General features: G+C 72.1%; 48 protein-coding genes and 2 pseudogenes (1 of these 50 cut by a window edge). 32 read left to right on the plus strand and 18 right to left on the minus strand.

Translation table 11 applies throughout. The features are described from left to right. Positions 1-115: 115 nt before the first annotated feature. The 4 genes from ACZ4WZ_RS03060 to ACZ4WZ_RS03075 all read right to left on the minus strand — a co-directional run bounded on the left by ACZ4WZ_RS03060 (position 116) and on the right by ACZ4WZ_RS03075 (position 3,527). A complete protein-coding gene (locus tag ACZ4WZ_RS03060; protein WP_467884432.1) occupies positions 116-1,507 on the minus strand; it encodes a DUF1996 domain-containing protein in 1,392 nt (463 codons plus the stop codon). Between the two features lie 4 nt (positions 1,508-1,511). Then, positions 1,512-2,237: a DUF4142 domain-containing protein gene (locus ACZ4WZ_RS03065; RefSeq protein ID WP_467884958.1), complete on the minus strand. Its 726-nt coding sequence runs from the start codon at positions 2,235-2,237 to the stop codon at positions 1,512-1,514. Positions 2,238-2,444: 207 nt separating this feature from the next. Then, positions 2,445-3,071, minus strand: coding sequence for a HalD/BesD family halogenase (locus ACZ4WZ_RS03070; RefSeq protein ID WP_467884434.1), 627 nt, complete (start codon positions 3,069-3,071; stop codon positions 2,445-2,447). A gap of 72 nt (positions 3,072-3,143) precedes the next feature. Further along, positions 3,144-3,527, minus strand: coding sequence for a hypothetical protein (locus tag ACZ4WZ_RS03075; RefSeq protein ID WP_467884436.1), 384 nt, complete (start codon positions 3,525-3,527; stop codon positions 3,144-3,146). A 238-nt stretch (positions 3,528-3,765) separates the two neighbouring features. Between ACZ4WZ_RS03075 and ACZ4WZ_RS03080 the strand changes: the two genes are divergently transcribed. The 3 genes and pseudogenes from ACZ4WZ_RS03080 to ACZ4WZ_RS03090 all read left to right on the plus strand — a co-directional run. Continuing rightward, on the plus strand, positions 3,766-6,330 hold the full coding sequence (locus ACZ4WZ_RS03080; protein ID WP_467884437.1) for a DUF6185 family protein: 2,565 nt from the start codon (positions 3,766-3,768) through the stop codon (positions 6,328-6,330). A 168-nt stretch (positions 6,331-6,498) separates the two neighbouring features. After that, on the plus strand, positions 6,499-7,047 hold the full coding sequence (locus tag ACZ4WZ_RS03085) for a DM13 domain-containing protein (RefSeq protein ID WP_467884439.1): 549 nt from the start codon (positions 6,499-6,501) through the stop codon (positions 7,045-7,047). A gap of 124 nt (positions 7,048-7,171) precedes the next feature. Beyond that, positions 7,172-7,618: pseudogene (locus tag ACZ4WZ_RS03090) on the plus strand (DUF6098 family protein); the annotation flags it as partial. A 446-nt stretch (positions 7,619-8,064) separates the two neighbouring features. Here ACZ4WZ_RS03090 and ACZ4WZ_RS03095 read toward each other — a convergent pair. From ACZ4WZ_RS03095 to ACZ4WZ_RS03130, 8 genes are all read right to left on the minus strand, one after another. Continuing rightward, the gene (locus ACZ4WZ_RS03095) at positions 8,065-9,258 is read right to left on the minus strand and encodes a threonine aldolase family protein (protein WP_467884441.1); all 1,194 of its coding nucleotides are present in this window, start codon (positions 9,256-9,258) and stop codon (positions 8,065-8,067) included. A gap of 70 nt (positions 9,259-9,328) precedes the next feature. Continuing rightward, positions 9,329-10,609 (minus strand): MFS transporter, encoded by a 1,281-nt coding sequence (locus ACZ4WZ_RS03100; protein WP_467884443.1) that lies wholly within the window; start codon positions 10,607-10,609, stop codon positions 9,329-9,331. Beyond that, positions 10,602-11,849, minus strand: a complete 1,248-nt coding sequence (locus tag ACZ4WZ_RS03105; protein WP_467884445.1) for an ATP-grasp domain-containing protein — start codon at positions 11,847-11,849, stop codon at positions 10,602-10,604. Before ACZ4WZ_RS03105 ends, ACZ4WZ_RS03100 begins: the two co-directional genes overlap by 8 nt. Further along, the gene (locus ACZ4WZ_RS03110) at positions 11,846-13,477 is read right to left on the minus strand and encodes a class I tRNA ligase family protein (RefSeq protein ID WP_467884447.1); all 1,632 of its coding nucleotides are present in this window, start codon (positions 13,475-13,477) and stop codon (positions 11,846-11,848) included. Before ACZ4WZ_RS03110 ends, ACZ4WZ_RS03105 begins: the two co-directional genes overlap by 4 nt. Continuing rightward, on the minus strand, positions 13,474-14,577 hold the full coding sequence (locus ACZ4WZ_RS03115; RefSeq protein ID WP_467884449.1) for an FAD-dependent oxidoreductase: 1,104 nt from the start codon (positions 14,575-14,577) through the stop codon (positions 13,474-13,476). Before ACZ4WZ_RS03115 ends, ACZ4WZ_RS03110 begins: the two co-directional genes overlap by 4 nt. Continuing rightward, complete coding sequence (locus ACZ4WZ_RS03120; protein WP_467884451.1) at positions 14,570-14,947, minus strand: cupin domain-containing protein; 378 nt, start codon at positions 14,945-14,947, stop codon at positions 14,570-14,572. Before ACZ4WZ_RS03120 ends, ACZ4WZ_RS03115 begins: the two co-directional genes overlap by 8 nt. Continuing rightward, positions 14,944-16,173 (minus strand): lysine N(6)-hydroxylase/L-ornithine N(5)-oxygenase family protein, encoded by a 1,230-nt coding sequence (locus ACZ4WZ_RS03125; protein ID WP_467884452.1) that lies wholly within the window; start codon positions 16,171-16,173, stop codon positions 14,944-14,946. Before ACZ4WZ_RS03125 ends, ACZ4WZ_RS03120 begins: the two co-directional genes overlap by 4 nt. 16 nt (positions 16,174-16,189) lie before the next feature. Beyond that, the gene (locus tag ACZ4WZ_RS03130; protein ID WP_467884454.1) at positions 16,190-17,452 is read right to left on the minus strand and encodes an ATP-grasp domain-containing protein; all 1,263 of its coding nucleotides are present in this window, start codon (positions 17,450-17,452) and stop codon (positions 16,190-16,192) included. Positions 17,453-17,977: 525 nt separating this feature from the next. Between ACZ4WZ_RS03130 and ACZ4WZ_RS03135 the strand changes: the two genes are divergently transcribed. The 7 genes from ACZ4WZ_RS03135 to ACZ4WZ_RS03165 all read left to right on the plus strand — a co-directional run bounded on the left by ACZ4WZ_RS03135 (position 17,978) and on the right by ACZ4WZ_RS03165 (position 26,212). Then, entirely contained in the window at positions 17,978-18,649 is a 672-nt protein-coding gene (locus ACZ4WZ_RS03135) for a DUF4097 family beta strand repeat-containing protein (RefSeq protein ID WP_467884456.1), read from the plus strand. Between the two features lie 175 nt (positions 18,650-18,824). Further along, positions 18,825-21,101, plus strand: coding sequence for a S9 family peptidase (locus ACZ4WZ_RS03140; protein WP_467884457.1), 2,277 nt, complete (start codon positions 18,825-18,827; stop codon positions 21,099-21,101). Positions 21,102-21,414: 313 nt separating this feature from the next. Then, entirely contained in the window at positions 21,415-21,618 is a 204-nt protein-coding gene (locus tag ACZ4WZ_RS03145; RefSeq protein ID WP_467884458.1) for a hypothetical protein, read from the plus strand. 287 nt (positions 21,619-21,905) lie between these two features. Then, positions 21,906-22,502: a dihydrofolate reductase family protein gene (locus tag ACZ4WZ_RS03150; RefSeq protein WP_467884460.1), complete on the plus strand. Its 597-nt coding sequence runs from the start codon at positions 21,906-21,908 to the stop codon at positions 22,500-22,502. A 774-nt stretch (positions 22,503-23,276) separates the two neighbouring features. Next, positions 23,277-24,386 (plus strand): FecCD family ABC transporter permease, encoded by a 1,110-nt coding sequence (locus ACZ4WZ_RS03155; RefSeq protein ID WP_467884462.1) that lies wholly within the window; start codon positions 23,277-23,279, stop codon positions 24,384-24,386. Continuing rightward, complete coding sequence (locus tag ACZ4WZ_RS03160) at positions 24,386-25,171, plus strand: ABC transporter ATP-binding protein (protein WP_467884463.1); 786 nt, start codon at positions 24,386-24,388, stop codon at positions 25,169-25,171. Before ACZ4WZ_RS03155 ends, ACZ4WZ_RS03160 begins: the two co-directional genes overlap by 1 nt. 15 nt (positions 25,172-25,186) lie before the next feature. Continuing rightward, on the plus strand, positions 25,187-26,212 hold the full coding sequence (locus ACZ4WZ_RS03165; RefSeq protein ID WP_467884961.1) for an ABC transporter substrate-binding protein: 1,026 nt from the start codon (positions 25,187-25,189) through the stop codon (positions 26,210-26,212). Here the strand turns inward: ACZ4WZ_RS03165 and ACZ4WZ_RS03170 are convergent. Further along, positions 26,174-26,530, minus strand: coding sequence for a hypothetical protein (locus ACZ4WZ_RS03170; RefSeq protein ID WP_467884465.1), 357 nt, complete (start codon positions 26,528-26,530; stop codon positions 26,174-26,176). The two genes, ACZ4WZ_RS03165 and ACZ4WZ_RS03170, sit on opposite strands and share 39 nt — an antisense overlap. Positions 26,531-26,725: 195 nt before the next feature. Between ACZ4WZ_RS03170 and ACZ4WZ_RS03175 the strand changes: the two genes are divergently transcribed. The 12 genes from ACZ4WZ_RS03175 (at position 26,726) to ACZ4WZ_RS03230 (ending at position 38,925) form a co-directional block, all read left to right on the plus strand. Beyond that, positions 26,726-28,087 (plus strand): alanine racemase, encoded by a 1,362-nt coding sequence (locus ACZ4WZ_RS03175; RefSeq protein ID WP_467884467.1) that lies wholly within the window; start codon positions 26,726-26,728, stop codon positions 28,085-28,087. 50 nt (positions 28,088-28,137) lie between these two features. Beyond that, positions 28,138-29,118, plus strand: coding sequence for an ornithine cyclodeaminase (locus ACZ4WZ_RS03180; RefSeq protein WP_467884469.1), 981 nt, complete (start codon positions 28,138-28,140; stop codon positions 29,116-29,118). Beyond that, a complete protein-coding gene (locus ACZ4WZ_RS03185; protein ID WP_467884470.1) occupies positions 29,115-30,548 on the plus strand; it encodes an MATE family efflux transporter in 1,434 nt (477 codons plus the stop codon). Before ACZ4WZ_RS03180 ends, ACZ4WZ_RS03185 begins: the two co-directional genes overlap by 4 nt. A 32-nt stretch (positions 30,549-30,580) precedes the next feature. After that, positions 30,581-31,687, plus strand: coding sequence for a histidinol-phosphate transaminase (gene hisC / locus ACZ4WZ_RS03190; RefSeq protein ID WP_467884472.1), 1,107 nt, complete (start codon positions 30,581-30,583; stop codon positions 31,685-31,687). Further along, positions 31,684-32,667, plus strand: a complete 984-nt coding sequence (locus tag ACZ4WZ_RS03195) for a PLP-dependent cysteine synthase family protein (protein ID WP_467884473.1) — start codon at positions 31,684-31,686, stop codon at positions 32,665-32,667. The genes hisC and ACZ4WZ_RS03195 overlap by 4 nt, the downstream gene beginning before the upstream one ends. A 151-nt stretch (positions 32,668-32,818) precedes the next feature. Then, on the plus strand, positions 32,819-33,820 hold the full coding sequence (locus ACZ4WZ_RS03200; protein WP_467884475.1) for an ABC transporter substrate-binding protein: 1,002 nt from the start codon (positions 32,819-32,821) through the stop codon (positions 33,818-33,820). An 82-nt stretch (positions 33,821-33,902) separates the two neighbouring features. Continuing rightward, positions 33,903-34,931, plus strand: coding sequence for a FecCD family ABC transporter permease (locus ACZ4WZ_RS03205; RefSeq protein ID WP_467884965.1), 1,029 nt, complete (start codon positions 33,903-33,905; stop codon positions 34,929-34,931). Next, positions 34,931-35,746, plus strand: coding sequence for an ABC transporter ATP-binding protein (locus ACZ4WZ_RS03210; RefSeq protein ID WP_467884477.1), 816 nt, complete (start codon positions 34,931-34,933; stop codon positions 35,744-35,746). Before ACZ4WZ_RS03205 ends, ACZ4WZ_RS03210 begins: the two co-directional genes overlap by 1 nt. 600 nt (positions 35,747-36,346) lie before the next feature. Continuing rightward, positions 36,347-37,162: a sulfite exporter TauE/SafE family protein gene (locus ACZ4WZ_RS03215; RefSeq protein WP_467884478.1), complete on the plus strand. Its 816-nt coding sequence runs from the start codon at positions 36,347-36,349 to the stop codon at positions 37,160-37,162. A gap of 369 nt (positions 37,163-37,531) precedes the next feature. Continuing rightward, positions 37,532-37,951 carry an aspartate 1-decarboxylase gene (gene panD / locus ACZ4WZ_RS03220; RefSeq protein ID WP_467884480.1) on the plus strand — a complete coding sequence of 140 codons (420 nt, stop codon included), beginning with the start codon at positions 37,532-37,534 and terminating at the stop codon, positions 37,949-37,951. An 18-nt stretch (positions 37,952-37,969) separates the two neighbouring features. Then, on the plus strand, positions 37,970-38,311 hold the full coding sequence (locus ACZ4WZ_RS03225; RefSeq protein WP_467884482.1) for a GNAT family N-acetyltransferase: 342 nt from the start codon (positions 37,970-37,972) through the stop codon (positions 38,309-38,311). Then, on the plus strand, positions 38,305-38,925 hold the full coding sequence (locus tag ACZ4WZ_RS03230) for an arylsulfatase (protein WP_467884484.1): 621 nt from the start codon (positions 38,305-38,307) through the stop codon (positions 38,923-38,925). Before ACZ4WZ_RS03225 ends, ACZ4WZ_RS03230 begins: the two co-directional genes overlap by 7 nt. A gap of 322 nt (positions 38,926-39,247) precedes the next feature. On the opposite strand, the gene ACZ4WZ_RS03235 is transcribed toward ACZ4WZ_RS03230, so the two are convergent. Then, positions 39,248-39,646 (minus strand): hypothetical protein, encoded by a 399-nt coding sequence (locus tag ACZ4WZ_RS03235; protein ID WP_467884485.1) that lies wholly within the window; start codon positions 39,644-39,646, stop codon positions 39,248-39,250. A gap of 92 nt (positions 39,647-39,738) precedes the next feature. Here ACZ4WZ_RS03235 and ACZ4WZ_RS03240 point away from each other — a divergent pair, with 92 nt between their 5' ends. After that, entirely contained in the window at positions 39,739-41,070 is a 1,332-nt protein-coding gene (locus tag ACZ4WZ_RS03240) for a transglycosylase family protein (protein ID WP_467884487.1), read from the plus strand. A gap of 24 nt (positions 41,071-41,094) precedes the next feature. On the opposite strand, the pseudogene ACZ4WZ_RS03245 reads toward ACZ4WZ_RS03240, so the two are convergent. Further along, positions 41,095-41,907: pseudogene (locus ACZ4WZ_RS03245) on the minus strand (DMT family transporter); the annotation flags it as partial. A gap of 280 nt (positions 41,908-42,187) precedes the next feature. Between ACZ4WZ_RS03245 and ACZ4WZ_RS03250 the strand changes: the two are divergent. The 3 genes from ACZ4WZ_RS03250 (at position 42,188) to ACZ4WZ_RS03260 (ending at position 45,547) form a co-directional block, all read left to right on the plus strand. Beyond that, complete coding sequence (locus ACZ4WZ_RS03250) at positions 42,188-43,663, plus strand: SDR family NAD(P)-dependent oxidoreductase (protein ID WP_467884489.1); 1,476 nt, start codon at positions 42,188-42,190, stop codon at positions 43,661-43,663. A gap of 546 nt (positions 43,664-44,209) precedes the next feature. Then, positions 44,210-44,386 (plus strand): hypothetical protein, encoded by a 177-nt coding sequence (locus ACZ4WZ_RS03255; protein WP_467884491.1) that lies wholly within the window; start codon positions 44,210-44,212, stop codon positions 44,384-44,386. Positions 44,387-44,563: 177 nt separating this feature from the next. Continuing rightward, positions 44,564-45,547 carry an NAD-dependent epimerase/dehydratase family protein gene (locus ACZ4WZ_RS03260; RefSeq protein ID WP_467884492.1) on the plus strand — a complete coding sequence of 328 codons (984 nt, stop codon included), beginning with the start codon at positions 44,564-44,566 and terminating at the stop codon, positions 45,545-45,547. Here the strand turns inward: ACZ4WZ_RS03260 and ACZ4WZ_RS03265 are convergent. After that, positions 45,533-46,972 (minus strand): lipase maturation factor family protein, encoded by a 1,440-nt coding sequence (locus ACZ4WZ_RS03265; RefSeq protein WP_467884493.1) that lies wholly within the window; start codon positions 46,970-46,972, stop codon positions 45,533-45,535. The genes ACZ4WZ_RS03260 and ACZ4WZ_RS03265 overlap by 15 nt on opposite strands. 224 nt (positions 46,973-47,196) lie before the next feature. Between ACZ4WZ_RS03265 and ACZ4WZ_RS03270 the strand changes: the two genes are divergently transcribed. Genes ACZ4WZ_RS03270 through ACZ4WZ_RS03285 form a run of 4 tightly spaced genes read left to right on the plus strand, consistent with a single transcriptional unit; the run spans position 47,197 to position 51,905 of the window. Further along, on the plus strand, positions 47,197-48,522 hold the full coding sequence (locus ACZ4WZ_RS03270; protein WP_467884495.1) for a DUF6777 domain-containing protein: 1,326 nt from the start codon (positions 47,197-47,199) through the stop codon (positions 48,520-48,522). 7 nt (positions 48,523-48,529) lie between these two features. Continuing rightward, entirely contained in the window at positions 48,530-50,593 is a 2,064-nt protein-coding gene (locus tag ACZ4WZ_RS03275) for a SpoIIE family protein phosphatase (RefSeq protein ID WP_467884968.1), read from the plus strand. A gap of 52 nt (positions 50,594-50,645) precedes the next feature. Continuing rightward, entirely contained in the window at positions 50,646-51,506 is an 861-nt protein-coding gene (locus tag ACZ4WZ_RS03280; protein ID WP_467884497.1) for an Fpg/Nei family DNA glycosylase, read from the plus strand. A 27-nt stretch (positions 51,507-51,533) separates the two neighbouring features. After that, positions 51,534-51,905 carry a hypothetical protein gene (locus ACZ4WZ_RS03285; RefSeq protein WP_467884499.1) on the plus strand — a complete coding sequence of 124 codons (372 nt, stop codon included), beginning with the start codon at positions 51,534-51,536 and terminating at the stop codon, positions 51,903-51,905. Between the two features lie 61 nt (positions 51,906-51,966). Here ACZ4WZ_RS03285 and ACZ4WZ_RS03290 read toward each other — a convergent pair whose 3' ends face one another. Further along, on the minus strand, positions 51,967-52,428 hold the full coding sequence (locus tag ACZ4WZ_RS03290) for a hypothetical protein (RefSeq protein WP_467884969.1): 462 nt from the start codon (positions 52,426-52,428) through the stop codon (positions 51,967-51,969). Between the two features lie 256 nt (positions 52,429-52,684). Continuing rightward, on the minus strand, positions 52,685-53,218 hold the full coding sequence (locus ACZ4WZ_RS03295; RefSeq protein ID WP_467884501.1) for a sigma-70 family RNA polymerase sigma factor: 534 nt from the start codon (positions 53,216-53,218) through the stop codon (positions 52,685-52,687). A 382-nt stretch (positions 53,219-53,600) separates the two neighbouring features. On the opposite strand from ACZ4WZ_RS03295, the gene ACZ4WZ_RS03300 reads away from it, so the two are divergent. Both ACZ4WZ_RS03300 and lysX read left to right on the plus strand, forming a co-directional pair. Further along, on the plus strand, positions 53,601-54,776 hold the full coding sequence (locus ACZ4WZ_RS03300; RefSeq protein WP_467884502.1) for a CapA family protein: 1,176 nt from the start codon (positions 53,601-53,603) through the stop codon (positions 54,774-54,776). Between the two features lie 155 nt (positions 54,777-54,931). Further along, positions 54,932-57,671, plus strand: the 5' portion of a protein-coding gene (lysX, locus tag ACZ4WZ_RS03305; protein WP_467884504.1) for a bifunctional lysylphosphatidylglycerol synthetase/lysine--tRNA ligase LysX. It continues 563 nt past the right edge of the window; the window shows 2,740 of its 3,303 coding nt (coding positions 1-2,740); the start codon lies at positions 54,932-54,934; its stop codon lies off the right edge, out of view.

Raw genomic sequence — 57,671 nt, forward strand, 5'->3', positions numbered from 1 at the left:
GTCCCCCCCCCTCTCCCCCCCCCCCCCCCCCCCCCCCCCCCCCCTCCCCCCCCCCCCCCCCCCCCCCCCCCCCCCCCCCCCCCCCCCCCCCCGTACAGGGACGGATCCCGCCGGTTCAGCGGCAGCTGCGCCCGCTGTTGATGCAGCCCACGGCCCTGGCCATCAGACCGTCCGACATGACGTTGATGAAGTCGCCGTGGTCGGTCACCGGCTTGTGCAGCTGCTCGGGGAAGCTGTCCACGGCGAAGCGCGCCCCCGGTGCCACGCCGTAGGTGATGCGCTGCACCAGCTGCGGAACGGCCGTGAAGCCCTTCTTGCAGCGGCCGTCGCCGTCCGCGAAGTCCACGTGCGTGCGGTGGTTCGCGCTGTCGGTGTTGCGGCCGTCCCAGCAGCTCTGGAAGGTGAACGTGCGCACCACGTCGCTGCCCTTGGGGCAGACCGGGTACTTGTCCTTCAGCTGGCGGTCCTCGAAGCCGGTGCAGCTCCAGGAGGCGTTGGCGTTGGCCGTGCCGTTGCTGAACGCCTTGGCGTCACCGGTGATGATCCGCAGGAACCGGGGCATCGCCCTGACCTGGCCGACGGGGCTCCCCTTGAACCTGATCGAGACCTGCTTGGGCCGCAGGATCGTGCCCACGTTGGCGTCCTGTCCGCCGCCCGGGGCCTTGGCGTCCCTCTCCGCCCGGCCGTCGCGCAGCCGCAGCACCGGCCAGTAGTAGGTCGACTGGTCGCCGTTGCCGCAGGTGGTTCCGGAGGCGGCCAGGCTGTCGTTGGTGGAGAAGGCGTCGGTGGTCTTGTTGCCCACGTAGTCGTGCATGTGGTGCGCACCGTTGGAGACGCCCGGGGCGACGATGACGTTGTCCGGGTTGAAGTGGCCGTTCTCGTTGCGGCCGCACTCGGAGGTGAAGGAGCCCTCGGAGGCACCCCGCCGGGGCGCGGGGGTGCGTACGTTCGGCTTCACCTTGGTGATGTCCACGAAGTCGCTCCGGGCCGGGCCGCCCTTCTGCCCGAAGCTCCGGGCGGCGGCGTCCGGGCCGTCGGCCGCGGCGGCCGCCGCGTCGGGCGCTTCCTCGTCCGGGGCGGCCGGCGCCTCCTTCATCTCGCATCCGCTGAGCTCCTCGAGCCCGTCCGGGCGTCCGGAGGAGCGGCCTATCGCGTCGGACACCCGGCTGATGGTCGTGGTGCGCTGGTCCCGCAGCCGCCCGAGGAGGGCGTCCTTCTGCTTCTCGTCCCGTACCTGCCCGGAGGCGAGCTGACGGTAGGCGTCGGCCACCTGGACGTCCAGCTGGGCGAGGTTCTCGTCGACCTCGCCCCTGGCCTGGTCGGGGACGGAGGTGAGGCGGTCACCCACGTCCGGGCAGTCGATGGTGGCCGTCACCTGCCCCGTGCGGTCGTCCTGCCCGGCGTTCGCGTTGCCGGCGACGACGGCGGCGCCGCCACCGCCCAGCACCAGGGCGGAGACCGCCGCGAGGAGCTTGAACCGGGGGCGCCTGTGGCCCTTGTGACTCATGCGATCACTTCACTTCGTTTCGTCGGTCGGACATCTGAGGGGGCGCGGCCCCCTGGTGGTGGACCGGGGCGGGGGAGGCGGGCGCCGGGCCCGCGTCGGAGAGGGAGTCGAAGTCGACCAGCCCGGTCTCCTCCAGGACCGTGATGTGGTCCAGCACGGTGGCGTTGGCCGAAGTGGCGAGGGCGCGCACCATCGAGTTGCGGGTCTGCGCCCGGATCTGCGCCAGCAGGGCGAACACCTTGCCGTGCGCGCGGCGCAGCAACTGCACGAAGAGCCGTTCGTACTCGCCGCCGGGGGCGTTCGTCATCTGGTTCAGCCAGTCCTGCTGCTGGGCGCCGGGCCGGTCCGGGAGGTCCACGCCGAGGGCCTGGCCGACCTGGATCACCTGGCGGTCCAGGTCGGCGTGGCCTTCCACGAGGTGCACCCCGGCCGTGCGCACCGAGGGGCGGGTCCCGCGCTGCTGGGCCTGCCGCCCGGCGGGCCCCTCCCACAGTCCGGCGAGCCGCACCTTGCGGACGAAGTCCCGGTCCGCGGCGGTCAGGGGCCCGTACGCCGTGCTCATGGTCCCGGCGCCGTCGTCGTCGGTACCCGGAGCCGCGGCCGCCCCCGCCGCGGCGGCCGGGGCCCGGTCGCCGAACTTCGAGACGGGGATCAGCAGCGCGATGAGCGTCACGGCCAGGGCGGTGATGACCAGAGCGCTCCCGATCGTGTATCTCGTGGCCACCGACAAGCCGCTGACGGATCGCCGTCGCAGTGACAGCACAGTGCCTCCTCGCTCCGTGGGCCGTCAGGAGGAGCGGGGCGGCAGCGGCGGCAGGCGCCCTGCGGTGCGCACCCGAACTCCTGGGGTGCCACGGGACGCTAGCGCCCCGTCCGGGGGCGCCGCGGAAGGACCATCACCATCGGATAAACATCCGGGCAAGCCCTCGGAGGGCTGCTATCTTGCCGCCGTCTGCCGGTCGGGCGTGGTGTACGCGAAGTTCAGCGCGACCCGCCGCAGTCCCGGCCGGCGCAGCCCGGTCACCCGGTGGGCGGTGGTGTCGCTGCGCAGCAGGTAGCCGTCGCCTGGCCGGTGATGGGCCCGGCGCGCGAGTTCGTCGGCCGCCGGCGGAGCACCGCCGGCGGGCCCGTACTGGAGCAGCCCGCCGTCCCGGGCCGACCCGGGCGCCTCGGTGAAGACGACCAGGGCCAGCGGGTGGGCGTGGTGGTGCGCGCCGTGGGCGTCGCCGTGCGGGTGCAGGATGTCGATCACGTGCCGCTCCAGCGGATCGGCGACGGTCACGGCCTCCAGCTCGGAGATCTCGCGCACCAGCCCGATCAGTGCCGGGTCGTGGTAGACGCGGGGGATCAGCTCGGACTCCTCGACGATGATCCGTCCGCCGAGGGTGGTCATCGGCCGGGGCGGGGTCACCGGGTCCTGGTGCGCCGCCATCGATTCGAGGCGGCGGATCTCGCGCCGGAGCAGGGGGAGCCGGTCGAGCGGCACGAGTCCGGGGAGCGGTACGTAGCCCTCCGCGGCGAAACGCTCACGCAGGCCGCGGTGGTCGGCAGGCAAGGACAGCACGTACCCGTACTACCCGGCGCCGCGCGCTCCCAGACGGCCCGCCTGGCAAGGCCATCCGGTCGGCGGCACCGGTCACCGGCGGCCGCCCCCGCCGCCCGGACACAGGTCGAGCGGGTCGCAGAGCATCACGACCTGGTACGGGCCGCCCCCGCCGGGCTCCGCGCCGTGCGGCGCGAACCTCCACTGGGAGGGCTTGACGTGCCGTGTCCGGTCCTTCTTCTCCACGTGGGCGTGCAGGGTGCGCGTCACGGAGTCGTTCGTCTCCACCATCACCTCGTCCGGGGCGAGCGGGAAGTGGTCGTGCAGGAGGCACAGACCGAAGCGGTCCAGGTTCCCGTGCTTCTCGAGCACCTCGACGAGGTCCCGTACGAAAGCCGCGTCCGACGGGCCCAGCCCTTCGGCCTCCTCGAAGCGGGGGAGCGGCTTGCGGGTGGCGGCTTCCTTCGGGTGGGTCATGGCACGTCCCGGGGCGAGGTCGGCAGGAGCCCCCCGCATCCATCATCGACCGCCCACGGCACGGCCGCAACGGGTCGCCCGCGACCCGGCGCGGCCGTGATCCCGAAGGCCTGATCCCGTCGGCCGTGCTCCGGCCGGCGGCGGCCGGGCAGGTGAGCGCCGGTCCGGCGGCCGCGTGTCCGGGTGCGAGGGGGTACGGCTCGGTGTTAAGGCTGCACGGACAGGGTGCTGGACGGCGATGCGGACGGGGCGCGACGTGAAGACCCGCTGGTGGTACCTGCTCCTCCTGCTGCTCGTTGCCGTGGCGGCCTCGGGAGGGACGGCCCGGGCGCACGGGGCGGACCCCTGCGACGCCGGGAAACTGAAGGCCCGCAGCGTGACCGCCGGGCTCGATTTCGACTACCACGACCGCAGCTACGCCCAGGTGATCTCGAAGCTGACCGTCAGCGTCTCGGCGAAGGAATGGCCCCGCGCGAAGGATCTGGCACTCAGCGAGAAGACGGCCCCGTACCGGAAGGCCATGCGCTGCCTCCTGCGCGGGGACGACGAGACCCCGCGCAGCCGGGAGTGGCGGTTCCAGGACCCGCGGGTGAGGGTGCGGGGCGACGTGGTCACCGTGGACTACGAGGCGACCGCGTGGATCGAGCAGAGCAAACCGTTCCTGCTCGGGCCGTGGAAGATCGACGTCGACCCCGAGGGGGAGAGCTGGCGCGTCTTCCTGCGGCCGCCGAGGACACTGGGCAACGCCACGTGGGGGGAGGTCGAGATCCGGCTGGACGGGCTGGAGGCCACCAACGTCTTCCCCTCGCCCTCTTCCGCCGACCGGGACCGTCTGGTGTGGTCCGAGCCGAAGCCCTTCGACGTGCGGGTGGAGGTCGACCCGCCCTGGCAGCGCTCCTTCAACGTGGGCGAGCAGTGGTGGTCCCTGGGCTGGGTGGGGGTCGCCTCGTGGTGGGTGTTCACCTCGGCGGTGAGCGCGCTGGCCGTGGGCTACGCGTCGCGGCGGAACCCGTCCGACCGTGCGGATTCCGCCGCCCCGCCCGGACCGCGGGCACGCGACGGCCTCGCCCGGGTGATCCTGCTGTGGGCATCGGTGAGCGTCGTGGTGGCCGCGGTGCTGCGGGTGCTGATCCTGGACCGTCCCGCCGCCCTCCCCCCGCCCCTGCGTTCCCTCGTCGCCATCGCACTGGGTCTCGCGCTGGTGCTCGCCGCCCGCCCGTGGCGCCCCCTCGCCTCCGCGCCGGTGGCCTTCCCCACCGCGCGGGAGGCCACCGACGCCGGACGCGTCCCGCGGCGCCGGAGGCGGGCGGTGATCCTGACCGCCTCGGCCGTGGCGGTGACCGGAGCCGTGCCGGCCGTCGGGGCCCCCGCCGGGGTCGTCGGGCTGACCCTGGTGGCGCTGGCGACGCTGTGGCTGTGGCTCGCCGCGATGACGGCATGGGCGTGGCGCCTGGCACGCGAGGGGGAGATGGTCCGGGACTCCTGGAACGAGGCGTGGGACGGGGCGCCCGTCCGCTGCACGGTGGTCGCGTCGGCGGTACTGGCGACGGCCGCGGCCGGCCTCCTCGCTTCCTTCTGGTGGACCCACGAGCGCTGGTGGAGGCGCGCCTACTGGCTCATCGACCAGTCGCGGACCGACCGGGACCGTGAGTGGGTGGAATTCCTGAAGCAGTTCCCCTACTCCGGGCTCACATGGGTCTACGCCTACGCGTGGCTGCTGACGGGCGTCGCGCTCCTCGCGCTGCTGCGGACCCGGGTCAGGGCGCGGCTGGCCCGGGCCGACGCCGACGGCGAAGGGCCCCCGCTGGGGCCGTCCGGAGCCGATCTCCTGCTGACGGTCGCGGTCTTCGCCCTGTGCGTGGGGTTCCGGCAGGTCGAGTTCGCGGGCTCCAACGTGCTGTTCGGAGCCTGGCTCCTGCTGATGATCGCGTCCCTGTACGCCGTGGTCGTGATCGGCCGGCGGTTCTCCGTGCTGGGCCGCACGAGGAAGGAGTTCCGCATCCGGAGGCTGGGAACGAAGCGGCGCCGGCACGTCCTGCTCAACAAGGCCCACGAGTTCCGCAACCTGCACCACAAGCTGTACGCGCTGGACCGGGGCCGGGGAGAGGGCGACCTCTCGCGCGAGGAACTGGAGAAGAGACTGGACGGGCTGCACCACTGGCTGTTCGACGGGTGGTCCGGAGGCCGCCCACCGCACCAGATCTCCGTACTGGACGCCGCGCTGAGCTGGGGACCCGGCGGCGACTGGTGGGAGAACGCGCGGAGCGCCGCGCGCCTGGCCTTCTGCTTCGGCTTCCCGGCCAGCATCGCCCTCGTCTGGCTCAGCTACCTCAAGGACGACCGCACCCAGATGGCCACGTTCCAAAGCCTCTCCGGAGTGCCGGAGATCGTGGCGAAGTGCCTCGCGTGGCAGGTGGCGTGGGCCGGAGCGGGCCTGGCCCTGGGTGCGCTGTGGCGGGTGCTGCCCGGGCGGCGCAGTCCCGTGCGCGCGCTGAGCCTGACCGCCGCCTACGCCCTCCCCGTCTGTGTGGGCGCGCTGCTCACCCAGATCACCGACACGGAACTCGGGTACGTCTTCCTGCACGTCGCGCTCATGCTGCTCGTCCTGACGCTCACCAGCATCTGGATGGACATGGAGACCTTCAGCGAGGACAGGAGGTTCTGGCCCAGCCGCCTCGGCCTGCTGCTCTCGGTCTACCAGTTGCGCGGGCTGTCCACGCAGGTCGCCTATCTCGCCGCCCAGCTGGCGATCGTCGTGAGCGTCTGGCGCGGTCTGGCCGGCAGCGACTTCCGGCCCAAGTAGGGACGCCCGGGCCCCTTGGCCGCCTGCTCCGCGTGAACCGGCAGGAGAACCGCACCGCCCCGGCTCCGCCCCGTGTGCCACCGTAAGGATTCCGTCACCGGCGGACCCATGGCCCGCGCGCTCCGCATGCCGTTGAATGCCTTCCGGGCGACGACGAAGGAGCGGGTCATGGGACGTGAGGACAGGCGGCGCCGGCCGCTGGCGGCGGGCGCGGCGGTGCTGGCGGCGGTGCTGGTCGCCACGGGGCTCTACTGGTTCCAGCCGTGGAAACTCTGGCAGGACCGGACGGTCCGCGAAGCCCCGCCCAGCGCCGCTCCGGCGGCTCCGGCTCCGTCCGCCGGCACGTCCGCCGCCCCCGGCGGCCCGCGCACGCTCGCGCGGGGGACCCTGATCAGCCACGAACACACCACCACCGGCACGGTGAGGATCGTCCGCCTCGCGGACGGCTCGCACACCCTCCGGCTGGAAGGCCTGGACACCAGCAGCGGCCCGGACCTGCGGGTGTGGCTGACCGACGCCCCGGTGAAGGAGGGCACCGCCGGCTGGCGCGTCTTCGACGACGGCAAGTACGTCAGCCTCGGCGGGCTCAAGGGCAACAAGGGCGACCAGAACTACCCGATTCCGGCCGACGTGACGCTGTCGGAGTACACCAGTGTCACCATCTGGTGCGACCGCTTCGACGTCTCCTTCGGCGCCGCCGCCCTGACCCCCGCCTGATGCCGCTCCCGGGCCGCCCGCCCGTGCCGGCCGGGTCCCGCCGGGGTGGTCCCCGCGTGCGCACCACGCCAGGGTCGGCACCGAGAAGAAGAGTGGCGGGCGCGGAGCCGGGTAGCCGCCTGGCATGAACGAGACCGACTACCGGACGCGCCTCATGACTGTCGGGTCGCTGGACGAGCTGGCCGGTCTGCTTTCGGAACGGCGGGGTCTTTACGTGCGCTGGTCCCTGGGCCCGCACACCGACCTCGCCTCTCCCTCCAGCCGCGACGAGCTCACCGGCGTGGAACTCCCCGGACTGTCCGCCAACCCCCTCGACGTCGAGGAATGGTGGCGGGACCGGCCGCTGCGCACGTGGGCCGCCCGGCGTCTGTACGACTACTCCCACCTCCCACGGGTCCGCGACGGCCGCGTCAGGCCCTGGCTGCTGCACGGCACCGAGGCCGGCCGCGGACCCGACAACGAGCCCCTGGTCCGGGACGTGGAACCGATCGGCTGGATCGACGAGAGCGTGATCACCGAAGCCGAACAGGAAGTCGAACGACAGGACGGTGCGTGGGGTCCCATCGATCGCCTGGGCAGCCCCGACGCTCACCGCACAGCCATGAGGAACAAGACCATGGGTGACGCCCAGCAACCGGAAGCGCGGCGCAGCGGAAAGGGCGCCCCCACCCCTCCGGAACAGCGCCCCGACCACCCGTGAGCACGGCCGGCCCCGGAACGGCCCGACTCGTCGGGGGCGGGGGCGCCCGCGGGCTCTGACGGCACCGTCGTCCGGCGCTGACCTGCGGGGGTGCCCGGCGGCCGGAGCGGGACGGGCAGGCGCTCAGCGGCGGTCGCTTCGAGGCCGAGGCCGCGCCTCCTCCGTACGACCGCGTCGCCGGCAGCGGAGGAGCAGCCTCCTCACGTGGTCACCGAGCGTCGCGGCGAGCCGTGGGAGCTGGAACCGGACGATCTGCCCGCGCTTCTCCTGCCCGGAGGCCGGGCCGCCCGCCCGGCCTGCCGGGCCTCCGCCGCCGGCTACGGGCGGTTCGCGGAGAAGGCGGGCGTTTTCCCCAGCGCTTCGATCGTCTCTTCCATCTCGAGGACCTGACGGCGCAGCCGCACCAGCTCCTCGCGCTCGGCCGTGGTCAGCGCGCCCGCCGGCCCGTCGCCCCGCTCCGCCTCCAGTTCCTCCGCGATCGCCGCCGCGAACGCGTCCACGTCGGCCTCGGTGGTGTCGAAGGAGGTCATCCAGCGGACCTCGCCGGCCTGCTCGTCCCAGGTGTAGAAGCGGAAACGCTTCTGGAGGCGCTCGGTGACCGCCGGCGGCAGGACGGCGAAGATCTGGTTGGCCTGCACCGGGCGGGCGATCTCCAGGCCCGGCAGTTCGCGCACCGCCTCGTACAGCCGCCGGGTCATCGCGTTCGAGCGGGCCGCCGAGCGCAGCCAGAGGTCACCGCCGAGCAGCGCCTCGAACTGCACCGACATGAACCGCATCTTGGAGCCGAGCTGCATGCTCGTCTTGCGCAGGTGAGCCATGCCGCGCACCGCGTCCTCGTTGAGCACGATCACCGCCTCGCCGAAGAGCAGCCCGTTCTTGGTGCCGCCGAGCGAGAGGACGTCCACGCCCGCGTCGGTGGTCATCTCGCGCAGGGACACGCCGAGGGTGGCGGCGGCGTTGGCGAGCCGGGCCCCGTCCAGGTAGACGAGCATGCCGAGGTCGTGCGCGTGGTCGCAGATCGCCCGGATCTCGTCCGGCGTGTAGCAGGTGCCGAGCTCGGTGGACTGGGCGATCGAGACGACCTTGGGCCGGGCCCGGTGCTCGTCCTCGAAGCCCCATGCCTGACGGTCGACCAGCTCGGGGGTGAGCTTGCCGTCCCACGTGGGCACCGTCAGGAGCTTGATCCCGGCGACCTTCTCGGGCGCCCCGCCCTCGTCGACGTTGATGTGGGCCGACTCGGCGCAGACCACGGCCTCCCAGCGGTCGAGCATGGTCTGGAGCGCGACCACGTTCGCGCCGGTGCCGTTGAAGACCGGGTACGTGTGCGCGGTGGGGCCGAAGTGACCGCGCACCACTTCCTGGAGGCGCTCGGTGTAGACGTCGGCGCCGTAGCTGACCTGGTGGCCGCCGTTGGCCAGGGCGATCGCCGCAAGGACCTCCGGGTGCGCCCCCGCGTAGTTGTCGCTGGCGAAGCCGCGCTCGTCCGGGTCGTGCCGTCGCTGTACGGTCATGGTGCTCGCTTACCTGTTTCGGTTGTACGGGTGTGACACATGTGGTGCGGAAGGGCGCCGGCCCGTCCGCTCAGGCCGGCGCCGGCTCCGTCCGCGCGCGGGCCCTCTCCAGGCCGCGCACCAACGGCGGCGCGGCGAGCCCGAGCAGGGCGAAGAGGGCCGCGAGGACCAGCCAGCCGGTCGTCGCCGCGCCGACGACCAGCGAGGTCATCAGCCACGGCCCGGCGAACTGCTGGAGCCCTCGCCCCAGGGAGAACACCGCCTGGTACTCCCCCTGCCGGCCCGCCGGGGCGAGCCCGAAGGACAGGCCCCAGCTCGCCGAAGCCTGGTACAGCTCGCCGAGGACGAGCACCAGCGCCCCGCCCAGCAGCACCGCGCTGTCCAGGAGCGCGCCGTGCCCCCCGCTCACCGCGAAGACCAGGCAGGACGCCCCGAGCGCCCACCCCGCCCAGCGCAGCATACGAGCCGATCCCGCCGGGGTGCGCGCGCCCCTGCTGACCGCGACCTGGAACAACAGCACCAGCACGGTGTCCAGGATCAGCAGCCCCGACACCAGCAGCGCGGGCGCGTCCGTGCCGGTGACGATCCACAGCGGCAGGCCGACCGTCAGCAGCGGGTGGTACAGCTCCAGAGCGCCGCACACCAGCGCGACCGCCACATAGCGCCCGTCCCGCAGCGCCGCGCTGCGCAGCACCCCGCCGGGCGCCTCGGCGGCGCTGGCCCGGGGCCCGGCACCCGCGGGCAGCCGCATCCCGAGCAGCACGGCGACGGAGACCAGCTGGAGGGCGGCGTTGGCGAGGACCGTGGCGTACAGGGCGGTCGAGGTGCCGGCCGCGATGGCGGCTCCGGCCAGCGCGGCACCGCCGAGGAACCCCAGGTTGAACAGGCTGCGCATCTGCGCGCTCACCCTGACCCGCTCCGCCTCGCCCACCAGCGCGTCGGTGAGCGACGCCTGGAGCGCGCCCGCCGAGGTCTCCAGGACCGCGATGGCGCAGGCGACCGCGAGGAACGCGGCGAAGCCGTCCACCAGGCAGTACGAGGTGAAGCTGGCGGCCGCGAGCAGGAAGTTCACGGTGAGCACCCGGCCCGCGCCGAGCCGGTCCGCGAGCCGGCCGATGGGCACGGTGCAGACCAGACCGCAGAGCCCGGCGACCGACAGGGCGAGGCCCACGCGCTGGGCGGGGATGCCGATGGTCCGGGTGAAGAACACGGCGCTGGAGGTGAGGAACACCCCGAGCCCCAGGGACTGGATGAGCGTGAGGACGCCGAGTCTGCGCGCGTTCCCGGCGGCCGGAAGGATCTCCCGGAACCAGGCGTGCAGCACGGCGCCGTACCGGCGTGCCTCAGCCATGCGGAGCGGCTTCCCCGGCCCGCTCGGTCCGCAGCCCGTACACCTCCATCGCGGTGTGCACGGCGGCGCGCACCCCGGCGGCGCTCCGCCCCCGGAACCGGAAGATCCCGCAGCCCTCGTCATAACTGCCGGGCCCGGTGATGATCTGGCCGAGGGCGGGCAGTTCCTCGTGGTAGACCTCGGGGACGGCCGACCCGGGCGAGGTGCGGGCGACGACCCGTCCCGGCAGCTCGTGCGGAGCGGGGTAGATCAGCCAGCCGCCCGCCCGGGGTCCGGCCGGCTCGGACGGCTGCCACAGCGGGGGCAGGCCCAGGGCCGCCCGGAACGCCTCGGCGAACAGGTCGATCCCGTAGAGGTCGACGTGCAGGAACGGCACCTGCGCGCCGCCCGGCCGCAGCCCGACCTCCAGGAACACCAGCTCGCCCCCCGGACGCCGGATCACCTCCAGGTGGAACGCGCCGTCGCGCAGCCCGAGCGCCCGCAGACAGCGGTCGGCGAACGTGGTGAGCTCGTCGCGCGCGGGGCCCGGGTCGAGCAGGACCGAGCCGAGCGGGAGGCCGTGCGCGTAGTCCAGGCAGGTGTGGACGTACTGGGAAGCGGTGACGAAGTGGAGACGGCCCGAGCGGCGGACGCCGTCGACGTGGAAGATGTCCCCGTCGACGTACTCCTCGCACTCGTACGCCTCGAGGTCGACGCCCTCGAGCGCCTCGCGCAGCTCGTCGACGCCGCGGACGACCGTGACTCCCTGGGAGCCCGCCGCGGCGCGCGGCTTCACGACCAGGGGCAGACCGCCGAGGGCGTCGACGACGGCCTCCGCCGAGGGCGCGTCGTCGAGGCGCCGGAACCGGGGAACCCGCAGGCCGGCCGCGCCCACCGCGCTCTTCATGGCCGGCTTGTCCTTGAACCGCTCGACGAGGTCGAGACCGTAGCCGCCGGGCACGCCGAGCGCGGCCGAGAGCCGGGCGGCGGTCAGGATGTCGTACTCGGACTGCCCGAAGACGGCCTCGGGCGTGCCGTGCCGGTCCGCGATCTCCCGTACGAGGGGCAGCAGGTCGTCGTGGGCGAGGCCGTCGCGCACATGGACCTCGGTCGCCCCGTCCTGGTCGAGCGCGGGCAGCCCGCCGGGCGTGGTGAGGTACACCATTCGGCAGGGGTGGCCGTCGAGGAAACGGTGGTACTCGCCGAACTCGTCGCCGGAGCGGTTGAGGACGACGTACAGCGGTGTGGTCCGGTCGGTCACGCGTCCGCTCCCGGTCGCAGGGTGTCGGGCAGGCAGGCGTCCAGATCGGCGGCGCTCACCCGGCCGAAGCCGGGCGCGGGCAGGTCCCGGTGGGCCGCGGTCCGGGCGAGGAAGGCCGCCGCGCGAGGCTCGCCGGCGCCGCCGAGGCGCTGCCAGAGGAGCTCGGCGAGGTCCGGCATCACCGGGAACGCCAGCAGGGACAGGCCCTTGAGCCACCAGTACGCGCCGTCCTCGGCCGCGTGGGCCATCGCTTCGTCGGCGCACCAGCGGTCGAGCGCCGCGACCGCGCGCCGGGTCGAGACACGGGTGGCGTCGAGCGCCGCGGACTGCTCGGCGAGCAGGGACTCCAGGAGGTCGGCGACGGCCGGGGCGGGCGCCCGCGGCGGCCCCTCGGGCAGCCGGTTCCAGGCGGAGTCGATCCGCTTGCCGAGGCCGTCGGCGAGCGTGGCGTTCGCGGTCCGGAGGAAGTCCGCCGTCTCGAAGCTCGCCGCCCCGGACTCCAGATCGGCCCCGGCGAGGTAGTACCGGACGGTGTCCACGCCGATGGCGGGCGAGGCGGCGATGTCCGCCGCCCAGATGGCGTGCCGGGCGCTGGTGGAGAACTTCCGCCCGGCCAGCTGGTAGAAGTGGTTGATCAGGCACCGGTCGTACGGCTTCATGTCGCCGTGCAGCAGGCTGGTGCCGACGATCGAGACAAGGGTGGGGATCACGTTGTCGATCCCCAGGGTGGTGATGGTGGTGACCCCGGAGTCCGGGTCGAAGGCGTTCACACCGGTGCCGGACAGCCGGCCGTGGACGGCGCCGGCGAGGCGGGCGAACATGAAGATCCCGGCGTACGGGAAGAGGGCGCGCGGCACGTCCGGCTCGGACGCGGGCAGCGGAAGGCCCCACGTCTGCGGGGCGCTCAGCCGTACGGTCAGGCCGTCGCGCTCCAGGAAGCGCGCCACCGTCGCCCGGTAGCGGTCGGCGACGCCCAGGTCCACGAGCGTGCTGTCCAGGAGGTCGCGGTCCGGCAGCCGCAGGAAGAGGCTGGAGATCTCCCGCCAGGTCAGCGGCCCCTCGTCGAGCAGGGGGCGCGGCTCGACGACCGACTCGGGCAGGAAGTGCGCACTGCACTCCTCGCAGAAGTAACTGGCGACGCCCGCACCGCACTCGGGGCAGCGGCCCTGGAGCCAGCCGCCCACCACCCAGCGGTCCGACGCCGCGCAGTGGGGCACGCGCTCGGTGCGCGTCAGCACCGCGCCCCGGGCCGTCAGCCGCTCGATCGAGGCGGCGACCTCCTGCTCGAACTGCTCTCGCCAGGGCTGCTGGTCGGGGACGATGAACGCGTCGACGCCGATGCGCAGCGCGGCCAGGTCGTCCTGGATGCGCTGTCCGTAGCGGGCGGCGACCTCGCCGGGCGTGGAGTCCTCGGCGTGCGCCCTGAGCGTCACGTACGACTCGTAGACATCGCTGCCGGTGATCACCAACGGCAGGTCGCCCCGGACCCGCAGATGCCGCGCGATCATGTCCGACCACAGGAAGGGGCCGCCGATGTGTCCGAGGTGCAGGGGGCCGTTGGGCGTGGCCTCGGGCGGCACCAGGAGGTAGTGCCGAGGGGTGTGCGTGTCCCCGGTCAGCAGGCTCATGTTCGCGTTCTCCCGTCGAGCAGGTTCAGTGCGTCCTCGGCCATGGCCGGGGCGAGTCGGTAGCCGGAGCCGGAGCCGCCGATGGCCATGACCACGTCGTCACCGCCGACGGTGTCCACGACCGGCAGATGGCCGGGGGTGAAGCAGTCGCTGAAGACCCGGCCGCCGAGCAGGTACGGCAGGAACCCGGGGACGTACCGGGCGAGCAGGGCTCGGGCGAGCTCCCGGTCGCGGGCGCCGATGGCGAGCGGTTCGTCGGGGCCCCGGTCCCAGTCGGGCGAGGTGATGCTGAAGATCCAGTGGCCGCCGGGGCGGTGGGGCAGCAGGAACGCGTCGGCGTCCTCCAGGACCAGTGCCGGGGCGTCCGGCGGGGGCGGCGTCATGATGTGGAACGCCACCACCTTCTTGACCCGCGCCCCGTGCTCGCGGGCGGCCGCCGCCACCGGGCCGTCGAGGATCCAGGGGCCGGGCGCGAGGACCGCCTTGGCGGCGGTGATCAGGCTGCCGTCGGCGGCGGCCAGCTCGACGCGCCCGCCCGTACGGCGTACTCCGGTGACCCGGAAGCCCTCCAGGAGGGTGTTGTCCGGGTGGCCGAGGACCTCGTCGAGAAGCCGGTCGGTCAGCCGCTGCGCCTGACCCACCGTCATGGATTCTGTCGCCAGCAGGACTTCGTCGCCGCCGTGGGCGAGCCCGGGGAACGTCCGGTCGAGCACGGCCCGCTGCTCCCCGGTCACCGGGCGGGTGCGGCCGCCATCGGCCATGGTCGAGTCGAGCGCGGCCGTGTTCTCGCGCGCCACCAGCCAGCGGACGTCGACCGGCGCGCGTCCGGCGCCGCCGAGTCCGGCGGCGAGCTCGTCGAAGAGCAGGGTGCTGCGGGCGGCCAGGGCGCGCTGGGCCGGATTGTGCCCCGTGGGCGTGTCGAACCCGGCCGAGAGACGGGTCGCACCCGCCCCCCGTCCCGCGTGGGTGATCACGGCGACGCGGCGGCCCGGGTCCCGGCGCACGGCGTAGTACGCGGTGAGGGCGCCGACCACGCCCGCGCCGACCACGGCGAGGTCGTAGTGCGACGCCTCACCGGTCCCGGTGGTGCGCTCACTCATCGGGCGCCGACCACCAGAAGGAGTAGATGACCAGTTCCTCGCCCTGGTCGGCGAAGATCTCGTGGACGGCGCGCGAGGCGAAGCCCACCACGGAGCCGGGCCCGACGAGCGTGCGTTCGCCGTCCACCTCCAGGGTGCCGGATCCGGCGTGGACCACCCAGATCTCCTGGACCGCGTGCTGATCGGGCGAGCTGGTCCTGCCGGCCGGCACCGTGAAGCGGGCCGCCTCGAACGGCACACCGGGAAAGACCGAACGGGCGAAGTCCGCCTCGGCGACGGTCACTCCGTCGGGCTCCACCTCGGTCGGACCGAAGGGGACCAGGGCGCCGACCGCCCCAGCCTGGAACTGCGTGACCTGACGCGTGGTCATACCGGATACCTCGTCTCACCCAGCATGCTGTTGAGGATGACCGCGCTGCGCCAGGCGAGCAGGCTGAGATTGGGGTCGGCGACGCCCCAGGAGTGCCGGGCGCCGTTCTGGAGGTAGATCCGGTTCTCCGCGGGCCCGTCCCATGCCACCGAGAAGTCGCTGCCGACAACGAGCATCCCGTCTTCCCGCCGAAGCCGCGCGTCCAGTGGAGCCATGAAGTCCGGCAGCACGTACGCGTATCCGGTGCTCAGGATGACGATGTCGGCGGCGAGCACGGCGGGTGCCTCCGGGCCCGAGGACTCGACGACGAGCTTCCATTCGTCGGGGCCGCCCTCGATCGCGGTGACCGCGCAGTCCGACAGGAAGCGCAGCCTGCCGGGGTTGTTCTCGATGAACTCGTCGCGGTAGCTCAACCGGTAGATGTCCTGGAGGACGTGGAGGTCGATGCCGTCGCTGGTGTACTTCTGCCGCTCCAGGAGCCGGGCCTTGTGGCCGGCGGGCAGCGCGTGGAAGCGGCGTACGTAGTCGGGCGTGTAGAGGTCGTTGGCGAACGGCGAGTCGTCCATCGGCAGGAACGACGAGCGCCGGCTGACCCAGGTGATGCTCTCGGGTGCCTCGCCGGCCGCCAGGTGGCGCACGATCTCCGCGCCGCTCTGGCCGCCGCCGACCACGACGACCCGGCGCCCGGTCACCTCGGGGGCGCGCAGCAGGAACTCCCCGGAGTGGAAGACGGTGGGGCCGAGGAAGGGACGGAACGGCTCGGGGACGGACGGGGTGAGCCCCGTGCCGAGCACCAGATGGCGCGCCGTCAGCTCCTCCTCACCGGTGTGGAGGTGGAAGGCGCCGTCGTGGAAGTCCACGCTGCGTACGTCCGCCCCGAACGTCAGGCTCGGCAGCCGCCCGGCGACCCACTGGAGGTACTGGTTGAACTCGGCGCGCAGGACGGCCGGGAAGTCCGCGGCCAGGAACCGGTAGAGCCGGCCCTCACTCGCGAGGAACGACAGGAACGAGAAGGGACTGGTCGGATCGACCAGCGTCACCAGGTCCTTGAGCAGCGAGACCTGGAGGGTGGCCTCGGGCAGCAGCAGTCCGGGGTGCCAGGAGAAGCTCTCACGGCGTTCCAGATGGGCGCCGCGCAGCCCTTCGACCGGGTGCGCGAGCGCGGCGAGGCTCATGTTCGCGGGGCCGATGCCGACAGCCGCGTAATCGAGTATGTGGGCGTTCATGGTGGGATCCGCCGGTTCAGGCCGGGACGACGAGGTCGCCGAGCGCCTGCCAGCGGTCGAGGGCGCCCTGCGGCGAATCGGCGGTGAACAGGGCGTGGCCGAGGCGCGAGCGGCAGTCCTCGACGCCCGGAATGGCCTCGCCCGGCGCGAAGTACACGGCGGTCTCGGTCACTTCCGGCAGTGCCTCCAGCTCCGGCCACCCGGTGAGCTCCCGGTACGAGGAGCGGCCCGCGGCGGAGAAGAAGCGGATGCCGGCGCTCTCGGCCTGCGGCCGCCCGAAGGCACCGGCCGCCTCCAGGCCGACGCCGAGCGCGAGCGCGACGGCCACCCTGGGCAGGCTGACGCCGGTCACGAGCCGCAGCAGCTCCACGATCCGGTCGCCCGGCAGCCGGGCGCCGATCTCGATGAGCACCGGACCGTCGGCGGCCAGGCGCAGTTCGCAGTGGAAGGGGCCGCTGGTGATGCCGACGGCGCGGACGACGTCGCCGACGTACGCCTCGACGCTCTTCAGGGTGGCGTCGTCGACCATGGCCGGGGTGAGGTGGCCCAGCTCCACGAAGTCGGGCTCGGGGCCGAGCAGCGTGCGGCTGAGGGCTGCGACGGTGACCTCGCCGCTGTCCAGTACGTAACCGTCGGCGCTGAACTCGGGCCCCTGGACGTACTCTTCGACGAGCACCCGGTGCTCGTGGAGCTTGCCCATGTCGGGCTCCGGGTCGGTCACGAGCCGCTGGAACGCGGCGGTGAGCTGGTCCAGGTCGTCGGCGCGGCTGACGTGGATGCTGCCGGAGCAGGCGACCGGCTTCAGCACGCAGGGGAAGCCGACCCGTTCGGCCGCGGCGCGCAGCTCGGCGTCGTCGGTCGCCTGGGCGAAGCGCGGCGTGCGCAGCCCGGCCTCCGCCACGGCGGCCCGCATGACGCTCTTGTCCCGGACCCGGTCGACGGTCGCCACGGGCAGGCCGGGCAGGCCCAGGGCCGCTGCGACGCGCGCGGTCGCCGTCACGTAGATGTCGGAGCCCGGCAGCACCGCCTCGAACGGCTCGGCCCGGTGCAGTTCGAGCACGGCCGCTTCGAGGGCGGCCTGGTCGTTGGTCTCCACCGTCAGCACCGAGTCGGCCGCCGCGCGCACAGCGTCGGAGAGCCGGCGGTCGCCGGAGTCGGCGGTGGCGACGACGACCCGCAGTCCCATCTCGGCCGCGACGCCGATCAGGGTGGCGCCCCCGGAGGAGGCGGGTTCGACCACGAGGACGCGGGCAGGACGGAGTGCATCTGTGTGCGGCAAAACGAAATCCCCCGGGCAGTGCTGTACGGACCTGACTGGTGGTCACGGTCCTGATCGTGATCTTTCTAGCCGGGCGCCTTGGTCACGGTCAATGGATCACCGGAAAAATATCTGCGAGAGCGCACCCAAACCGCACATTTTCTTGAACAAGTGCCCTGTCGGCCCCGGGTCCTCGTACTGCGTGGGTGGTCTGGCCGAACTTGTCCACACCGGATGCTCAGCGCATGAACGTCGTCGACGCGGTGAGGGGTCGGCGAGTCTGGTCGTGATCCTGACCGTCGCGGATGTCGCGGACGTCGCGGCCGAGTACGGGCCCCCGGTCGCCACTGGCTGAGGGCGTGAGCGTTCACTGTCAGTCCATTGCAACGATCCAACGCCTGTCGTTGCGTTATCTTTAAGGTCAGTGCAACGATTTCTCGCCCATGACCTGCATTGATGCGACTTTTTGGCAACCACCGTGTTGAGTGACTTGTGAATGCAACGTAGCTTTCCCTCATCAGAAACAGCGACCCAAAGGATGGACCCATGCAGAAGTTCGACACCCCCGCCCCGATCCGCGCCGTCCTCGACATCTCCGCGGGGCACATCCGGTTCATCGCCGCCGACCGCGCCGACACCACCGTCGAGGTCCTGCCCGCGGACGCCTCGAAGGGGCGCGACGTGCAGACGGCGGCGGAGACCACGGTCGAGTACGGCGACGGCGTCCTGCGGATCGCGGCCCCGGAGGCGAAGAACCGGATGCTCGGCAACTCCGGATCCGTCGAGGTGACCGTCCAGCTGCCCGTCGGCTCCCGCATCGAGGCAAAGGCGGCCGGCGCCGACTTCCAGGGCGTCGGACGACTCGGCGATGTCGCCTTCGAGGGCGCGCAGGGCACGGTCAAGCTCGACGAGACCGAGAGCGCCCGCCTGACGCTCCAGGCCGGCGACGTCTCGGTCGGCCGCCTGAGCGGCCCCGCCCGGATCAGCACCCAGAAGGGTGACATCCACATCACCGAGGCCATGACCGGCACGGTCACCCTGAGCACCGAGCACGGCGAGATCTCCGTCGGCGCCGCCCGCGGGATCTCCGCCTCCCTGGACGCCGGAAGCAGCTACGGCCGGATCCACAACTCGCTCGACAACACCGACGGCACCGCAGCCGGCCTGCACATCCACGCGACCACCGCCTACGGCGACATCACGGCCCGCAGCCTCTGACCCCCGCAGCTCCTCGCGCCGACGCTGCACTGACCGAACTCACCTCACCTCACCTCGGCCCGGCTCGCGAGACGGCCGGCGCCCTCGCTCCAGGCCTCCCAGGGCCTCACCCTCCCGTGAAGGCGCTGCCGGGGCGCCACCATGCCCAACCCGACACCGAAGAAGGACACGAAGAATGAGCAGCATTCAGGACTACCAGGCCGCGGAGCGGCTCCTGCGCCGGCCCGCCCGCCCCGGCGAGCTCGTCGTAGGCGACAAGGTCAGGCCACAGTGGATCGACGGAGGCGCCCGCTTCTGGTACGCGGTGAGCAATGGGGTCGGCAGGCGGTTCGTGCTGGTCGACCCGGCGGCCGGAACCCGTGAGCCGGCCTTCGACCACGCCCTGCTCGCCGCCGGGCTGGCCGCCGCCTCCGGACAGCCGGTCGACCCCGAGTACGTGCCGGCCACGGCGATCGAACTGGCGGGGAACTCCGTCGAGTTCGATGCGTTCGGCGAGTGGTGGCGCTGCCGCCTGGACGACTACGTCTGCGAGCGGGCCGAGTTCACGCCGCCGGGCAGCCCCCTCGACGTACCGTCACCCGACGGGAAGACCGTGGTGTCCCGGCGGGGGCACGACCTGTGGGCGCGCTCGCTGTCCGACGGCCGCGAGTGGGCGCTCACCACCGACGGCGCGCCCGGCCACCAGTACGGCACCGTCCCGGAATGCACGGCGAACAGCACCCTGCTGCGCAAGATCGGCCTGCCGTACCTGCCGCCCTCGGTGGCCTGGTCGCCGGACTCGACGAAGGTACTGGCGCACCGGACCGACGAGCGCGAGGTCCGGGAGACCCACCTGCTGGAGGCCAGGCCCGTCGACGGTGGCGCCCCGGTGCTGCACACCCAGCGGTTCGCCTACCCCGGCGACGAGCACGTACCGCTGGCCGAACTGGTCGTACTGGACGTCGCCGAGGCCACGGTGGTCCGCGCCCAGGCCGAGCCACTGCTCATGCCGACACTCTCGCCGATCACGATCAAGTGGGCCTGGTGGGCCCCGGACAGCTCGGCGGTGTACTACCTGGCCCGGCCCCGCGACCTGCGCACGCTCACCCTGTACCGGCTGGACGCGGCCACCGGCGAGGTCGCCACGGTGCTCAGTGAGACCGGGGCGACCCGTGTCGAGCCCAACCAGTTCGGGTACGAGCCGCCGATCGTGCGGGTGCTGGCCGACGAGGTGCTCTGGTACTCGCAGCGGGACGGGTGGGGCCACCTGTACCGGTACGACCTGCGCACCGGCGAGCTGCTCGGGCAGGTCACGTCCGGGCCGTGGGCGGTGCGGCAGATCCTGCGCGTCGACGAGGCCGAACGCGTGGTGTACTTCACCGCTTCCGGGCTGGTCGACGAGGACCCGTACCGGCGCACGGTGTGCCGGGTCGGCCTCGACGGCTCCGGCTTCGCGAGGCTCACGGACGACGAGCATGACCACACCGTCACCACTCCCGACCACCCGGACTACTTCATAGACTCGGCGTCCACGGTCGACACCCCGCCGGTGACGACGGTCCGAGACTGGTCCGGGCGGATCCTGGCCGAGCTGGAGCGCGCCGACACCGCCAAGCTCGCCGCCACCGGGTGGACGGCGCCGGAGCGGTTCCGCGTCAAGGCGGCCGACGGGGTGACGGACATCTACGGAGTCCTCTACCGGCCCCGCGGGTTCGACCCCGCACGCTCCTACCCGGTGGTCGACAACGTCTACCCCGGACCGCAGGTCACCCGGGTCTCCCCCTGCTTCGACCCCGGCGGGATGGGCCTCGACGCGGAACCCCTCGCCGCACTGGGCTTCGTAGTGGTGGCACTGGACGGACGCGGCACACCCGGCCGGGACAAGTCCTTCCACGACTCCTCCTACGGACACCTGGCCGACGCGGGCAACCTGGCCGACCACGTCGCGGCCCTGCGCCAACTGGCGGAAGCCCGGCTGTGGATGGACCTGGACCGGGTGGGTGTGTTCGGGCACTCGGGCGGAGGCTTCGCCGCGGCCCGCGCGATGCTGGACTTCCCCGAGACGTACAAGGTGGGAGCCGCCCTCTCCGGCTCGCACGACGCCCGTCATTTCAACGCCGGTTTCGTGGAGACCTACGACGGCGCGGACAACCCCGAGGCCTGGGGCCGCACTTCCAACATCGACCTCGCCGACCGCCTGGAGGGGAAGCTGCTCCTGATCCACGGCGAAATGGACGACCAGGTCCACCCGGACCAGACCCTCCGCCTGGCCGACCGCCTCATCGCCGCCGGCAAGGACTTCGAGCTGCTCATCGTGCCCGGCGCCGAGCACACGTTCATCGACCACTTGGCCTACGTCCGTACGCGCTGCTGGGACTTCCTGGTCCGCGAGCTGCTGGGCACCCAGCCTCCTGCCTACCGCCCCGCTCCCATCGCGATCGGCCCCGAGCTCCTCGCCGAGCTGTTCGCCTGAGCTTGAGCCTGAGTCGGCGGCATCGGCCCCGCTCGTATGACCCAAGTCACACGGGCGGGACCGATGGGTTGGGATCTCCGCCACGGTCTTACCCGCGACGAGATTCCACCGCCGCAGGCCCGGCCCCCGGGTGGGTGCGGCACACGAGGAAGGCATGCCATGACCCACGCGATCAGCGTCTCCACCACCGCCTCCGACCCGAATTCCGCTTCCGCCACTGCCGGGTCCGCATCCTCGGCGCGGGTGCTGCTGAAGGGCGCATCGGTGGCGGGGCCGCTGTTCCTGGTCGTGGGGATCGCCCAGGGCCTCACGCGTGAGGGCTTCGACTTCACTGGTCCTGGCCCGCCGCTTCGCCGCCGAGGGACAGCGGGGCTGGGGGGTCGCCTGCCGCCTGCTCCCCGTGGGCGTTCTCGCCGGGTTCGCCGGATCCGGCGCCTCCGTACTGTCCTTCACGGCAGGGGCGGCACTCGGCCTGGCCGGACTCGCCGCGGTGACCGCCCGGCTGGCGCGCCTCTAGCCGTACCGGCACTCACGCATCCGTGTTCACGGACAGGTCATTGCAATGATTCGCCGGGTTGCGTTGCGTTTGGCGGCAAGCACATTGCAATGATTTCTCTCAAGTGACCTGCAAGAACACGTAGATTGAGAACGCCAAGCTTGCTGAAACACTGAATGCAACATAGCTTTTCTTCGTCGTGAACACCGTGGATTCCAGCGGTAACGACGTCGGCGCGAGCCTGCCGGCCGTCGACACGACCGTGGTCCATCTCCATCAATTCGACTGACAGGAAGCGAGACCTCCCGATGCGCCTTGCGATTGGCGAATTCATCAGCCTGGACGGCGTCGTTCAGGCCCCGGGGCACCCCGACGAGGACACCGACGGCGGTTTCGCGCACGGGGGCTGGAGCCACCCGTTCTTCGACCCGGAGGTGATGGGTGGCGCTCTGGCCGAGTGGCAGGCAAGCACCGAAGCCCTGCTGTTCGGGCGCCGCACCTGGCAGACCATGGCCGCGGCGTGGCCGGCACAGGCCGGCGACCCGTTCGCCGACCACATGAACAGCGTCACCAAGTACGTCGTGTCCAGCACCCTCGGCGAGGACGAGCTGACCTGGAACAACACGACGCGCATCCCCGGCGACCAGGCCCTGGACCAGATCAAGAAGCTGCGCGCGGCCGAAGGCCGCGACCTGGTGGTCATGGGGAGCGCGTCCCTCACCCGCACCCTGCTGGCCGAGGGGCTGGTCGACGAGCTGCGGCTCATGATCCTGCCGGTGCTCGTCGGCGGCGGTAAGTCGATCTACCCGACCGATGGGCACCTCCGCACGTTCGAACTGGTCTCCACGGTCGTCAGCGGCACCGGGGTGCACGTGTGCACCTACCGGCCGAAGGCCGGGGCGTAGTCGGCAGGCGTACGGGCCAATGCCGAGCGGGCGGCGGCGTCCTCCACGGAGACGCGGCTGCGCCCGTCCGCGTCGAGGACCGGCTGGTCGCCGCCGATCCCGAACCGGCCCGTACGCCCACACGGACGTGCAGGGCTTCGGTCAGCAAACGGTCGGCATCAGCCCCTTGGGTCGTTCATGGAGACACACCAGCCGGCGGTCGCGCATGCTCCTGGCGCATCGGGCTCGTCGGCGCGCCGTGACGGCCTGTGCCACGTGGAGCTCGGTGCCGAAGCCGAGGCCGAACGGCTACGAGCGCAGCTGGCCGCGAACACCGGAGGCTGGCACCGCAGGCGATGCAGCGACGGACACCCTCAGCGGCTCCGGTGCGGAACGGGCGCGTAGACGGGGGAGGAGACGACCAGCGCCACCCGGCCCCGGGAGGAAGGCGAGTGCCGGGCCTCGCGGGGTCAGTCGGCCGACGAACGCCGCCGGTCCAGACACTCGCCAGACACACGCGGGCCCCCTATCGATCTTCTGTTCGAAGTCGGAAGGGGCCCCGCGTGCACGTTATGCTGCAACCCGTCCCGCGGGGGAAGTCCGGTCGAAGTCCGGCGCTGACCCGCAACGGTAGGCGGAGCCCAACACGCGGCTCCGTGAGCCCGATTACCCGCGGTGATGAAGGCTCCTGTCAATTCGCCGTGGACTGCGAGAAGGCGCTGCGCAGGGCGCCCCGCGTCCCGGGCCGCTCCTGTGCTCATGTAGGGCACGGCCTGAGGCGAAGGCGATCCGCCCGTGGCCCCACCCCTGGAACTTGAACCAGCCGCGCCACCTCACACGGCGCCTACCGGCGTCGGCCCCGCACCGCCCAAGCGTGCATCACTGCCTCTTCTCTTCGTCAGCCTGTGCGTCGCGCTCGTGCTCTCCATCGTTTGTGGGGCGGGGATGGGGGCGTCGGGCCTGTCGTGGGGCGAGGTGCTGCGTTTTCTGTGGGCGGGGCTGACCGGCGGTTCCATAGCGCATGACGAAGTCTCTGCCTACACGATCGTGTGGGAGCTGCGCTTTCCGCGAGCCGTGCTGGCCGCGGTCGTCGGAGCCGGCCTGTCGGCGATAGGCGTCGCGGTGCAGGCCATGGTCCGCAATGCCCTCGCCGACCCGTTCGTCTTGGGCATTTCCTCGGGCGCGGCCGTCGGTGCCAATGCCGTCCTTCTCTTCGGGGCCTTCGGCGCTCTCGGCCTGTGGGCCCTGTCCACGGCGGCCTTCCTCTCCGCGCTCCTCGCCATGGCGCTGGTGTACGCGATCGCCCGCACCGCTGATGGCCTGACCCCGCTGCGGCTCGTCCTGACGGGCACTGCGATGTACTACGGCTTCTCGGCGGTCACCACGTTCATGGTGTTCGCGGCCGAGCGCGGCGAGGCGGCCCGCTCCGCGATGATGTGGCTGCTCGGCAGCCTCGGCGGCGCCAGCTGGGCCTCCGTGCCGATCGCCGCGGGAGCCGTGCTCGTCGGCCTCGCCCATCTCACTGTGTCAGCGCGTCGCCTGAACGCCCTGGCGATGGGTGACGAGACCGCGGCCGCCCTCGGGGTGGACGCGGGGAGGCTGCGCAAGGAGCTGTTCCTGGTCTGTGCCGCCGTCACGGGGACCGTGGTCGCGGTGAGCGGTGCGATCGGTTTCGTCGGCCTGATGGTCCCGCACGCCGCACGGATGCTGGTCGGCGCGGACCACCGCCGACTGCTGGCCGTCGCCCCACTCGCGGGCGCCGTCCTGCTGATCTGGGTGGACATCCTGTCGCGTGTGGTGCTCGCGCCAGTAGAGCTGCCGGTAGGAGTGCTGACCGCCGCCATCGGCGTGCCGTGCTTCGTCCTGCTGATGCGCCGCCGCTCCTACACCTTCGGAGGCGCGTGATGCGGATCGACATCGATGCACTGACGGTCGAGGTCGCCGGCGCGCGGCTGGTGCGGGAGGCCACGCTGCGCGCGGACGGCGGGCAGGTCGTCGGGCTCGTCGGGCCCAATGGCAGTGGCAAGTCCACGCTGTTGCGCTGCGTCTACCGGGCCCTGCGCCCCTCGGCCGGTACGGTCCTGCTCGGTGGTGAGGACCTGCACTCCCTGAGCGCGCGCGAAGGCGCCCGTCGGCTGGCCGCCCTGCCCCAGGAAGCGGTCACCGAGTTCGACTTCACGGTTGCCGAGGTCGTGGCGATGGGGCGGCTGCCGCACCAGCACTCCGTGGCCCGGACCACCGACGAAGACCGGAAGGCGTGCGAAGCCGCGCTGGTGAGGGTCGGAGCCGGCCACCTCGCCGACCGCGGTTTCCTCACCCTCTCCGGCGGCGAGAAGCAACGGGTCCTGATCGCCCGCGCACTCGCGCAGCAGCCGCGGGTACTGGTGCTCGACGAGCCCACCAACCACCTCGACATCGCCCAGCAGTTGGAAGTGCTGGCTCTGGTACGCGGCAGTGGGCTGACGGTGCTCACCGCGCTGCACGATCTCAACCTCGCCGCGCTCCACTGCGACCTGCTCTACGTCATCGACCGCGGCCGGATCGTCGCCTCCGGCGCTCCGCACGACGTGCTCACGCCCGAGTTGCTGGCCGAGGTCTTCGGCGTACGGGCGCACCGTGTAGCGCATCCGGAGTCCGGCGCCGTACAGCTGCTCTTCGACCGTCTCCTGCCCGCTCAGCCCGCTTCCTGAGGAGCCATGGCCATCATGCCGAACCTCGTACGCCCCGCCGCACTCGCATTCGCCGCCGCCCTGGTGCTCACCGGATGCGGCGCGGAGGTCACCTCTCGGGACGGAGAGGGTGGTGACGCCAAGGCGCGCGGCGGCCACTATCCGGTGACCGTCGAGAACTGCGGCCAGAAGAAGAGCTACGACAAGGCCCCGCAGCGCGTGGTCACCAATGACGTCGGTATCACCGAGATCATGTTCGCGCTCGGACTCGAGGACCGTATGGCGGGATATGTGATGCCCGACGACAGGGGCGATCTCGCATCCGTTTCCTGGAAGGACGCTTACGACAAGACGAAGTGGCTCTCGCAGAAGACGATCAACAAGGAGCTGGTCCTCGACGCCCGCGCCGATCTGGTGTTCGCGGGCTGGAACTACGGCTTCAACGAGGGGGAGGGCTTCAGCCCCGCCGAGCTGGAGAAGGTGGGCATCGACTCGTACCTGTTGAGCGAATCGTGCCGCAACGGTCAGGGAAAGGCACGCGGGGTGATGCCGCCGCTCGAGGCGCTGTACACCGACCTGCGGAACCTGGGAAAGATCTTCGACGTCGATGACCGTGCGGAGGCCCTCATCGCGGACTTCGAGAAGCAGGTGGCCGAAGCGGAGGCGAAGGCCCTGAAGGGCGCTGACCGTCCGCGCGTCTTCCTCTACGACGACGGGCAGGACAAGCCGCTGACCTCGGGTCTGTACGCCGGGCCCCACGACATCATCACCAAGGCGGGCGGCGATCACGTCATGAAGGACCTCAAGGACAGCTGGGCGACAGTGGGCTGGGAGACCGTGGTCGAGCGTGACCCCGAGGTGATCGTGATCAATGACTACGGCGACACCACCGCGGACCAGAAGCGGAAGTTCCTGAAGTCCTACCCGCCGCTCGCCGGCGTCTCGGCCGTCAAGAACGACCGGATCGTCGTCCTCGACTACGCGGAGCTGGTGGAAAGCCCGCGCAACCCCGCGGCCATCGCCTCACTTGCCGCGGACCTGAGGAAATTCTCTCGTGGCTGACCGGCAGACGGACTTCGGCCGCGGCCTCACGTCGCGGGCGGCGGTGCCGGCCGCCGCAACAGCGCCGGCTCGCATGGGCGGTAGGGGCCAGTTCTTCAGCGTGACGATTTCCGAGATCCTGGCGCAGTAGCGGCGCATCACGTGGGCCGCCAGGCCGGGATGGGTCTGGCGGTCGATCTCGTCGAGGAAGTCCCCGAGGTCCACGGCCCCGTGTGGCGCGGACAGGTTCGTGATCGCCTTGCCCGTCGAGGTGTTCAGCACCGCGAATGGATCGGCGGTGCCGTGCCGGACGTAGTCGGAACTCCGCCCTCCAGCCAATCCTGCAGGAACCGGGTCCGCTAGGCGGGCCCAGACCTCAAGACGGGATCGCTGGACCGTGCGCCAGGTATGTGGCAATTTCCCCCTGATTGCACCGTGCTTGCAGGGGCTCTCCATGGGCAGCAGTTGAAAATGAGTGTCATATTCGTATAGAAGTACGGGGTGCTCATCTCACGACAGGTGGTGGAGCGCCCGATGGCCGGAGTCCGGCCCTTCGCGCTCACCGCACTCCGACATCCCACGGTCTCCACGCTGCTGGCGGATCACCGAGCCCTGCTGGCCGACCTTCTCGACGGCCTGGGGTCACCACTGCATGTCGTGCTGCCCGAGATCTTCGAGGAGAACGTCGTCAGACTCCGCCGGGTGTTCGCCGAGGCGGGCGCAACCGCGGACATCCTGTTCGCCAAGAAGGCGAACAAGGCTGACTGCTATGTCACTTCGGCCGCTGCCCTCGGTGTCGGGATGGACGTGGCCAGCACCCCCGAACTGGTCAAGGCCCTGGCCGGCGGAGTGCCTGGACACAGGATCGGCATATCCGGCCCGGAGAAGGACGACACGCTGCACGCTCTCGCCGTTCAGCACGGCTGCCTGATCGCCGTCGACTCGATCAGCGAACTCCGCCGGCTCGCCGCCACCGCGCGGCTCGCGCGGCGGCAGGCCACCGTGCTGCTGCGGTCCCGGACGGCCGGCCAACCGGGAAGCCGCTTCGGGCTGTCCGCCGCCGAGCGTGAGGCCGCTGTCGGTCTGTGCGCGGAACTCGCCGCCCACATCAGCCTCCGGGGATTCTCCTTCCACCTGAACGGCTATTCCACGGCGGAACGTGCGACGGCGGCGAACGAGATGATCGAGCACTGCCTCGACGCCAGACGGCGCGGCTCGCTCTCCGCGGAACTGGTCGACATCGGCGGTGGGTTGCCGGTTCGCTATGTCGAGCCGCGGCTCTGGGACGGGTTCCTCGAGCAGAACGAACCGGCCCACTACCACGCGGCCAAGGACTTCAAGGACTTCTATCCGTACGGTGGGCAGCCCGCGACCCAGGCAGTGCGCGCGCTCATGGCGCACCCGGTCGACGGTGGCGAGAGCTTGTCGGCGAAGGCGGGCCGCAACGGCATCCGGTTCGTCGTCGAGCCCGGCCGGGCCCTGTTGGACCAGGCCGGATTCACCATGTACCGCGTGCAGCAGGTCGACGACCGACGGGACACCGACGGGTACGCGATCGTCACCGTCGCGGGCAGCAGTTTCAGCCTCTCCGAACAGTGGTTCAACAGTGACTATCTCCCCGACCCGCTGCTGATGTCCGCCCAGCCCACCGCAGACGAGATGTTCCCGGCCTGCGTCGCGGGCTCGACCTGCCTGGAAAGCGACCTGGTGACCTGGCGGAAGATCGGCTTCCCGCGGCCCGTACGGCGCGGTGACCACCTGGTCTACCTCAACACCGCCGGCTACCAGATGGACTCCAACGAGTCACCGTTCCATGACGCCGCACTGCCGCTCAAGGCCGTTCTCCGGCTCGGTGAGGAGGGGGCCCCGCCGCGGTGGCGACTGGACGGAATCTGATGCGACCTCGAACGAATCCGATGTGACCGCCAATGAAGGAGAAGCCTCGTATGTCACAGAGCTACGCCCCACCCGGGCAGTTGTGGTTGTTGCCGCAGTCCCAGCAAGAAGGACTGGACCTCGACAACCGACAGGTGATCACGGTCGTCGAGCAGGCCTACCGCGCGTTGGCCGAAGGAGGCTCGAACAATCCGGTCAAGACGATCATCGATGATCCCGGCCACCACTCGCTGAGCTATTCGATGGTGGCCAGGGACGCCGGCAGCGGCACCGTCTGCTTCAAGGCCGTCTACGAGTTCGACCCGCGCCGCAACCGGGACAGCTACCGGTTCCACTCGTTCGTCTTCCTCGTCGACGACACCACCGGGGCACCCATCGCGCTGATGGACGTGGTGAAGCTCGGACCGCTGCGGTCCTCGGCCACTACCGCGCTGTTCGCCCGCGCGGCCTGCCCCGACGCACGAAGCGCCCTGGTCGTCGGCACCGGTGTCCAGGGGCAGGCGGCACTGCCGATGCTGCTCGCGGCCCTGCCGAAGTTGGAGCGGTTGCAGGTGTTCGGCAGCTACCCCGATGGTCTGCGCGCCGTCCAGGACAGCGTCGGCGGCCGCGAGGTCGAGATCGTCAAGGATCTCAGGGAGGCCGCCGGTGAGGCGGACATCGTGATCGGCGCCGCCGGCCTGTCCGTCACGGAGGAGGTCCGGCGTGACTGGATGAAGCCGGGCTCGGTCGCCGTACTCCTCGGATACGGCGTACACGCCGACGTGTGCCACGGCGCGGACTATCGGATCGCCACCGATACCGCCCAGATGCACGCCACCTGCGACGACCTGCGGGGCGCGGACGGCAGCCTGCCGCCGGTGGACGCCCAACTGCCGGACATCCTGCTCGGCCGGGCACCTGCCCGCCGCCATCCGGACGACGTGGTCTTCGCCTACAACAGCGGTATGGCGGTCACCGACGCCGCGCTGGGCCGGTACATAGCCGATCTCGCGCTGGCGGGCGGGCGCGGGGAGAGGGTCAGATTCTGGTGAGTACCGACACGACCGACGCGACGGGTACAACAGAGACCGGCGTCGGCTGGTGGGTCAAGAACTCGCGGACGCTGCTCAAGCTCGCGTTCCCGTTGATCCTGACCAACTTCGCCTATGTCGCTCTGACCACGGTGGACATCGTCATGCTGGGCAGGCTCGGCGCGGTCGAGATCGCCGCCGCCGGTCTGGCCATCGCGCTGTTCAACCAGCTGCGTACCACTGGAACAGGACTGGTCACCGGAGTCAGCAACCTGGTGGCCGAGGCGCGCGTGCAGGGCGACCGGCAACGCGCCGGCGCGCTGCTGTTCGCGGGATTCTTCTGGGCGACGGTGTGCGGTGTGGTGTTCTGCGCGGCACTCCTGCTGATCGGCCCGCTGCTCGTCCTGCTGGGTCAGGACCCGGCGGTGGTCGACAAGGCAGGCGAGTTCCTGATGGTCCTGGCACCGGGCATGCTGCCCTGCCTGTGGTTCCAGAACTTGCGGCACTTCACCACCGGGCTCAAGCGGCCCGGCCCGCTCCTGGCCATCACACTGGCCTCGATCGGCGCTACCATCGGCCTGAACTACGTCTTGATCTACGGCAAGTTCGGCCTGCCCGCCTTCGGATTCGTCGGCGTCGCGATCGCCACCGTCACGGTGTTCCTGCTGTCCTTCCTGGCGTTCGTCGTGGTGATCCTGCGCGACAGCGTCCTGCGCCCGTACCTCACCTCGCCCCACGCGCGGCGCTGGAACGGGGACGCGGTCCGGTCCGTGTGGCGCCTCGGCCTGCCGATCTCGGGTACCTACGCCTCGGAGGCCGGGTTCTTCAGCGTGCTCACGCTGGTCATCGGCTCCCTCGGCGTCGACGCCCTGGCCGCCCAGACCGTGCTGAACCAGATCGTCTACATCGTCTTCATGATCTCCGCCGGTCTGTCGCACGCGGCGTCCATCCACATCAGCGAGGCCGACGGCGGCAACGACTACGTGACAGCACGCAGAATGGGGCTCCTCGGCACGGCCTGGGGCGTGATCGCGACGCTGGTGGTCGCCGTCGTGTACCTGGCCATCCCGAACACGATCGTGTCCCTGTTCATCTCGGCCGAGCACGCCGTCAACTCGGACACCGTCGCGCTGGCCGTGACCGGACTGCTGATCGCCGCCCTCATGCAGGTCTTCGACGCCATGCAGAACATCGGCAACGGCATCCTGCGCGGCATCGGCGACACCGCAGGTCCCTTCCGGATCTCCCTCGTCGGGTACTGGCTGATCGGGCTGCCCGCGGGCTACCTGCTCGGGGTGAGCGCCGACTGGGGCGTCGAGGGCGTCTGGACCGGCCAGACCATCGGCCTCGCGGCCACCGCCGCCCTCCTGCTGGTCGCCTTCCTGCGCCGCGTCGACCGGCTCCACCGCGCCACCTCCAGCGCACCCGCCCCGGAACCGGAGTCGTCATGAACCATGCCCTCGCACGTGCCACTTCGGCCTCCTTGATACGCAGGGAAGTGGCGGGCCTGCCCCTCTACGATCCCGGCGCCGACCCGGACGAGGTGGCCGCCCTCAGCGGCTCCGCCCGCGTGATCAAACTCTCCAACAACGAGAGCCCGTTCGGTATCTCTCCGGCGGTCGCCGAAGCCGTACGCCTGGGCCTGGCCGACGGCGTCTCCCGCTACCCCGACCCCACCGGAAAACGTCTGGCCGAGGCCATCGGCAAAAGCCTGGACGTGCCTGCCGAGCGCGTCGTGCTCGGCAACGGCTCGGAGAACATCCTGGAGCTGCTGTGCCGGGCCGTACTCGATCCGGGTGACCTGGTGGTCACCCAGGCGCCCGGGTTCAGCCTGCACGAGACCTTCCCCCGCGTCATGGGTGCCCGGGTCGAAAAGGTCCCCGTCACCGCCGAGTTCGGGTTCGACGCGGACGCCTGGCGTGACGCGCTGGCCGCAGGGCCGAAACTCGTCTTCCTCGCCAACCCGTGCAACCCCACCGGCGCGATGCTCAGTGCCGGCCAACTGGAGCACGTCGTGGCCGCCGCCCCGGAATCGGCCCTGCTGGTGCTCGACGAGGCGTACGGCGAGTTCGCCCGGCCCGACCCCGAGTACCCCGACGGACTGGAGGCCCTGCGCGGCCAGGACCGGCCGTGGATCGTGCTGCGCACCTTCTCCAAGGCCTACGGCCTGGCGGGGGTCCGGGTGGGGTACGGCATCGCCTCCGACTCCGCGCTGGTCCAGGCACTGGACCGGGTCCGTACTCCGTACAACGTCAACCAGCCGGCCCAGGAAGCCGCCGTCGCCGCGCTGGGCGACCACGAACACCTGGCGAACACGGTCCGCCGGACCGCTCTGGAGATCGCCAGGGTCACCGACCGGCTGCGCGGCGCGGGACTGCGCGTGGTCCCGTCCTCGACCAACTTCCTCTTCATCGACACCGGCCGCCGCTCCGACCGGGTCGCCCAGGAACTGCACCGCGCCGGAATCATCGTCAAGGCGTGGCGCGAGCCGGGATACGAGAACTACATCCGAGCCTCACTGTCGACCCCCGCAGACAACGACGTCTTCGTGCGGTGTCTGACGGAGATCTGCGCGAAGGACAAGCCGTGATCAACAGCAAAATATCCGACCTGATAGGGCGAACGCCCCTGCTCAAACTGTCAGTCGCGGACGGTTCCGGAACCGTCCTGCTGAAGATGGAGCAGTACAACCCCACCGGCACCGCCAAGATCCGGATGGCCAGGAACATGGTGGACGAGGCGGAGGCGGCAGGGCTGCTCACCTCTGGCGGGTGGCTGGTCGAGTCCACCTCCGGCAACACCGGACTCGGCCTGGCCCTCATCGCCGCCGAACGTGGGTACAAGTTCACCGCCGTGGTGGACAACCACTCCAGTACGGACAAGCTGCGCGGCATGCTCGCCTACGGTGCCGACATACTCAACGTCGCCGGGGACGAGGAAGGGCTCGCCACCGCGGAACGCGACACCGTGGCCGAGCGACTCGCGGCCGATCACGGCGCGTACTGGACCGCGCAACACCGCAATCAAGGGAACCCCAACGGCTACCGGCCGCTCGCCCGCGAACTGCACGACGACCTGGGCGACGACATCCACTACCTGTACGGGGCCGTCGGCACCGGTGGTTCGCTGTGCGGAACCGGCCGCGTCCTGCGCGAACGCATCCCGAATCTGAAGATCATCGGCGTCGAGCCGGTGGGGTCCGTCGTCTTCGGCGGCAAGGGCGCGCCCTACCACCAGTCCGGCACCGGTACGCCCGAAGGCTCGGAGATCGGCGGCGTCGTCGACTACGAACTGATCGACGAGGGTGTCAAGGCCAGTGACTCCGAAGCCTTCGAGACCTGCCGCTACCTGGCGAGGAACTTCGGCATCCTGATCGGGGGTTCGGCGGGGGGAGTGGTCTACAAGGCCCTGGAGCGGGCTCAGAACGCGGGGCCCGAGACCACCATCGTCGTGCTGGTCTGCGACGGCGGCGACAAGTACCTGGACACCGTGTTCAACGACGACTGGATGGCGGACAACGACTTGTTCGACGCTCATGTCGTCCACCGGCTCGCCGCGATGCTGCGGTAGCGACCGACCCGACCGAACAGCCAGGATGCCTGGCGCGTCCGGCCCTTCGACCGGCACCGGCAGGCGGTCCGCCCGCGCTGCCAGGACCCTTCTGTCCTCGTCTACGAACTGGTACCTTCCTCTAATGAAAACGAAAACGATAACCATATTTGTGACGGCCCTGACGGTGCTCGCAGTTGCGGGGTGCACGGCCGACACCGCCACCGATGCCGGCGAGCGGGCGACGACGACGGGGGCGGGCGCGACGACGACCTACCCGTTCACCCTCAAGAACTGCGGCACCGATGTGACCTACAAGGCCGCACCGAAGAAGGTCGTCACCCTGAACCAGACCGCCGCCGAGATCCTCATCCACCTGGGCGTCGGTGACCGGATCGTCGGGTCGGGCTACGAGATCGAGAAGACGCCGGACGCGATCGCCCAGCAGTACAAGAAGATTCCGCTCCTGTCCGCGCACGGGCAGGAGATCAAACACGAGAAGCTGCTGGAGGCGCAGCCGGACTTCGTCTACGGCTCCTTCGCGAGCATGTTCACCGCCGAGCAGTCCGGCGACCGGAAGCAGCTGCACGACCTGGGCGTGCCGACGTACCTGACCGAGTTCGACTGCTCGTCCCACGAGAGCGTGGCGGGCGCGAACTTCGAGATGATGCACGAGGAGTACCGTCGGCTGGGCAAGATCATGGGCGTGCCCGCCGCCGGAGAGAAGCTGGCGGCCGAACAGCAGGCCGTGGTGGACAAGGCGCTGGGCGCCGTCAAGAAGCGGGACGCCCCGCTGAAGGTGATGTGGTTCTACTCCACCTACGAGGGGACTCCGTGGGCAGCGGGACCCGGCGGTCTGCCGCAGCACATCTCGGACCTCGTCGGTGTCCAGAACATCTTCGCCGACGCGAAGACCAAGTGGGCCGAGGTGAGCTGGGACGAGGTCGCCGCCCGGAATCCCGACGTCATCATCCTGGCCGACCTGACCCGAGGCGAACCCAACGACACCGCCAAGGAGAAGATCGACCTGCTCAAGAAGGACCCCCTCACCAGCAAGCTCGGCGCGGTGAAGGGCGACCGGTTCGTCTCCATCCCCGGCTCCCACATGGATCCCAGCTACGGCAGCGCGTCCGTGGTTCCCGCGCTGGTCGACGGCCTGAACAGGCTCGGCTGACCCGCCAACCATCATGACGACTACTTCGCACAAGACCGCCGCGCCCACCGGAAACGCGATCACCAGGCATGACACCGTTCCGGTGCGCCGGCGGCGCATCCCGACGGTGGCGCTCTTCTTCCTGGCCGTGGCCGGACTGCTGGTGTCGGTCGTGGCCGGGTCGCTGTTCGGGAGCGCCGACATCCGGCCCCTGGATGTCGTGTCCACGATCCTGCGGCACATCGGTCTGGGGAGTCTCGCCCCCACCCCACCCCTGCCGGGGCTGCTCGACGCCCTGATCTGGGAGTCGCGCTTCCCGCGGGTGCTGCTGGCCGCCGCCGTCGGCATGGCCCTGGCCGTCTCGGGCACGGTCCTGCAAGCGGTCACCAGGAATTCCCTGGCCGACCCCTACCTCCTGGGAGTCTCCTCCGGCGCCTCCACCGGCGCGGTCGCCGTGCTCCTGCTGGGCATCGGCGGAAGCATCTCCCTGTCCACCGGAGCCTTCGTCGGCGGCCTGGTCTCCTTCGGCCTGCTGCTGCTCCTGCTCGGCGGAGGGCGTGTCGCCAGCCCTTCCCGCGTGGTGCTCACCGGAGTGCTCGTGTCCCAGTTCTTCGCCGCCGTCACCTCGGTCATTCTCATGGTCAGCGGTGACGCGAACTCCACCCGGGGCTTCACCTACTGGCTGCTCGGCACGCTCGGTGGCGCCCGGTGGGAAGGGGTGACCGTCACCGTCGTGATCATTCTGGTCGGGGTGGTCGCCGTCCAGTTCTTCGCGCCCGCCCTCGACGCCTTCACGTTCGGGTGGGACTCCGCCGCCGCTCTGGGGATCAACGTCACCGCGGCACGCGTCTGGCTGATGGTGCTGACCTCGGTCATCACGGCGGCCGCGGTGGCCGCCTCCGGTGCGATCGGCTTCATCGGGCTGCTCGTCCCTCATGCCGTCCGCATCCTGACAACCCCGACGCACCGCACCCTGCTGCCCCTCTCCGCGATCACCGGCGCCGTCTTCCTCATCTGGGTGGACGCGTTCGCGCGGACAGCGTTCTCGCCCCACGAGCTGCCCGCCGGCGTCATCACCGCACTTCTCGGCGCACCCGCCTTCGCGCTGATCCTGAAGCGTCTGGAGTCCTGATGGGCCGCATCACCACCTCCCAGCTCTCCTGGTCGGTCAAAGGCCACCGGCTACTGGACAACATCGAGATGGCGGCCGGCCACGGAAGGACCGTCGGCCTCCTCGGCCCCAACGGCTCGGGCAAGTCGACGCTGCTGCGCCTGCTCGCCGGACTGCGGCGCCCCGACACCGGAACCATCCGCTACGACGACACCAGCCTGCACGACCTCGGCCGCAGGGTGCTGGCCCGACGGCTCGCCGTCGTCGAACAGGACGTGTCCGCCCATAACCACGTCAACGTCCGCCAGGTCGTGGAACTCGGCCGCACACCCTTCCGCGGCCGGTTCGACGCCCTGACCGAGCACGATCGGCGGATCGTCGACGCGGCACTGGAACGCACCGACATCACCGACAAGCAACACCGGAGCTGGCACACCCTCTCCGGAGGGGAGAAACAGCGCGCCCAACTCGCCCGCGCCCTCGCCCAGGAACCCCAGGAGATCCTGCTCGACGAACCCACCAACCACCTCGACATCCGCCACCAGCTCGAACTCCTCGACCTGCTGACATCACTGGACGTCACCTGCGTCGTCGCCCTGCACGACCTCAACCTCGCCGCCCGGTACTGCGACCACATCGTCGTCCTCGATCACGGACAGGTCGCGGCAGCGGGCACTCCGGAGGCCGTGCTGAGCCCGGACCTGATCCGGTCGGTCTACGGCGTCAACGTGCTCGTCGACCGCGAACACACCACCGGCGCCCTCCGCATCACCTACCTGGCCGCCACAGCCACGCGAACGACTGCCGCACAGGCGGTGCGACTCGATGCCCATTAGGCGGCACGGGCCGGGGACCAACGCCTCGGCCCGTGCCGCCGTCACCGTTGCGGAACCGCATCCGGCCAACCGCCGCCTCGTACGCCGGGGTCTGGTAAGCGATGTGTTCCTCCCAGGCATCGGCGCGATGGGTGAAGAAGGCTCGGACGGCTGTGTGTTCGGCGCGGGCGACGACGAGCGCCGCGAATCGGCGGAGCACTTCCTCCCACCAGTTCGCGAGGGCGGCCTCCGCGCCGCGCCCGAGCGGGACGTCCGTGCCCCAAGCACTACTGCCAGTCCCGAACGCGTGCCCAGGGTGGTGGTCGCACGAGGCCAGGAGCGCGCAATCGGCGGGCAACTCATCGAGGCCGTTGGGGATCCACCGTGGCGGCAAGGTGGGCAGCCATCAGTGCCCCGACAGGCCATGTGCCCCTTCAAGGGGTGGAGGCGGGACGAGGCCGGGGCCGGATCCTGTGCCCGCTCGCGGCTTCGTGGCCCTGACCGCGCGGACAGGGGAGCGGACGCGATGCCGATCCTCAGAGATCCGAACAAAGGCTGCGGGAAGACCCGGTGGAATCGGGTCGTAGCAGGCGAGAGCGGCCACCAGCGAGGATGCTGCTCATGACCACTGACCAGAACCTCGTTCCTCGCCGCTCGACGCGCTCAGCACCCATGGTGTTCGGCGCGGGGGCGGCCATCGGGGTATTGGGCGGGATGATCGGGCTGGGCGGCGCGGAGTTCCGCCTGCCGCTTCTGGTCGGCCTCTTCGGGTTCGCAGCGCTCTCAGCCGTCATCCTGAACAAGGCGATGAGCCTGGTCGTGGTCTTGGTCGCACTGCCCGCCCGCCTGGTGGCGGTCCCGGCCGCCGATGTGGCCGCACGCTGGCCCATCGCGGTCAACCTGCTCGCCGGCAGCCTGCTCGGCGCGTGGGCCGGAGCGAGCTGGGCGGTGCGCATGCGCACCGCGACCCTCTACAAGGTGCTGGCCGTGCTGATGGTGCTCATGGCCGCCGCGCTGGTGGCCACGCACACCACCACCCTTGACGCCCTCTCCCTACCGTTTTCGGCCCAGGTCCCCGCCGGGGTCATCGCCGGGTTCGGCATCGGGGTGGTCGCCGCGGTCATGGGCGTCGCCGGAGGCGAGCTGCTGATCCCGACGATCGTGCTGTTGTTCGGCGAGGACATCAAGAGCGCCGGGAGCCTCTCCCTGTTGGTCTCCCTCCCGACCATGCTCGTCGCATTCGCGCGCTACAGCCGCGACGGCAGTTTCGCCGTCCTTGGCGCCAATGTTCGCTTCACAGCCGTCATGGCCGCAGGCTCCGTCGCCGGGGCGGTACTGGGTGGACTGTTCTTGGGGGTGTTCCCGGACCTCGTCCTCATCCCCGCGCTGGCCGTGATCTTGATCGTCTCGGCTGTCAAGCTCGCCCGTCACGACTGACCTGCTGAGACGGATGCGTAGGACGCAACCCGCCTCGCGACGACCGGCTCCTTGATCACTGTGGGGAAGTCTGAGGTCGTCCCAGGGGAGCGGGTCGTCATGCGCTCCCCATGCCCCTGACCAGCCATCAGGTAAGTCGGCATCTGGCCAGCATCAATCCCCAAGCGTTCCCAAGTGGCCGACCGATTGGAGGCCTGGTCGGCGGCGTCACGACAGACCTGGTGCGCACGGAAGTGCAGGCAAGGGGCCTTCTCGCCAGAGGGGTCGATGTCCCTGGTTAATCTTCGATCCGACGCGTGCCGATGTACAGTGACGAACGCCCTTGACCTGCAGAAAGCGGGCAGGGAGCCGTCTTTCTGGGAGTTTCACATGCTTCGCACCATGTTCAAGTCCAAGATCCACCGAGCCACCGTGACGCAGGCCGACCTGCACTACGTGGGGTCCGTGACCATCGATGCCGATCTGCTCGATGCCGCCGACCTGCTGCCCGGCGAGCTCGTCCACATCGTGGACATCACCAACGGGGCGCGGCTCGAGACGTACGTCATCGAGGGCGAGCGGGGATCCGGGGTCATCGGGATCAACGGGGCCGCCGCGCATCTCGTGCACCCCGGGGACCTGGTGATCCTCATCAGCTACGCCCAGGTCGACGACGCCGAGGCGCGGGCGCTCAAGCCGCGCGTCGTGCACGTGGACGGCGACAACCGGATCATCGAGCTGGGGTCGGACCCGTCCGCCCCCGTGCCCGGGACGGACCAGGAGCGCAGCCCGCATTCCGTGGCTGTTTGAGTCGAGGGGAGCGGGGCCGTGGCGATCGAGCTGGTGGACGAGCGGAAGGCCGGGCGGCTGCTGGCCGTCGAGGACCGGAGGGTGGTCGGGTTCATCGCGTACTTCGTGCTCGCGGCGGAGCCCCACGCCCTGGTGGCGGTGCACACCGTCGTCGAGCCCGGGCAGGAGGGCCGGGGGATCGGCGGGGAGCTCGTGAAGGGGTTCTACGGGCTCGCCGCGGCGCAGGGGGTACCCGTCGTGCCGCTCTGCCCGTACGCGGCGAGCTGGGCCGGCCGGCATCCCGAGCAGGCGCCCGAGGCGCCGGCAGCCGTCGTCGAGGCCGCCCAGGCGCGGCTGGACCGGGACGCCGACCTGTGGTGACCGGGCTGGCGCTGCTCCACACCTCGCCGGTGCACGTCCCGGTCTTCGAGGCGCTGCGCGAACGGGAGCACCCGGGGGCCGTGCTGCGGCATCTGGTGGTTCCCGAGCTGCTGGACATGGCCCGGGAGCGGGGGCCGGAGGCGGTGGAGGCCGAGGTGCGGGCCGTGCTGGCGGAGTCCGGCGGGCCCGTGCTGGTCACCTGTTCGAGCATCGGGGGCGTCGCGGAGTCCCTGGCCCCCGAGCTCGGGTTCCCGGTGCTCAGGGTGGACCGGCCGATGGCCGCCGAGGCCGTACGGAAGGGCCCGCGGATCGTCGTGCTGGCCTCGGTGGAGTCGACCCTGGCGCCGACGGGGGCCCTGCTGGCCGAGGAGGGGGCACGGGCCGTGCGCAGCCAGGTGGTGCCGGGGGCCTGGGAGCGGTTCGCGGCCGGGGACGAGGACGGGTACCTCGCCGCGGTGGCCGGTGCCGCGGACGCCGTCACGGACGCCGACGTCATCGTGCTGGCGCAGGTGTCCATGGCCGGGGCCGCCGCCCTCGTACGGACCCGCGTCCCGGTGCTGTCCAGCCCCGCGGCGGGGCTGGCCGCCGCCCTCGCCGGGGGGCGTACCGGCTGAGATCGGGGGAAGGTGGGCGGTATGGTGCGAAAACTTGAGCAGACGCAGCCGCCCGTACCGGACCCCGGGCCGGGCCCCAACCCGTTCCCGCCGCTGCCCGACCCTGAGCCGGTGCCGCGCCCCGTGCCACCGGTCCCGGGGCCGGTTCCCGAGCCGGACCCCGTGCCCCCGCCGCCGGGGCCGGCGCCGATCCCGCAGCCGGGGCCGCTGAGCTGACGTCCGGGTGCGGCGGAGAGCCCGTACGGCCGCCTCGCCGGGCCGTACGGTCCCTGCCGCGCGGCCGCAGCCCGTCGGGGCCGTGACTCGCCGACGGCGTTGACCGTCACGTGAAGCACCGGACGCAGGCCTTCGGCCCCGCGAGCGTGGTGCCGGTGGCCAGACCGAAGTCGTCGCGGGCGTGGCACTGGGGGTCGATGGGAGCCGCCGCGCCCACGGCCGCCACCCGCTGCTCGTGGGCCTCCGGCTCCGGCAGGCCGGCGGTGTCCGAAAGGTCCAGCCGGTCGGCTCCCGCCCTCGTGGACCACGCCCGCGTACGCCTGGAGGAGCGGGAACTCGGAGCGGACGCTGCCTCCGCGCTGACGGACCCGTACGCGCCGCGGTCCTCGGCCATCTTGACCAGGCCGGTGGCGGGGCCCAGCAGTCGAGCCCGGTACGGATCCCCGGCCCCGCACCCCGTGTCCCCGTGGGCGCGGGCGGGGGCCGCCTCCCGCGCGAGCGTCAACTCGCGCCGCGGGACGGCTGGTTGTCGCCCTTGTCAGAGCATCGGGCCGCCGTTAGCTTGTGCGGTTCCTGATGTCTTCCAGGGGGGCTCCCATGGGTGTACGGGGCCGGCACCGCCGGTACCAGCCGAGCAGCATCAACCGGGCCTCGCTCGCCGTCACCGCCGGCGGCGCCGGCATCGCGCTCCCCCTCGTGGGAGCCGTGGACGCGCAGGCCGCCTCCGTGGACACCTGGAACAAGGTCGCCGCCTGCGAGTCCACCAACAACTGGAAGACGAATACGGGGAACGGCTACTACGGCGGCCTCCAGTTCAGCCAGAGCACCTGGCGCGAATTCGGCGGCACCGCATTCGCCCCCCGGGCCGACCTGGCCACCAAGGACCAGCAGATCGCGGTCGCCGAGAAGGTGCTCAAGGGGCAGGGGCCCAAGGCGTGGCCCGCCTGCGGGCCCCAGTCCGGACTCAGCCGCAGCGCGGCCGCCCCGCACACCGGCACCGTTCCCGCCAAACCCCCCGCGCAGGCGAAGCCGCCTCAGGGACAGGCGCCCAAGGACCGGATCCAGCCGACCAAGGCCACCACCGGGGCCCCCGTCAGCACGCCCAGCCCGACCGGGACCTCCGTCCTGCCGAACCCGTACGTCGTCGCCCCCGGGGACTCCCTCTCGACGATCGCCTCCGAGCAGCACGTGGAGGGCGGCTGGCAGGCCCTGTACGAGACGAACCGGTCGACCGTCGGCGGCAACCCCAACCTGATCTTCCCGGGCCAGCGGCTCACCCTCCGGATCACCACCGCCCCGCCGGCCCAGAACCCCGAGAAGCCGCCGCGCACCGCCGAGCCGGTCAAGCCCGTGGAACCGGCCGCCCCCAAGCCCGAACAGGCCAAGCCCGAACAGCGGAAGCCCGAACAGGCCAAGCCGGCCGAGAAGCCGAAGCCCGCCGAGACGTCCAAGCCCAGGACCGAGCCGGCCGCCAAGCCCGCCGGCAAGCCCGTCTCAGCGGAGCAGAAGCCCGCCTCGGGCAGCGGCGCCTTCACCTCTCCCGTCGACTCCGGCATCGGCACCGCCTACCGCGTCGCGGGATCCTCCTGGTCCAGCGGCTACCACACGGGCATCGACTTCCCGGTGCCCACCGGCACCAGCGTCAAGGCGGTCGGACCCGGCACGGTCCAGTCGGCCGGCTGGGCCGGGGCGTACGGCTACCAGGTCGTCATCAAGCACACCGACGGCCGCTACTCCCAGTACGCCCACCTGTCCGCGCTGGGCGTCAAGGCCGGCCAGCAGGTCTCCGGCGGCCAGCGGATCGGCCGCTCCGGCTCGACCGGCAACTCCAGCGGGCCGCACCTGCACTTCGAGATGCGCACCGGACCCGGCTACGGCTCCGACATCGACCCGCTGAAGTACCTCCGCGGGAAGGGCGTCGGAATCTGACCCCCGCACGTGCGGCGGCACGGCCGTGAGCAGGACCAGGCCGGCCGCCGCCACGGCGCCGCTCACCACCGCCGCGACCGCCCCGGCGGTCCCGTACCGGAACCCCTCGTCGAACAGCGAGATCCCCACCGCGGCGGCGACCACCGGGTTGACGACGGTCACCGTGGCCAGCGGGGCGGTCAGCCCCGCCCCCCGGTAGGCGGCCTGGGACAGCAGCAGCCCGCCCGCCGCCAGCACGGCGATCGCCGCGAGGTCCGGCCACAGCGAGCCCGGCGCCCCGGGGGAGAAGCCCTCGGCCACCGACTTCGTGAACACGGACCCCATCCCGAAGGCCGTACCGGCCGCCGCGGCCAGCAGCACGCTGCGCAGCACCACCCGCCGCATCCGCCCCGACGCCAGGACGAGCGCCGCCGCCCCGGCGGCCGTCACCGTCAGCAGCAGGCTCCGCTCACCGCCCGAGAGGGCCTGGTCCCCGCGGCCGTCCCCGCCCGTCAGGGCGAGCAGCCCGGCCAGGCCCGCCGTCGCCAGCAGCGCCCCGCGCCACGCCGCCGCGCCCACCCGGCGCCGTACGAAGACGGCCGCCATGGGAAGCGCGAACACGATGGTCAGCGCGCCGAGCGGCTGGACCAGGCTCAGCGGCCCGTACGCCAGCGCCACCACGTGCAGCAGTGCGCCGAGGCCGTTCAGTGCGACCGCCGCCCACCAGCCCGCACGGCGCAGCGGGGCGTAGGGGCGGTCCGGCGAACTCGCCGCGACGTGTTCCTGGACGATCGCACCCGCCGCGTAGGCGACGGCGGAGACCAGGCAGAGCAGAACCGACAGGGCCAGGGCACTCATGAGATCCACCATGCCCCAACGGGAGGCGCTCTTCATCCGTCCGGAGGAGTCTTGATCGCGGGCCGAGTCATCCTCCTGACATACACCAGCGGGAGTACGCGCAAGCCGCCCGACGGGGACGAAGACGCTTGATCCCTTCCATACCGTGACAGCCTGCTCGCGGTCGGTGAAGCCGGCGGGCACGGGTTTGGTTCCGGGCGTGTCGGATCCGTACAGTTGCGGTTTTGAGGACTTCCGCAGCAGGCGGACGCGGACGAGCGAGCAAGGAACGGCAGCGGCCATGACGGTGACCGAAGACAACCACGCATACGGGCCGGGCATCGACCCCGAGCGCCTCGCCGTCTGCCTCAGCGTGCTCGACGAGCTCGACAAGATCGACGTCGACCACCCCGACGCCATCACCGTACGCCGTGCCACCGCCGGCATCTACCGGACGGTCAAGCAGCGCCGCCGCCAGGAGCGCCGCGCCGCCAAGACCGCCAACGACAAGGCCGTCACCGAGGCGACCGCGACCGGTTCCGCCGAGCGCATCGACGACGAGACGGAGGGCATCCTGCCCTCCTCCGTGACCGAGGCCGGCCGGATCGCCGGGATACTCCAGCGCCCGCGCTCCTGCTACGTCTGCAAGACGCGGTACGTCGAGGTCGACTACTTCTACCACCAGCTCTGCCCGGCCTGCGCCGTCGAGAACCGCACCAAGCGGGAGGCCCGCGCCGACCTCACGGGCAAGCGCGCGCTGCTCACCGGCGGCCGGGCCAAGATCGGCATGTACATCGCGCTGCGCCTGCTGCGCGACGGCGCGCACACCACGATCACCACCCGCTTCCCCAAGGACGCCATCCGCCGCTTCAAGGCGATGGAGGACTCGGCGGACTGGCTGCACCGCCTCGAGGTCGTCGGCATCGACCTGCGCGACCCGGGCCAGTCCGTGGCGCTCGCCGAGCAGGTGGCCGGGGCCGGTCCGCTCGACATCCTGATCAACAACGCGACGCAGACGGTGCGCCGCCTGCCCACCGCGTACGCCGCGCTGGTCGAGGCGGAGGGCGCCCCGCTCCCCGCCGGCGAGCTCCCCGCCCACCACGTCATCGGTGCCTTCAACTCCGGCGCGGTCGACGGTCTGGCGGCGCTGCCCGTCGGCGTGAGCGGGCTCGAGGCGCAGAAGGTCGCCGACCTCGCCCTGGTCGCGGGCAACGCCAGCCTGGAGCGGCACCTCGCCGGTACCGCCATCGACGCGGGCGGCCTGCTGCCGGACGTCGTCGAGAGCAACACCTGGGTGCAGACCATCGACCAGATCTCCCCGGTGGAGCTGCTCGAGACCCAGCTGTGCAACTACACCTCGCCGTTCATCCTGATCAGCGCTCTGCGGCCGGCCATGGCCGAGGCCGCCCGGAAGGCGTCCAGCGGGCGTGCGTACGTCGTCAACGTCTCCGCGATGGAGGGCGTGTTCAGCCGTGGCTACAAGGGCGCCGGGCACCCGAACACGAATGCCGCCAAGGCCGCGATGAACATGGTGACGCGGACCAGCGGCCAGGAGATGTTCCAGACCGACCGCATCCTGATGACCTCGGTCGACACGGGCTGGATCACCGACGAGCGCCCGCACTTCGACAAGCTGCGCCTCGCCGAGGAGGGCTTCCACGCGCCCCTCGACCTGGTCGACGGCGCCGCGCGCGTCTACGACCCGATCGTCCGGGGCGAGGCCGGCGACGACCTGTACGGGGTCTTCCTGAAGGACTACGCCCCCGCCAACTGGTAGGCACCCCCCGCCTGAACACCCCCCGAGGGGCCGGCCGTCTCGTCGAGACGGCCGGCCCCTCACTCGTACGGGCGAACCCCGAACCGGATCGCACGGACCCGGCGGCGGCCGGTTCCAGCAGTGGTCACCGGCCCTCCCGCCGCCCCGGCGGAGCGCCGGAGCCGCCGTCCCGAGCGTCTGGCCGCTCCGGTGGGCGTGCGGGAGTTCCCCCGGCTCGCCGACACTGTCGACCGTGGGCAACCCCGACATAGCCGCACCGGCTCACTCCGCCGTCCGCGCGCACGCGCCACCGCCGCCGAGCAGATCGGCCCGGTGGACGTGCCGGCGTACGACTTCCGGGAACCGGGGCGAAAAACGATCGGTCCGGCGCGGATTTTACCGTTCCATCGAGCGGACCCCCGCTCATATGTGTACCCTAAGGCGCAAGGTGCCCCACCCGGGCGCCGCTCCACCACGGCGCCACCGCGTCCGGACGACCATCTGATTTCCCTCCTATCCGGCGCGCGGTCCCGCCCGCCGGGTTACGCGACACACAGGGAGTGCGCGGTGACTGAGACGAAGAAGCCCGAACCGACTCTGGAACGCACGGGGCGGGGGCCTGGCACGAGCACGCGGTCCGACGAACTCGGCAGCCTCGAGGTCTGGGCCCGATCCGCACCCATCCGGCTGGCGGGCTACGAGGACGACCTGGCGGAGCCGCACATCCTGCCCGGCATCGACTGACGACACGGGCACCGGCCCCCGGGCCGGATCCCTCCCCGCCCCCGCGCCCCACGGCGACGGGGGCGCGGCTTGCCCGCAGGCCCCGCCGCCGGTTCCCGCGGGCCCTACGCCGTCAGCGTCATCGCTGTTGGCGATCACGCCTTCTCACCCCCCGCCGCACCCGGCAGGGTCGGACGCATGAGACTTCTGATGCTGGGCGGGACCGAATTCGTCGGGCGCGCGATCACCGAAGACGCCCTGGACCGTGGCTGGGACGTCACCGTCTTCCACCGTGGACACCACGCGCCCCCGCCCGGAGCCTCCGTGCTGCACGGCGACCGCACCGCCCCCGGCGGGCCGGCCGCCCTGGCCGAGGGGGAGTGGGACCTCGTCGTGGACACCTGGGGCGGCGCACCCACGGCCGTTCGCGACAGTGCCCGCCTGCTGGCGGACCGCGTCGGCCGGTACACGTACATCTCCAGCCGCTCGGTGCACGCCTACCCCGCCCCGGCCGGTCTCGCGGAGGACGGCCCGCTGGTCGAGGGCTCGCCCGACGCCGGCTCCACCGCATACGCCGAGGACAAGCGGGGCGCCGAACTCGCCGCCCTGGACTCCTTCGGCGACCGCGCGCTGCTCGTGCGCGCCGGGCTGATCCTCGGCCCGTACGAGAACGTCGGCCGGCTGCCCTGGTGGCTGAACCGCGTCGCCCGGGGCGGCCCCCTCCTCGCTCCGGGCCCCCGCGAGCTGCCGCTCCAGTACATCGACGTACGCGACCTCGCGCGCTGGACCCTGGACGCGTCCGAGGCCGGGCGCGGCGGGGCCCACAACCTGGTCTCCCCGGTCGGCCACGCCACCATGGGGAGCCTCCTGGACGCCTGCGCCGCCGCCACCGGCACGGCGCTCGACCCGCGCTGGACCGACGCGGCCGTGATCCTGGAGGCCGGGATCGAGCCCTGGACCGAACTGCCCATCTGGCTCCCGGAAGGCGAACTGCACGACTACATGTTCGGCGCCGACGTCACCAAGGCCCTCGAGGCGGGCCTCGTCTGCCGGCCGGTCGAGGAGACCGTCGCCGACACCTGGGCCTGGCTCCGGTCGATCGGCGGAGTCGCCCCGCAGCGCCCCGACCGTCCGGAGAAGGGGATCTCCGCGGAACGCGAGGCGGCGCTACTCGGGCTCTGAAGAGGCGGCTTCCGCGAGACGCGTCGGCGCCAGGTACTCGCGCACCAGCCGGCGGTGCCACCAGGCGCCCGTCTCGCGCAGCTCCCGCCAGGTGGTGAACCGGTAGCGGTACAGCCTGGCCCGTACGAAGCGGGGCGGGGCGTCCGGGAAGGGATTGTGGCGGATCAGCCGCAGCGTGTCCCGGTCACCCGCCAGCAGCCGCTCCACGAACGGCCCGAACCAGTCCCGCGCGTAGCCGGGCGAGAGGGCCGCGAACCACATCAGCCAGTCGAGCCGCAGGTGGTACGGGGCGAACTGGCGCGGCATCCGGCGCGGTTCGCCCGGCTTGCCCTTGAAGCCGTACTCGCGCCAGTCGCCGTCCTCGTGGGGGACGCGGTCGGCGGTGCCCTCGACCACCACCTCGTCACGGGTCCGCCCGACGGTGCCGAAGGCCCCGTACGTGTTGACCAGGTGCAGCGAGTCGAAGGAGCGGTTCATCACCTGGCGGCGCGAGACCAGATTGGCCACGGGGCCGCGGCTCAGCACCAGCACCAGCACGGTCACGGCGCACACCAGGACCACGTACCAGACGGGCGCGCCCCGCGAGGCGGCGGCGGGCGGGGGACCCGCGAGCCCGGTGAAGTCCACCGCCGACAGCGCGAGCGTGATCGTCAGCCAGTTCAGCCAGGCGAAGTTGCCGGACAGTACCAGCCACAGCTGGGTGGCCACGATGATCCCGGCGGCGTACGAGGCCACCGGCTGCGGAGTGAACAGCAGGACCGGGAGCACCAGTTGGGTGAAGTGGTTCGCCGCGCACTCCACCCGGTGCAGCGGCTTCGGCAGACGGTGGAAGAACCAGCTCAGCGGGCCCGGCATCGGCTGTGTCTCGTGGTGGTAGTAGAGGCAGGTCAGCCGGCGCCAGCAGGCGTCGCCGCGCATCTTGATCAGCCCCGCGCCGAATTCCACCCGGAACAGCACCCACCGCAGCAGCCACAGCACCAGCACGGGCGGCCCGACCCGGGCGTTGCCGAGGAAGACCGCGAGGAAGCCGACCTCCAGCAGCAGGGACTCCCAGCCGAAGGAGTACCAGGTCTGGCCGACGTTGACGATCGACAGGTACAGCAGCCACAGCACCGCCCACATCCCCATGGCGGCGCCCAGCGGCACCAGGTCCCCCGCCCCGGCGGCGAGGGCGGCGGCCAGGGCCGCCCCGCCCCAGGCGCAGCAGGCGAAGAGCCGGTCGGAATAGCGCAGTTGGAACAGGCTGGGGGCGTGCCGGAAGGGCACGTACCGCACGTAGCGCGGGACGGGCAGCATGCCGTGCGCCCCGATCAGTGCCCGGAACTGCAGGGCGGCCCCGACGAAGGCGAAGACGTAGACGCCGGCCAGGGCCCGCTGGAAGACCAGCCGGCTCAGCCAGTAGCCGGGCGCGGTGAACCAGTCCATCGCCTCCAGTATCGGCCCCCGGCGCCCGGCTCGCGCGGCCGCGCCGTTCCCTCCGGGGGAACCCAAGGGGCGGGGCCGCCGGGGGCTTCGAACGCGTGCACCGGCCGACCCAGGCGCCGCGCCGCCCCGGACGGGCCCGGACCAGCGGCCCGGCGCTCCGGTTGCGGCGCCCGGGGACATGCGGCAGACAAGAGGGAGCAACCGGGGCGAAAAGGGAGAACAGCGTGAACGACCTGAACGACGTGCCCGCACCGACATCCCGTCAGGCAGCGCGCCGTCAGGCACCGCGCCGTCACGTACCCGTCCGCACGGCCCTCCTGGCCCTCCTCTCCCTGACCGCGGCCGGCTGCGGCGGCGCCGGGCCCGAACAGACCAAGGGACCGGTCCCCGAAAGCCAGGCGCTCACCCTCCAGCCCGTCGGAGCCGCCGGACCGGACCCCTTCACCCCTTCCTCCGCCACCGCCGAGTCGGCCCCGGTCCAGCCCCCGCTGCCCAACCCGAGCGGCCGGGGCATCCGCACGGTCGGCGCCGCCACCCCCGGCCTCTACGGCGGAACCAGCCGGCTCGGCAGCTGCGACGTGGAACGCCAGGTCGCCTTCCTCACCTCCGACGCCGCCAAGGCCCGCTCCTTCGCCCAGGCCACCAACATCGAACAGGAGAAGCTCCCGGACTTCCTGCGCGCCCTCACCCCGGTCGTCCTGCGCGCCGACACCCGCGTCACCAACCACGGCTTCCGCGACGGCCGGGCCGACGGCTACCAGGCCGTGCTCCAGGCCGGCACGGCCGTCCTCGTCGACGACCACGGCATGCCCCGGGTCCGCTGCGCCTGTGGCAACCCCCTCGGGCCGCCGCGTGCCCCCAAGGGGAGCCCCGTCCTCAAGGGCGACCAGTGGAACGGCTACCAGCCCACCCAGGTCATCGTCATCGAGCCGACCATCCGGACGATCAACCGGCTGGTCATCGTGAACATCGCCGACAACACCTGGATCGAACGGAAGGCGGGCGACGACGGGGCCCAGGACAAGCCCCCGAGAGCGCTTCCCCCCTACGATCCCGCCGACGGCATCCCCAACGGCCCCGCGACCCCGCCCGAGGACCCGCCCACCGACCCCTGCGCCCCCGCGAACCCCAACGGCCCCTCCCGCACCACCCCTCCGAACCCGCCGTCGGCCCCGCCCTCCGGCGCCCCCTTCGCGGGGCCCGCCGACCCGCCCGCCCCGCCCGCCCCGTCGGCCTCCCCCTGCCCGCCCGGGGCCGGTACCGTGCCGCGAGCGCCCGCTTCCCCGCAGGACCTCCCGAGCGGCGGCCTGCCCCCGTCCGACGGCCCCGCCGCCACCCCGCCCGACGCCGACGGCGACTTCCCGCGCGACCTCCCCGGCAGCGGCGCACCCGACCCGGGGCTGCCCCTGACCCCGGACGACGGCCCGGGCACCGGCAACGACCCGGACCTGCCCCCGGCCCCGGCCGATCCCGCCGATCCCGTCGCCCCCGACGGCCTGCCCGACGGGCAGCGGGAGACGGACCAGCCCGCCTACTTGGAGAGCGCCTGACGAGCCGCTGTGTCATGGTGGACCGGTGCCGAGCACCGTATCGCTGCCGGAGGACTGGCCCGCACACGCGGACCGGTCCCTGTCACTGAACCGGATGGGCAGTTTCGACTGGGACCTGGTCACCGGACTCATGCACATGGACGCGGCGGCCCTCGACGTCTTCGACACGACCCCGGACGAGTACGACGGACGGCCGGGATCGCTGTCCCCGCGCGTCCCGCCCGCCGAATCCACCCGGCTCGACGCCCTCGTCTCCAGCGCCCTCAAGAGCGGCGTCGACACGTACGGCGCGTACTTCCGCATCCGCTGCCGCGACGGGAACCTGCGCTGGACCCACACCCAGGGCCGGGTCATGCGCGGCGCCGACGGCCGCCCGTACCGGATCATCGGCATCGTCCGCGACGCGACCGAGGAACTGAGCCACTCCGCCGAACGCCTCGGGCTCGACGAGGAGCGCCGGCGCCAGACCTCCGTCGTCGAGAGCACCACCGCCGCCCTCGCCCACGCCCGGACCGTACGCGACGTCATCGACGTCATCGGCGACGCCCACGGCCTGGAGCGGCTCGGCTCCATGGGCATGGTCATGGGCCTGGTCGAGGCCGGCCGGATCCACCTGGTGGCCGAGGGCCCCGCCGACAGCTTCGTGCCCGGCACCCGCTACACCCGCGTGGACGAGCAGTACCCGATGAGCGAGGTCGTCCGCTCCCTCCAGCCCCGCTTCCTCGACTCCGCCGAGGAGTTCGCCGAGGGCTACCCGGACCTCTGGTCGAAGATCTCGGACATGAACATATCGGCCGCCGCCTACCTGCCCCTGATCGCGCAGGCCCGGCCGATCGGCGCGATCGGGCTGCTCTACCAGGACAAGGACGGCTTCAGCCAGGACGAGCGGAACCTCCTGGTCGCCCTGGGCAGCAGCATCGCGCAGAGCCTCCAGCGCGCCATGCTGCTGGAACAGGAGCACGACCTGGCCGAGGGCCTCCAGCAGGCCATGCTGCCCCGCCGGATCCCGTCCGTCCCCGGCGCGGAGATCGCCGTGCGCTACCGGTCCGCCCGGATGGGCCAGGACATCGGCGGGGACTGGTACGACGTCATCCCGCTGCCCGGAGGCCGGGTCGGCGCCGTCATCGGCGACGTCCAGGGACACGACACCCACGCGGCGGCCGTGATGGGCCAGCTGCGCATCGTGCTGCGCGCCTACGCCGCCGAGGGCCACTCCCCGGGCACCGTGATGGCCCGGGCCTCGGTGTTCCTGCACGAACTGGACACCGACCGCTTCGCGACCTGCACCTATGTGGAGGCCGACCTCTCCACCGGGGTGCTCCAGCTGGTGCGCGCCGGCCACCTCGACCCGCTCCTGCGCACCCGCGAGGGGGAGTGCTGCCGACTGCCGGTGGAGGGCGGGATGCCGCTCGGCCTCTCGGCGGAGTTCGGCCGGCTGGAGTACCCGGTGACGACCGTGGAACTGGACCCCGGGGAAACGCTCCTGCTGTGCACCGACGGGCTGGTGGAACAGCCCGGCGCCGACCTGGACGACGGCGTCAGCCTGCTGACCTCCCTGGTCCGGGGCGGTCCTGCCGACCTCCAGCGGCTCGCCGACCGGCTGTGCGAGGTGGTCGACGAGCGGGGCGGCGACGACGACATGGCCCTGCTCCTGCTGCGCCGCCACAGCGAGGACCCACGGCCCGGCGGCGGCCGGCTCCAGCAGCACGTGGCTCCCGGGGACCCCGAGGCGCTCGTCGCCGCCCGGCACATGATCGGCACGGCGGTCCGCTCGTGGGGCGCGCGGGACCGGGCCGACGAGATCGAACTGGTCGCCGACGAGCTGATCGTGAACGCCCTGATGCACACGGACGGCCCCGCGATCGTGACCCTGCGCGTGCTGGCCGGCCCGCAGCGGCGGCTGCGGGTGGAGGTGGAGGACCGCTCCAGCGCCCTCCCGCGCCGCCGCGAGGCGGGGGAGGCCGGGGTGTCGGGACGGGGCCTGATGCTGGTGGACCGGCTGGCGGACGTCTGGGGCGTGGAGCCCCGGGGCAGCGGCAAGTGCGTGTGGTGCGAGTTCGTGATGGCGTAGCCACCCCGCGGCTCCGGTCGCGGTGCGGCGGGCGGGGCGGGAGGCTGGGAGGGTGCCCGAACTGCCGGAGGTCGAGGCCCTGAGGGAGTTCCTCGACGAACACCTCGCCGGGCGGGTGGTCGCACGCGTCCTCCCGCTCGCGGTCAGCGTGCTCAAGACGTACGACCCTCCCCCGACCGCCCTCGAAGGGCAGCCCGCCGGACCCGCGGCCCGGTACGGCAAGTTCCTCGACCTGCGGATCGGCGAACTGCACCTCGTCACCCACCTCGCCCGGGCCGGCTGGCTGCACTGGCGGGAGACCCTGCCCGACCGGCCGCCCCGCCCCGGCAAGGGACCGCTCGCGCTGCGCCTGGCCCTGGAGGGCGGCGGCGGCTTCGACCTCACCGAGGCAGGCACCCAGAAGCGCCTGGCCGTCTACGTCGTGCGCGACCCCCAGGAGGTTCCGGGCATCGCCCGGCTCGGCCCCGACCCGCTCGCCGAGGGCTTCGACCGCGATGCCTTCGCGGCCCTGCTGGCCGGGGAGCGGCGGCAGATCAAGGGCGTGCTCCGCGACCAGAGCGTGATCGCCGGCATCGGCAACGCCTACAGCGACGAGATCCTGCACGCCGCCCGGGTCTCGCCCTTCAAGCTGGCGGCCTCCTTCGACGAGGAGCAGGTCACGCACCTCCACGGGGCCGTGCGGGACACCCTGCGGGCCGCCGTCGAGCGGGCGCACGGACTGGCCGCCGGGGAGCTGAAGGCCGAGAAGAGGAGCGGGCTGCGGGTCCACGGCCGGGACGGCGAGCCGTGCCCGGTCTGCGGGGACACCGTCCGCTCGGTGTCCTTCGCGGACTCCTCGCTCCAGTACTGCCCCACCTGCCAGACCGGGGGCAAGCCGCTCGCGGACCGCAGGCTCTCCCGCCTCCTCAAGTAGCCGGCGCGCTGCGTAGACTCCGGCACCATGGCCGAGCAGCAGCAGCAGCGGGAGATCGTGACCGGCGTTCCGCGCGGTGCCCGCCGCCCGCCCGCGCACACCCCCGCCCGCTCGGAGATCTCCGAGCAGACCAGCCTCGGCGCCACCTACGTACGGGCCCTGATGCGCAGCCAGCTGCGCGCCGGGCTGGGGGCGCTGGCGGTGCTCGCCCTGGTGCTCGGGCTGCTGCCGCTGGGTTTCCTGCTTCCCCGGGCGGTCGCGGGCCCGCTGGTCTGGGTGGCCCTCGGGCTGGCGGCGTACCCGGTGATGTGGCTGATCGCCCGCTGGTACGTGGGCCGGGCCGAGCGCAACGAGGCCGACTTCACGGGGCTGGTGACGGACCCGGCCGAGTCCGCCTGAACGGCCGCCTCCCCGGCGCGGACGGCCCTCGCGGGCGGAGGCGCCGGTCGGGAGGCAGCCCCTAGAACAGGTGCATGGCCAGGTGTCCCAGCGGCAGGCCGAGCTGCCAGGCCGGGGTCCAGACGCGGGCGTTCTCGTCCAGGGCCGAGGGGGTGTCGTGGCCGTGCCGGCCCGGGTCGAGGTTGGTGGCGAAGAGCTCCGTGCGGTCCAGCCAGCGCCATGCCGCCCGGGCCAGTTCGAGGTCCGGGTCCTCGCCGCGGCCGCGCTCGCGGGCCTCCTCGCCCAGGGCGAGGAACCGGGTGTGGACCCAGTCGCGCCAGGGGTGCCCGTACGCCGTCAGGGAGAGCCACTCGTCGAGCTGCGAGACCACCCGGATGCCGGAGAGCTCGCCGGCCGCGTCCGAGAGGTAGATCGTCAGCGCGAGCGTGTCGCGCCCGGCCCGGAACTCCAGCGTGCTCGCCGGGATCAGCCGGCCGGTGCGCAGCAGTTCGTCGGCGATGTACTCCGCGTAGAGCCACGCCATGGGCACAGCCAGTCCGCCGTCACTGGTGCCGTTCGTACCCTCGGGCTGCACCGTTCCACCCTCTCCCGCGTGTCGAGCCTGCCGCCGTCATCCCCGAGCCTTCACCGGACGGCTCGCGCGACGGGGGATGTTTACTCAACTTGCACGGACTGGTGCCCATTTCGGTGTGCTCCGTGTCCGGATCGTGCCCATCGAGGGCGTTCCCTGAGTGTTTCTCCACGGGCCCTGCGGCGGGACTCCCGGCGCGGGGGACCGGTCAGGCCCCGAGCCCGTACCCCTGGAGTCCCTTCCGCAGGGCGCGCAGGGCGTAGTACGTACGCGACTTGACCGTCCCGGCGGGGATGCCGAGCTCCGCCGCCGCCTCGGCCACCGAGCGGTCCCGGAAGTAGACCTGCATCAGCACGGCCCGGTGCTCGGGCCCCAGGCTGCCCACCGCCCGCCGCACGTCGATCGCGGTGACCGAGCCGGCCACCGCGTCCTCGGCGGCGGGTGCCTGCTCGAGTCCGTCGGGGTCGACCTCCTGCGGCCGCGACAGCCGCGCCCGGCGGGCGTCGATGGCGAGCCGCCGGGCCACCGTGAACAGCCAGGGCCGCATGGAATCGTGCCCGGTCGCCAGCACCTCCGGGTGCTGCCAGACGCGTACCAGGGTCTCCTGGACGAGGTCCTCGGCGCGCTGGGCGTCCCCGGCGGTCAGGCCGAGCAGGAAGCCGAACAGGGCCCGCCCGTGGTCGCGCTGGAGTTCGGCGAGCGCCTCGGGTTCCGTGCGCTGAAGGGTGGGGGAGGGCGACACGAGTGCTCCTTCCGGGTCCGGGGGTCCGCCGGGGTGCCGGGCTCGCGGGCGGGCCGGGCCGTCCGCCGGGCCGTGGGCCCGGGCTGCGGGCCGCGGGCGGTGGACCGGCCGTGGGCCGGCCGCCTGCCGGGCTGTGGCGTCCCACTCACCCTCACCTGCACGGAGCCGCCCGGGAACCGTCCGGCGGGGGCGTTGCGCCCAAGGCCCCGGGTCGTCCGGTGGGCGGCCGTGCCGGGCGACGAACGGTCGAACGGCGCGGCGAACGGCCATGGGCCGTCGGAGGGGGAAGAAGGCCCGCGGACGGCGCCGATCCTTGACTTGCGCCCCCTTCTCCTATGGATTTCGGGTGATCCGACAGTCCTATAAAAGGGAGCTGGGACAGATGACCAAGCACACCCGGCAGGCCCTCGCCCTGCTGTCGGCCCTCCTGCTCCCGGCGTCGGCGGCCGGCTGCTCCACCGAAGGGGACCGGACCCCGGCCCGCCTCGGCCCCAGTGCCGCCGTGGCCCCCGCCGCGAAGGGGTTCACCCTGGTCGCGAGCGGCGACGTACTGCCGCACACCTCGGTCATCAACCGGGCGGCGGCCGACGCGGGGGGCGACGGCCACGACTTCCGCCCCATGTTCTCCGGGGTCAAGCCCGTGGTCTCGGCCGCCGACCTGGCCCTGTGCCACATGGAGACCATCTACGGCGAGGACGACGGCCCCTTCAGCGGCTACCCGGCCTTCGTCTCCCCGCCCACCGTCGCCGACGCCCTCAAGGACGCCGGGTACGACGGCTGCTCCACGGCCTCCAACCACACCCTGGACGACGGCGCCGAGGGGATCGAACGGACCCTCGACCGCTTCGACAAGGTCGGCCTCGGCCACGCCGGCTCCGCCCGCACGGCCGCCGAGGCGGCACGGACCACGCTCTACCCGGCCGGTTCCGCGAAGGTCGCGCACCTCGCGTACACCTACGACACCAACGGCTACCCCATGCCGGACGGCCGGCCCTGGGCGGTCGGCCTCATGCGCCAGGACAAGATCGTCGCGGACGCGCGCGCCGCCCGGAAGGCCGGCGCGGACGTGGTGCTGGTCAGCCTCCACTGGGGCACCGAGTGGCAGACCGAACCCGACGGGACACAGCTCTCCCTGGGGAAGGCGCTCACCGCGTCGCACAGCGGCGGCCGCCCCGACATCGACATGATCCTGGGTACGCACGCGCACGTCCCGCAGGCCTACGAGAAGGTCAACGGGACCTGGATCGTCTACGGCATGGGCGACCAGGTCGCCGGCGAGATGTTCAACCACTCCGGCGCGCGCGACATGCGCGGCAACTACGGCTCCATCGGCCGCTTCACCTTCACCCCGCCCGCCGCCCCCGGGCAGCGCTGGCGGGTGGTGAAGGCCGAGTTCGTCCCGCAGATGATGGACCTGTCCCTCGGCAGGGTCGTCAACCTGCCCGCAGCCCTCGCCGCCTACCCCGGCGACGAGGAGTACGAGAGCGCCGACGAGGCCGTCACGGAGGCCGTGCTCAGCCGCGGCGCCGCCAAGGACGGCCTGAAACGGGCCCGGTAGCCCCCGGGGCGCACCTCGAAGACGTCCTTCAGCCGCTCGGCCGAGGCGCCGCCCCCCGGCGACGACTCGAATCCCGTCTCCCCGTGCTCCGTCGCCCTCCCGAGGCCATCGGGCTCGGCGCGCGGACCGGCGCGGCCCTCCCTACAGTGCCAAGCATGAGTGCCACGCTGGACGAGACCCGCGGGACCCGCAAACGCTTCCTGCACCGGGTCCCGGACGCCTTCGGGGCGTTCTTCGGGTCGCTGGGGCTGGTGTGCGCGCTGCTGGCGCTCTCCCCGGCGCTGCGCAGGCTCCTGCGGCCCGCGGTCCGCTTCCTCGACGACTTCGTGGTGCCGGTCAGCGAGAACCTCGCGTACGCCGTCTTCCTCTTCCTCCTCGCCGCCGCCCTCGGGGCCCGCAAGAAGGTCGCCTGGTGGATCGTCGTCACCTACCTGGCGCTGCTGATCCTGGTCGACCTGCTGATCATCGCCGACGGGGACTTCTGGGTCGGCGGCCCCTCGATGGTCCTCGCGGTGGCCGCGCTCGGCATCCTGGTCGCCGCCCGCGGGGAGTTCTACGCGGCCTCGCGCCCCGGCGCCGTCTGGCGGGCCATGCTCGTGCTCGGTCTCGGGCTGCTCGGTGCCGTTCTCCTCGGCTGGGCCCTCGTCGCGCTGTTCCCCGGCACCCTGCCGAAGGGCCAGTGGCTGGACTGGGCCGCCAAGCAGGTCTTCGGCGGGCTCTTCTCCGCCCGGGAGTTCGACGGCCGCCCGGCCCGCCCGCTCTCCTTCCTGCTCGGCCTCTTCGGCGCCCTCGCCCTCCTGAACGCGGCCTCCACCCTGTTCCGCTCGCAGCGGCTGACCGCCGCCCTGCACGGGGACGAGGAGCCCCGGATCCGGGCCCTCCTGGGCGCGTACGGACGGGCCGACTCCCTCGGCTACTTCGCCACCCGGCGCGACAAGGCCGTCGTCTTCGCCCCGAACGGCAAGGCCGCCGTCACGTACCGCGTCGAGGCCGGCGTCTGCCTGGCCAGCGGCGACCCGGTCGGCGACCCAGGCGCCTGGACCCCCGCCATCGACGCCTGGCTGGCCGTCGCCCGCCGCTACGGCTGGCAGCCGGCCGTGATGGGCGCCTCCGAGGACGGGGCGACCGCGTACGCCCGCTCCGGCCTGAGCGCCCTCCAGCTCGGCGACGAGGCGATCCTGCACGTCGCGCGCTTCGACCTCGACGGCCGTGACATGCGGGTCACCCGGCAGGCCGTCAACCGCGTCCGGCGGGCCGGCGCCACCACCGTGATCCGCCGCCACTCGGCCCTCACCGAGGAGGAGATGCGGACCATCGTCGACCGGGCCGACCGCTGGCGGGACACCGAGACCGAGCGCGGCTTCTCCATGGCCCTGGACCGGCTCGGCGACCCCGCGGACGGGGACTGCCTGCTGGTCGAGGCCTTCGACGCCGGCGGCGAGCTGATCGCCCTGCTGTCCTTCGTCCCCTGGGGCAGGGACGGCATCTCCCTCGACCTGATGCGCCGCGACCGCTCCGCCCCCAACGGGGTCATGGAGTTCATGGTGGCCGAGCTGTGCGCGGCCGCCCCCGGCCTCGGCGTGCGCCGGATCTCCCTCAACTTCGCCGTGTTCCGCGCCGCCTTCGAGGAGGGCGGGCGGATCGGCGCGGGACCGGTGCTGAAGCTGTGGCGCCGCCTGCTGCTGTTCTTCTCCCGCTGGTGGCAGCTGGAGGCCCTGTACCGCTCCAACGTCAAGTACGGCCCCGAGTGGTACCCGAGGTTCCTGTGCTACCAGGACGCCGGCTCGCTCGCCCGGGTCAGCCTCGCCTCGGGCATCGCCGAGGGCTTCGTCTCCGTACCGAGCATGCGCAGGCTGTGGGGCAACGGCCACGCCAAGGGGCTCACCGCCCCCGCCAACACCGCCGGGCTGCCCTCCATCGACTCCCTGGGCCTCGGCCTCGTGGGGGAGGGCGGCGAGCGGGCGCCGGCGGAACGGCTGCCCGAGCAGGTCCGGGTGCGCCACGCCAAGCTGGACCGTATCCGGGCCGCCGGAACCGACCCCTACCCGGTCGGGATCCCGCAGCGCACCCACACCGCTGCCGCGCTGAGGGCCGCCCACCCGGGCCGGACCCCCGGCAGCCGCACCGGCGAGCGGGTCACCCTCGCCGGGCGGGTGATGGTCGTACGGGACCTCGGCGGCGTCGTCTTCGCCGTGCTGCGCGACTGGACCGGCGACGCCCAGCTGATGTTCACCCGTGACGAGTCCGGTTCCGACGTGCTGGACGCCTTCACCTCCCAGGTCGACTTCGGCGACCACGTGGTGGCCACCGGCGAGGTCGGCGCGAGCCGCGGCGGGGAGCCCTCCGTGGTGGTCGGCGCCTGGCAGCTCACCGGCAAGTGCCTGCGCCCCCTCCCCGACAAGCGCAAGGGCCTGGCCGACCCGGAGGCCCGGGTCCGGCGCCGCTATCTCGACCTCGTCGCCAGCCCCGACGCGCGGGACGTCGTACGGGCCCGCTCCAGCGCGGTGCAGGCCCTGCGCCAGGGGCTGCTGGACCGCGGCTACCTGGAGGTCGAGACGCCGATGCTCCAGCAGATCCACGGCGGGGCCAACGCCCGGCCGTTCCGCACCCACATCAACGCCTACGACCTCGACCTCTATCTGCGCATCGCGCCCGAGCTGTACCTCAAGCGGCTGTGCGTCGGCGGCATGGAGAAGGTCTTCGAGATGGGCCGCACCTTCCGCAACGAGGGCGTCTCCTACAAGCACAACCCCGAGTTCACGATGCTCGAGGCCTACCAGGCCTTCGCCGACTACGACGTGATGCTGGACCTCACCCGGGAGCTGATCCAGGGCGCGGCGACGGCCGCCTTCGGCTCGCCGGTCGCGCACAGGGCGGGCCCGGACGGCAAGCTCG

It is taken from the genome of Streptomyces sp. NPDC029122, from assembly GCF_055569445.1.

Coding starts and splice junctions, on each gene's coding strand:
- ACZ4WZ_RS03060 (WP_467884432.1), bottom strand. CDS start 1,507: ATGAGTCACAAGGGCCACAGGCGCCCCCGGTTCAAGCTCCTCGCGGCG.
- ACZ4WZ_RS03075 (WP_467884436.1), bottom strand. CDS start 3,527: ATGACCCACCCGAAGGAAGCCGCCACCCGCAAGCCGCTCCCCCGCTTC.
- ACZ4WZ_RS03080 (WP_467884437.1), top strand. CDS start 3,766: ATGCGGACGGGGCGCGACGTGAAGACCCGCTGGTGGTACCTGCTCCTC.
- ACZ4WZ_RS03085 (WP_467884439.1), top strand. CDS start 6,499: ATGGGACGTGAGGACAGGCGGCGCCGGCCGCTGGCGGCGGGCGCGGCG.
- ACZ4WZ_RS03095 (WP_467884441.1), bottom strand. CDS start 9,258: ATGACCGTACAGCGACGGCACGACCCGGACGAGCGCGGCTTCGCCAGC.
- ACZ4WZ_RS03100 (WP_467884443.1), bottom strand. CDS start 10,609: ATGGCTGAGGCACGCCGGTACGGCGCCGTGCTGCACGCCTGGTTCCGG.
- ACZ4WZ_RS03110 (WP_467884447.1), bottom strand. CDS start 13,477: ATGAGCCTGCTGACCGGGGACACGCACACCCCTCGGCACTACCTCCTG.
- ACZ4WZ_RS03115 (WP_467884449.1), bottom strand. CDS start 14,577: ATGAGTGAGCGCACCACCGGGACCGGTGAGGCGTCGCACTACGACCTC.
- ACZ4WZ_RS03120 (WP_467884451.1), bottom strand. CDS start 14,947: ATGACCACGCGTCAGGTCACGCAGTTCCAGGCTGGGGCGGTCGGCGCC.
- ACZ4WZ_RS03125 (WP_467884452.1), bottom strand. CDS start 16,173: ATGAACGCCCACATACTCGATTACGCGGCTGTCGGCATCGGCCCCGCG.
- ACZ4WZ_RS03135 (WP_467884456.1), top strand. CDS start 17,978: ATGCAGAAGTTCGACACCCCCGCCCCGATCCGCGCCGTCCTCGACATC.
- ACZ4WZ_RS03140 (WP_467884457.1), top strand. CDS start 18,825: ATGAGCAGCATTCAGGACTACCAGGCCGCGGAGCGGCTCCTGCGCCGG.
- ACZ4WZ_RS03150 (WP_467884460.1), top strand. CDS start 21,906: ATGCGCCTTGCGATTGGCGAATTCATCAGCCTGGACGGCGTCGTTCAG.
- ACZ4WZ_RS03160 (WP_467884463.1), top strand. CDS start 24,386: ATGCGGATCGACATCGATGCACTGACGGTCGAGGTCGCCGGCGCGCGG.
- ACZ4WZ_RS03165 (WP_467884961.1), top strand. CDS start 25,187: ATGCCGAACCTCGTACGCCCCGCCGCACTCGCATTCGCCGCCGCCCTG.
- ACZ4WZ_RS03175 (WP_467884467.1), top strand. CDS start 26,726: ATGGCCGGAGTCCGGCCCTTCGCGCTCACCGCACTCCGACATCCCACG.
- ACZ4WZ_RS03180 (WP_467884469.1), top strand. CDS start 28,138: ATGTCACAGAGCTACGCCCCACCCGGGCAGTTGTGGTTGTTGCCGCAG.
- ACZ4WZ_RS03210 (WP_467884477.1), top strand. CDS start 34,931: ATGGGCCGCATCACCACCTCCCAGCTCTCCTGGTCGGTCAAAGGCCAC.
- ACZ4WZ_RS03215 (WP_467884478.1), top strand. CDS start 36,347: ATGACCACTGACCAGAACCTCGTTCCTCGCCGCTCGACGCGCTCAGCA.
- panD (WP_467884480.1), top strand. CDS start 37,532: ATGCTTCGCACCATGTTCAAGTCCAAGATCCACCGAGCCACCGTGACG.
- ACZ4WZ_RS03240 (WP_467884487.1), top strand. CDS start 39,739: ATGGGTGTACGGGGCCGGCACCGCCGGTACCAGCCGAGCAGCATCAAC.
- ACZ4WZ_RS03250 (WP_467884489.1), top strand. CDS start 42,188: ATGACGGTGACCGAAGACAACCACGCATACGGGCCGGGCATCGACCCC.
- ACZ4WZ_RS03260 (WP_467884492.1), top strand. CDS start 44,564: ATGAGACTTCTGATGCTGGGCGGGACCGAATTCGTCGGGCGCGCGATC.
- ACZ4WZ_RS03265 (WP_467884493.1), bottom strand. CDS start 46,972: ATGGACTGGTTCACCGCGCCCGGCTACTGGCTGAGCCGGCTGGTCTTC.
- ACZ4WZ_RS03285 (WP_467884499.1), top strand. CDS start 51,534: ATGGCCGAGCAGCAGCAGCAGCGGGAGATCGTGACCGGCGTTCCGCGC.
- ACZ4WZ_RS03290 (WP_467884969.1), bottom strand. CDS start 52,428: ATGGCGTGGCTCTACGCGGAGTACATCGCCGACGAACTGCTGCGCACC.
- ACZ4WZ_RS03300 (WP_467884502.1), top strand. CDS start 53,601: ATGACCAAGCACACCCGGCAGGCCCTCGCCCTGCTGTCGGCCCTCCTG.